The organism is Pseudomonas sp. CFBP13509 (assembly GCF_005233485.1).
Taxonomy (GTDB): domain Bacteria; phylum Pseudomonadota; class Gammaproteobacteria; order Pseudomonadales; family Pseudomonadaceae; genus Aquipseudomonas; species Aquipseudomonas marginalis.
The window spans coordinates 168,052-222,155 of record NZ_QGAA01000008.1; the positions used below are offsets into that span (position 1 = coordinate 168,052).

The window sequence follows — 54,104 nt, forward strand, 5'->3', positions numbered from 1 at the left end:
CGCCGGCTGGCTGCCGGTGACTTGACCGCCGAAATCGCCAGTGCTGGACGCGGCGATGAGATTGGGATCATGACTCGCGCCGTCCGGGTGTTCCAGGAGAATGCCTTGCGCATCCGGGTGCTGGAGGCCGAGGCCGAAGCCGAAAGACAGCAGGTGCAGGCCTCTCTGGAGAGAATGGTCGCCGAGCGGACCGACACGCTGCACCGACAGACCGAGGTGCTGGAGGCGCAGGCGGTTGCACTTATTCAGGCGCGCAACCAGGCCGAGACGGCCAACCAGGCAAAGAGTGATTTCGTCGCCACGGTCAGCCACGAACTGCGCACCCCTTTGACCCTTATTCTCGCCCCGTTGGAGCAGCTCTCGGTGGCGATCACGCCGCCGGCGGACTGGCGCGTGCAAATCGAGCGCGCACAACGAAACGCACTGCGCCTGATGAACCGCGTGAACGATATCCTTGACTTCTCCAAGGCCGAAGCAGGCAAGTTTGAGCTGTGTCCGGCGCCCGTTGATTTGAACAAGGCGGTGGGTGTGCTGGCCGAGGACGCCGCCATGGTGGCCAAGGGCAAAGGCTGCACGTTGACCTGCAGCATCGATCCTGCCCTCGGCACCGTGTTCCTGGACCCCCGACACTTTGAGAAGATTCTGCTCAACCTGGTGAGTAATGCCATCAAGTTCACCTCTGCTGGCGGTACGGTGCATCTGGCAGTCACTGCGCTTGATGACGAGCGATTTGAGCTCGCGGTGCAAGACTCGGGCATTGGCATCGCGCCTGACAAATTACCCCTGCTGTTCCAGCGTTTTTCCCAGATCGACAATTCCGCCACGCGGCATTACAGCGGTACAGGCATCGGCCTGGCCCTGGTCAAGGATCTGGTCGAACTGATGGGGGGCGAAGTCAGCGTCAACAGTGAGCCTGGAAAGGGGTCGTGCTTCCTTGTTCGATTTCCTCGAGGAACCGAGCAAAACACGGTGCCGACCGAAGCCGGTCATCTGCATGAGGGATCGTCATCCACCGCAATGATCACAACCGAGCAGCGCCACTTGCTGTTCGACGACGGCCGCCGTGGCAGTAGCAACGACCAGGCGTCCATGGGCGATGCAGACAACGAGCAGCACCCGGAACGCACCTCGCAGTCCAGGGTCCTGGTGGTCGATGACAGCCCGGAAATGCTTGGCTACCTCAGCGAGCTTTTGCGCGACGACTACAGCGTCGTCACCGCCGCTGATGGAGAGCAGGCCTGGGCCATGCTGCAGCGTCAACCGATCAATGTCGTTCTCTCGGATGTGATGATGCCGGAGCTTGACGGCTTTGGCCTGACCGCCAGAATCAAGGCGAGCGCCGGTTTTGCCCATCTGCCCGTCATCCTGTTGACCGCCCGCGGCGGCAGCGAGGCTTGCATCTCCGGGCTGGAGAGTGGCGCCGATGACTATATCGCCAAACCTTTCTCGCCATTGGAGCTCAAGGCTCGCGTACGCGCGGCGCTACGCATGAGCCAGGTGCAATCCGAACTGAATGCGAAATCCCGTCAGGCGGGCATGGCCGAGATCGCCACGACGGTGCTGCACAATGTCGGCAACGTCCTCAACAGCGTGAATGTTTCGGCCGAGTTGGTCAGCAGCCAGATGCGCACCTCCAAGGCCCAGGGCCTGGGCAAGGTGGCGCAGATGATGAACGAACACATCCATGAGCTGAGCGATTTTCTCACCCAGGACCAGAGGGGAAAGATGCTGCCCGACTATCTGCTCAAGCTGGCGCAGGCGGTGGCGGCAGAGCAGCAGGGCATCATCGAAGAGCTCGAGCAACTCACCAAAGGCATTGACCACATCAAGACCATTGTCGCTGCCCAGCAGTCCTATGCCGTTGCCGTCAGTGTCGTCGAGACAATACCGGTCTCGGAATTAATCGATGATGCCTGGCGCATGAGTGCCGGCTCACGGATGAATCAGGAGGTGACGGTGGTCAAGGACATTGCCGACTTGCCACTGCTGTCGCTGGACCGGCACCGGGTGCTGCTGATTCTGGTAAACCTGATCAAAAACGCCAGGCAGGCGTTGGACGGCGTGGTCGATCGCAGCCCGTGCATCACGTTCAGCGCCTCCCTTATCGGTGACGGAGCAGTCTTGCGTATCACGGTGGCCGACAATGGCAACGGGATTACGCCAGAGCACCTGACGCGTATCTTTTCCCATGGCTTCACGACTCGCAAAGACGGTCACGGTTTCGGCCTGCACAGCTGCGCGCTCGCTGCACAGGAAATGGGTGGCAGCTTGACCGTGCACAGCGACGGGGAAGGGCAGGGCGCAACCTTCATCCTCGAGATCCCTCTTGATGCGCCGCAGAGTAAGCGATGAGTATCGAACAAGCGCCCTATGGGCTGGGCCGTGGATAAAGTCCTATCAGGTTCGATTTTCAAGCCAGCTGTGCGCTCCCACTCAGTTCGAATCTCGGGGGCCGGTCTTATCAGCAACCGTCATTTTTCCGTGCTGGTCGTTTTCGCGTCATTTGACGCCTCTTTTTGAAAGCGCAGCAGGGTATCGTGATACGTTTTTCTTCGACGATGGTCCGTGTCATAGCCGCCGTTAGCGGCGACAGTGCCGGCTTGAATATGGTCCAGATAACTGAACAATCTTCGTGCTGACAGAAAGCTGATCGCATAACCCAGCTTGACCATCTTGTCTTGTAGAGCGTATCCCGGTACCCGGTTATCCATCATGAAGCGCAAGTTATGTTGTTTAATTACATCGCAGTTCCATAAGGTGCAAAAACTTTTCAAGTGGGTTTCTCTGAAAGGCTTGGGGTTTTTAGAGGGTAGCCCCACGTAACGCATGAGCGTTCGGTAGTGGTACTTCATCAGTCGAGTACCGAACCGCCAGGCAGTTCTTAAAAAACCGCGATTGATCTGTTCTGTACAACCGACTGCCACTGTACGCGGCGTTGCAGTACTTTGGCTCATCATCATGCTGAATACATCGGTATCAAATACAAATGTGTCCGTATGAAGCAGGAATAAGTACGGAGTTTCAATGTATCCCAAAATCAGATCAAGGGCTTTACCATGCGCGATGTATCCGGCCTCTCGAGGGTGGGGAATCCGCTCTACCAAGTTGATCCAGTCAAGTGTCCGCAGGTAGTGGGTGCTTTCATCGGCGGAACCGTTATCCACTACCCAGACCGGAACTTGATGGTATATAGCGTAGTCGCGTAGCAATCCTAAGCAAAGGCGTGTCATGTGCAGCGTTTTATAATTAACCAGGGCGATACTGTACGAGGCATGTTTTGCCGAATGAGCGTTGTCGTCAGGCATTAGTCAAACACTCCAGAATGATATATCGGTAGTGCGTCGTTTTCGACTGGGCCGGCAGGCTTGATGGTGCGCCATCACCTCATGAGTGGCCGGGGGCAGGAGAGGCGCATCAGCCAAGCTTAATAGGTTGCTCTGTTTGGTAGCGTTAATTTATGGTTAAGGTGGGTAAATAACAGAGTGGGAAGTAACTCGGAGTGCTCGTGGTATTTACCATTACCTTACCGACTTCTGACATTTTTCAGGCTGGCTACGTCGTAAGCTTGTTCGTGATAGTGCGCAGTAGTGCTGGCACTGCGTAACCGATAAAAGTGGAGATGGTTATGTTGAGTAAACAATTCGCCAATGGCCCGTGTGCGTCTCGGCAGCTGGAAATATCTGGCTTGCACCAAGACAGTCTTCAGGATCAATTACGTAAGCTCCTCGGTCATGGTTTTAATCTGGTGTTATTTTGCAGCAGCGGCCAATATGGTGGTCGATACTGCCATGTGCAAATACACCATGACAAAAGTGGGATGGAGCTTGAGTTGCATGGCGTATTCGACGAACGCTTCGTGCATGAGGCGTGCCTGGCCATAGAGGAAATAAAGAAGCAAGTGCGCTTGGCGATAGGGCCACTTCGAGGTATACCAGCACCTGCTCGGAGAAAAGCACATACAGCCCGTTATTGACGAATTACACGGGCTGGCGAAGTTACGCCGCACACGCCAACGGCGGAGCAATCAACGGTCCCAATAGCGCACTGGTCATGGGCTGACTGCATGTCAAGTCAATCATTGGTGCTTTCTTCATCCCTGAGTTGCCGACTCATGGCATCGCAGCTCTGCGACCACGAGGTCAGCCATTCCGGCATCTCTGGCGACCGTTCGGGCAGTCCCAGTTCTCGAACAAACTCGCTTGGCGGAACAATACCTTTCGCTGAACGGAATAGACCTCGCATTACGACAACGCCGATCACTCTGCCTTTACTCACAAATCGATGCTCCATGAAGCTCCACTTGTCGTCCCAGCCAAGCATCCTTGTGTGGATTTCAAACGCTTCAAACAGTCTAAGCTCGCGACGAAATTTACCCCAAGTATCTCCGACGATGGGCAGCGCCTTTGCTCTAATAGCTACTCGATAGGCGCCACTGCGCAAAACGAAATCCATGCGTCCGACATCGGCCAGGGTGAAATATCGGCCGTTGGTGACATGTCGATTGACGTCGAGGTCCAGTGGCCAGACGCGCATTCGGATAACGGTCGAATCCAGCGCTTTTGCCGGTTTGCGCCAAGGTCGACGAAGCAGCATGAGGAGAAGTCGAAACCAGAGATTCATACAGACGCCGATAGTTGAATGATTGGCGTACTTTAAAGTGCTGAGGGCTTAGCCAGGTAGGTCCCTAAATGACTTAATTCTGCGCAAAAGTACATTCCGATCACTCATTCTATGGTTTAAGTTTTTCTAGCGGGTTTCGCAGGCGCCAGTTTCACAAGCATTTCGATCAAATCACGCCCGTGCCCAATCCGCCGCTCTTTGAACATTATTCTCGCTATCGTGATGCTCTCCCTGGGCCAGAATTCATGAAGACGAGGAAACGCTCGGAAGTACCGAGTCGGGATGTTTCCCGGAAATAACGCTAGTGAATCTCGCGGCTTCGTGAGCATCAACAGTTGTTCATCCGCACAGGCCGGGATAGGGAAGGCGACTTCGCTGGACGGTTACGCACAGTCATTTCGTTTACCTCAGGTAAACGCCGCCCTCCAGTGAGTGGTTGGTGGCAATTTGATATGGTTTGGGGTTGAATGCTGCACTCATCCACATGGATTTGGAGGCTGGTATGTCGAAGGCGCGCGCGTTGCGATTATTCGGATTGGCTCTGATGATCACTCTCACCAGTGGTTGCATCTGCTACACCGAAAAAGCAGCGGAAGGGCTACCGGATTCTGACGTTGCGCGTATCGGTCTAACTGACAAGTCACTGTTCATTGCCACCATTGATGGCCGTAAAACCAATTTCGCGCTTGCTACCCAAACAGTATATCGACTCACTGCCGGTAGACATCGACTGGAACTCAGGCATTGGGCGGGCACCACCGTTTCTCTGGATCGAAAGTTCCGTGACGTTAATCTTGTCGCTGGCCGCACATACAAGCTCACAACCGCCCCGAGTAATACTTGGTGGGACATGATCATTGTCGACACGAGCACTGGGGCGCGAGTAGATGAGTACGTCCCGTCCAAGTAATCGCCAGGCTGCTGCGTCCGGTAAGGTTCAGGATTAAAGCCAGCAATGCTGATGTATTTGCCAAATGTCCAGCCGCTACTGCAAACGTGTTTTCGCTCATTTGACCTCCAGGTCATAAGTGCGCCGATATTGGCACTCCCCCATTCCTTGGGCTGCGGGCGAGGGGCTGGAGAAATCCATAAATTCAAAGACCAAGATCCATCCCTAGCAACTCGCCTTTGAGCCTGATCGGGCTACTACAATCAGGATTGTTCTCTCTAGCCGATAGGTAGTGGGCTAACTCATTTCCTAATTCGGCTGACCGTAAAGGATCTTCGTTTTCTAAAGGTGCTATGAGATCCATAATTTCTTGCAGATTCGAAAGTCGATGAGCGAAACGTTCGTTGCCCTTGAGAGCGTTTATCCGTTCCGCTGAAAGAGATAGGCGCATGCCCTCGCGGTCCTTGAAATCTTCAATTTCTAACATGATCGCGTAGCGCAGCCCACGGATCCACTGATGATCTTTGGCGGGTGCTACAGAGAATTGTCTTATCTTGTCACCTATTGCCATGGCTTCCTCATGCGCTCGATAAATTAGTGTGGCGCAACGCTATCATTTCGTAATGGACGTAGTTACTGGCATTCCATACACACTGGATGCCTGGCCAGGAAGATTGTAGATTCAGCCCTAAAGGATGATGCAAACCCGTGGAGTGGATTTTTTGCGCAAACTGATTGTTGTGCTTATGCTCGGTTTTCCGTGCAGTTTTCCCGCAATCGCTGGTGATGGCAGGGCGGTCAAGGTTTCGGCCTTTGGAGTAATTGTTTCATCGAGCCTAGCTGTGACTCTTTTCCCCGTTACGCTTACCGAAGACAGTCAAGAAAGTAGCCGCAATAGTTCAAAGAGAGGCGACACAAAGATAGTTGCCGCATCGCAATGATGCTGCAGCTTTCGTCGCGAGTGATGGGGCTTCTCGCTCACGATTGCAAAGCCTGCGCCAATTAAGGCTCCAGGAAAGCTGAAGAAGTAACCCAGCCAAGCCATGGAATCAGCGTTCCTACCAGAAAACCAGAAGGCGAAAACACTCAAATACAGGGCCAACGCTATAGCTATTCCGCCCACTGATTCTCGGGAGGTCTTGCACGCCAGAGCCAGAGCAAGCACGGCTGCTTGCGGTAACCAGAGGTATGTAAAATTACCCAGGAAATACTCGTTTTTAGGGCTTATGTAGACGGCAACGGCTAGGCCCAGAGCAATACCTACTACTGCTATTGATATACCGGTAGATCTTGCTGCGTCCTTTTCTGCTGAACTCATTCCTCGTGACCTTTGTGACGTGCCGAAGGTGCAAAACGCCATGACCGAGTTGCAATGTCATCCCGTTTTACGAGCTTGCGGTCAGTGAGCGTCTTTTATCACGTTGAAGTTCAATAACAGAGGTGGCGGCAAGCCATGCAAAAGAAAGCATCCAAACGTAAAATCCGTAGCTGTAGCTTGTGATGCTTATCCTTCCGGCGCCATCGTTCCAGATGCTGGTGTAGGAGAACGAGGTTAGGCCCATCGCGATTGCTATGATTGAGCAAATCAGCGACTTTCTTGCATTCCTGTATAGATACGCCGGTATGAACGCGATGTTTGCAAGCCACGCGATGCCTCCGTCCATGACCGCAAGAATACCTGACAGCAAAATATGCCAGCCATATGAGTATGGGCTTACGTCGAAAACCTCATGATGCTCGTTTGTAGCCGGCAGCATCAGGCTCAGGCCGTAAAGCGCGAGAGCGAAGTCTTTCAACTCAAACTGGAGTGGGCGGATTTTCATCGGCAATCCGTTTTTTTCACGGTATGAAAGAGCCCGGCGGGCCGGGCCCTGGGTCAGTCGAGCACCGGCCGCAAGAAGGTTCTCTCGTAGCTGACGATGAATCGCTTCTCTGTTGCCAGCGCGAATGTGCTGACACATTCCGGATCAGTCTCTGATTCTTTGCGATAGCGCTCATAATCCGAAAGGCTCGGAAAGCTGAAAAGGCAATAGGCGACGTTATTGGCGCCCTCGGCAGGAAGGAAATAACCGTGGTGGGTGCCCCCCATTCGGTTGACTATGCCAATCCATAGTCTCGAATAGTTTTCAAAGGCGGGGATTTGATAGGGGTCAATCTGATACTTCAGATGGCAGGTGATCACGCGAGTCGTCCTTGTCCAGTTTGAATGAGCAGCTTACTGGACATCCATGTGATTGGTAAAACTCGACTGGATGCTAAGTTTTTGCGCAGTTGTATAAAGGGAATTGCGGTGCAGGGTCTAAAATTGCGGAGCCAAAAAGATAAGGGCCTGCATGAAGTTCATCATGCAAGCCCTTGATATATATGGTGCCCGAACCCGGAATCGAACCGGGACGCCCTTACGAGCGGGGGATTTTAAGTCCCATGCGTCTACCAGTTTCGCCATTCGGGCGGTAGCGCGTTGTTACAGGGTTGGGAATATATAGATCCAGGCGCTTCGACGCAAGGTCGGTCTGCCGCTTTCTTGCATGGACGGCGCCTGAAAAAGCTTGGCAGATCAGTGATCTACATCGGCTTTAACAGGCGAGCCGGAGGATTCCTACAGTACGGGAACAAGCGGTATAAATGACAGTCATAGCAATATGCCATCTCGGCAGTCTGGAAAGGAATCGGTTGATGCTCAGTGTTCGCAGGCGCTATTGGATGGTTATTGCAGGTGTCGTGGGACTGTTGGCCGGTACGGCACAGGCTGGGAGTGCGGTGAAGTGGGGGGATTTCAGCGCGTCAGGCGGTGATCGGTTGACGGGGACTTCGCTGGAGGCGGGCAATCAGTATGTGTTGAAGGCGTCGAGCATTTCGGTGGGGGATATTGAACAGCTGCAGGCTGCGCAGAAACGTACCGAGAGTGAGGTGCAAGGCCTGAAAGGCAAGCTGGAGGGGCAGGACCGCGCGTTCGATGAGTTCAAGCGCAGGGACGGTTCGAGCGCCAGTTCCAGTGACAGCCAGTTGGCGAGCCTCAAGCGCACGGTCGAGGATCAGAACAGCACGATCGAACGGCAGAAAAGCGATATCGAAGGTTTGAAGCGCAGCCTGGATGATCTCAAGCGCAGCGTGGATACCTTGAGCAGCAAGGTCAAGTAGCCTGGCCGCATGCGACATGCGGTCGGTCATGAGCCTGGATGCGGGTGTAAGGTAGGGCGTGCAACGCTGGGAAATCTCAGGAAAGCGAGGTGACTATGAGCGCTCCACTGCTGAAGAAGCTGCATCTGAACGGGTACGACATTGTGCAGGTCAATTTCGGGCCATGGCGGGTGTGTACGCCCCAGGATCGGCTGGCGTCCTTCAATTCCCGTGAACAGGCACTGGCGTATGCCGCCACGTTGCCGGGTTACCAGGCACGCAACAGGCCGGTGTCCAATGATGATTGATTGAAAACGAAGCCCCGGTTTGTCCGGGGCTTCTGCGTTTCTGCTTATACGAAAGGCTGTGCGCCGAAGCCGCGGGGCAGGCGCTGTCGCCCTGGCAGATCGGTCAGGCGCTGCGTCCAGGCACTGCGCCAGTCGGTGCTGGTGTGGGTCTTGGCCTGGCGCGAAGCACGGCGTGCGGCGTTGCGCTGGTTGCGGCGCGCTTCCTTGTAGGCATCGGTGTTGCGGCAGGTGCGACACTTACCTGAGGTTACGACCCCCATGGGCGCAGCAGCGTTCGGTTTTGCCCCTGGACCTGTTCAACACCCCCGCCTCGGCGCTACCCTGCCATGCCACTGATCATGAAAAGGAGTGTGTGATGAGCGTCGAGCCCCTGCCCCGGGAAGGCAGTTGCCGTTGTAACCGGGTGCGCTTCAGCGTGAGCCAGGCGCCGGTGATTACCATGGCGTGCCACTGCACCGGCTGCCAGAAGATGACCGCCAGTGCGTTCTCCCTCAGTGCACTGATTCCCGCCAGCGCGTTCACGGTGACCCAGGGCTGCCCGGTGGTCGGCGGCCTGCACGGGGTCGATCGTCACTATTGCTGCCCGCACTGCATGAGCTGGCTGTTTACCCGCCCCCATGGCATCGATGAGTTCGTCAACGTGCGTGCGACGCTGTTGGATAATGCTGCGGAGTACGTGCCCTTTATGGAAACCTGGACCCGCGAAAAACTGGCCTGGGCTACCACGCCGGCAGTCGAAAGCTTCGAGCAGTTGCCGCAACCCGAGGACTTTGCACGGTTGCTGCAGGCCTATGCCGAATTCAGCGCTCGCTGAGTTCAGTCAATCAAGGCGAGCAGGTCCGTATCGCCCACGTCCTGCCCGGCCTGGGTCAGCAGCGTGGTGACCTGGCCTCGATGGTGGGTCTGGTGATTGAAAAAATGCACCAGCAGGGCGCCGAATGTCTTGCTGGCCGCCGCGCCGCGCATGTTGTGGTAGTGCAGGCGATGGCCGAGGTCGGGTTCGCGCAGGGTGTGCACCCAATCGATGATCAATTGGTCCAGCCAACGCCGCCGGGCGGCGAGTTCACCCAGGTCGGCGAACGCCAGTTGCTTGAGGTCCGACGGCGCGGCGATGCTGTTCAGCGGCGCCAGCGTCGCGTAGCCGGCGGGGTGCAGGGCAAAGCGTTTGAGCCAGACGGTGTCGCCCAACGTGAGATGGTTGAGCGTGCCGAAGACCGAGCCGAAAAACGCTTGGCGGTCCACGCGCAACTCATCGTCCGTAAGCCTGGCAGCCGCGTCATAGACCTTGCGGTTCATCCACTGGTTGTAGGTCGCCAGCAGCGTCATTTGTTCGATACGGTCCACGTGCTTTACCCCTCGTTGGCAATGGTGCCGCCATCATAAGGTAATTACCTGGACGACCCGCCACGGCAACTGCACCGGGAGCAGCAGGCCAGGCCTAAAACCTGAGCGTCGCACCGGTGGTCAGCCATTGATTGCGTTCACCGCCCAGGTAGCGCCCGAGCACCAGGTCGACGTCGACAAACTCCCCGAAGTGCAGGCGCGGCCCTGCTTGCCAGGCCTGGTCACCGCCTTCCTGGCCGTAACGTTCAGCGATCAACGTGAGGGCATCCATCAGTTGATACTCGACGCCGGTGCCCCAGCTCAGGCGCTGGGTTTGCTCGCCGTCGTTGTAGGCATGGGCCCAGCCGGCATTCAGGTTCAAGCGCAGGGGCGCCAGCGGTTGCCAGGTCAAGGGGAGGGTGAAGTCGGCGCCGTCGAACCCGTGTCGTCGATCAAGGGCAAGATGCGCCCCGGCGGAGATCGCCATTTCCAGCCCCAGGTCTTGCCGTGACAGCACCTGCGCCTTGAGTTGCGGACTCACCTGGGTCTCGCCCCGGCCTGCGCTGTCGGCCCGTGACAGCGCCGCGCCCCACTGCACCGAAGGCAGTACGCTGAACGTGCACGCGGGAGACAGCGTTGCCGTGTGCGTGTTGCCGGCGTGCCGGTCGGCGCTGTACCAGGCGTCGAGATTGCAGGCACCCGGTGCGTTGATTGCGCCGTCATCGACCACATAGGCGCCACCGGCGGCATGGGCCTTGGACACCAGGGCAATTAACAGGATCGAACCCAGGGTGATACCGATAAACAGCAGGTTGCGCCGCAGCGCCCGCTGTTTTGCCGGCGGCAACAGCAGCAGGGTCTGGCGCGCGCCGCGATAGTGCCGCGCACGGTATTTGGCAAACCCGTCCGGGCGCTTCGGGGTGTGTTTGTTGTGCATGATGCACCTCGCTTGAATGTCAGTTCTCTACGGTCAGCACCGAAATGCCGCTGGCCCTGGCCTGGCAGACCAGCTCCGACGTGTCGTCACCACCTGGCAGCGCGATGACCACGTCCGCGCGGCTGTCGGTCAGCATGAAATGGTTGCGCTGGCGCTCCGCCTGCTTGCCGTGGCGTTGCCAGTTGGGCGGGTAGCGCACCACGTCGATGCCGAGTTCCCGCGCCCAGTCCTCGATGGCGCTGCCGAGGAACTGGTTGCCGCCGTGAATCAGCACCTGCACGGGGCGCAGGCGGTGGTAAGCGTCCAGCACTTGGCGGGACTTTTTGCAGTCGGCGTAATGACGACCGGCACAGATCAAGACGCGCATGATCCTATTCCTTGTAATGCACGGTGGCGGCCGGGCGACCGCCACCGTTTAAACGGCGGGGGAACTCAGTACCACTGCTTGAAGCGGCGGATGTAGAGGGTTTTCATCAGTTGGGCCACGCAGCAATAGCTGAGCAGCGTGCCGACCAGCCACGGGAAGTACGCCAGCGGTAGCGGTTGCAGGCCCACCAGGGTGCCCAGGGGCGAGAACGGTACGTAGATGCCCAGCGCAATCACCACGCCGGTCATCATCAGCACCGGCCATGCCGCCGTGCTCTGGAAGAACGGAATCTTGCGGGTGCGCAGCATGTGCACCACCAGGGTTTGCGAGAGCAGGCCCTCGATAAACCAGCCGGACTGGAACAGGGTCTGCATTTCCACGCTGTTGGCGGCGAACACGTACCACATCAGGGCAAAGGTGGTGATGTCGAAGATCGACGAGGTCGGCCCGATCCAGATCATGAAGCGGCCGATGTTCCTGGCGTCCCACTTGCGCGGTTTGGCCAGGTACTCCTTGTCCATCTTGTCCCACGGCAGGGCCAGTTGGGAGATGTCGTACATCAGGTTCTGCAGCAGCAGGTGAATCGACAGCATCGGCAGGAACGGGATGAATGCACTGGCCACCAGCACCGAAAACACGTTGCCGAAGTTGGAACTGGCGGTCATGTTCAGGTACTTCATGATATTGCCGAAGGTTTCGCGGCCTTTGAGCACGCCTTCTTCCAGCACCATCAGGCTCTTTTCGAGCAGGATGATGTCGGCCGATTCCTTGGCGATGTCCGTGCCGCTGTCCACCGAGATACCCACGTCGGCATCCCGCAATGCCGGTGCGTCGTTGATGCCGTCGCCGAGGAAGCCGACGGTGTGGCCGTTGGCTTGCAGGGCCTTGAGCACCCGGGATTTCTGCAGCGGCGTGAGCTTGGCAAATACCGTGCGCTCCTCCACATGGCGCGCCAGGGTGGCGTCGTCCATAAGCTCGATCTCCACCCCCAACAGCGGCCGGCCTGGTTCGAGGCCGACCTGGCGGCAGATCTTGCTGGTGACCACGGCGTTGTCGCCGGTGAGGACTTTGACCGTCACGCCGATCTGCTGCAGGGCTGCAATCGCCGGGCCGGCGGTTTCCTTGGGCGGATCGAGGAAGGTCAGGAAGCCCTGGATCACCAGGTTGCGCTCATCGGCGGTGGTGTACTGCTGGCGGGCCAGGGCCTTTGGAATGTTGCGCGTGGCCACCACCAGCACGCGGAAGCCGTCTTCGTTGTAGTCATTGGCGATCGCCAGCAACTCCTCGCGGCGGTGCTCATCCAGAGGCACTGCACTGCCGGCCTCCATCACGTGGGTGGCAATGTCCAGCATCTCCTCGACGGCGCCTTTGCACACCAGCAGATGGTCGTGGACAGCGTCCTTGACCACGATGGAGAGGCGACGGCGCACAAAGTCGAACGGCAATTCATCGACCTTGCTGTAGGCAAACGGCAGCTGGAACCTCGGGTTCTGCTCCGAGAACTGCACCACGGCCTGGTCCATCAGGTTTTTCATGCCGCTCTGGTGGTAGCTGTTGAGCCAGGCCAGGGACAGCACCGCATCATCGCGCTGGCCGAAGGCGTTGAGGTGATGCTCGAGGATGATCTTGTCCTGGGTCAGGGTGCCGGTCTTGTCGGTGCACAGCACGTCCATCGAGCCGAAGTTCTGGATCGCGTTGAGGCGCTTGACCACTACTTTGCGCTTGGCCATCGCCGTGGCGCCCTTGGCCAGGTTGGCGCTGACGATCATCGGCAGCATTTCCGGGGTCAGGCCCACGGCAACCGCCAGGGCGAACAGGAACGCATCGCCCCAGTCACCCTTGGAGAAGCCGTTGAGGAAGAACACGATCGGTACCATCACCAGCATGAAGCGGATCAGCAGCCAGCTGACGCTGTTCACCCCGCGATCGAATGCGGTCTGTACCCGGGAGCCGACAATCGCCTTGGCCAGGGAGCCAAAGTAGGTGCGCGGCCCGGTCGCCACCACCACAGCTTTGGCGCGGCCGCTGACCACATTGGTGCCCATGAAGCAGATGTTCGGCAGGTCCAGCAGGTTGCCCTGGTCGGCGGCGACCGGCCCGGCGGATTTTTGCGTGACGTCGCCGAGGGTGTCGTACTTCTCCACCGGCAAGGCTTCGCCGGTGAGCACCGCCTGGCTGATAAACAGGTCCCGGGACTCGATCAGGCGGATGTCGGCAGGGATCATGTCACCGGCCGACAACTGCACGATATCGCCGGCCACCAACTCGCGCATCGGCACTTCGCGCAGGGTGGGCTGGCTGCCCACTTGCTCACGGCGCAGCACCGTGGCAGTGGTGCGGACCATGGCTTTCAAGGCTTCGGCGGACTTGGTCGAACGGTGCTCCTGCCAGAAGCGCAGCAGGCTGCTGAGCAGGACCATGGTCATGATGATGACGACCTTGGTGGGATCGGCTTCTTCACCGTCCTGCATCGGCAGCCAGCAGTCGGTGAAAAAGCTGATGCCGCCCAGGGTCAGCAACACGTAGATGAACGGGTTGTTCAGGGCCTGCAGGAATTGCACGATGGCGTGAGGCGGTTTGTCATGGGCCACTTCGTTGTGGCCTTCCCGTTGCAGACGGGCAGTGGCGTCCAGTTCAGTCAGGCCATCCTGGGTGGCGCGTACGTTGGCCAGGGTGGCCGACAGGCCGTTGTGGGCTTCGCGGGCGGCACGCATCGACAGTTTGGTGTCGCTGGCGGTGCCGGTTTTCTTCTGCAGTGGCGTGTTTTTTACGGCGCTCATTGTCTGTGCTCCTGTCGCCAATTCTCGACAAAACATACCCGGTACTTACCTGAATACAGGCGAGCGAAAGCATGCCGAGTCGCTGACTTCGCGATCGGTTTAAATAAGGTGCTTGGATAACTTCTACAGGCGCGTTAGTTATAAGGCGCGCAGCGAACTACAACTGGAAAGTTTCATAAAGAACTCCAGGGACTTAATCAGGAAGTTATTGTTTCAGCGGGATTGAACGGCGCGGGCGCTCAGCACTATCCCAGGCTGAAAAGCGGCGGTCTCTGCGGGTCTTTGGGGGAGGGGGCAACGCAGGGCGTGCGTCGTGGCAGAAAAACCACGCGGGCATGGCAACGCTTGGCTCGCAAGGCTGCGGCCAGTGTGGGTACATCGGGCAAAGCAAGGGTTGGGAAGGTCATAACACACCTCGGGACCGGACGGGCGACCGGCGAGGCAGTTACGGCGGAGCATCAAGCTCCAGCGCAGCTTACCGGACCGGGGAGGCGAGTCCTGTCATGTTCTGGATTGGGCGCCCGACGCCCGCCAGGGCGGTGCTCGGACAGCGACTGGATACTGTGTCCATTGGCTTCTTTTGTGAGGGTTAAAAAAGGCCCCAGTTGCGGGCAGGGGCAATCTACTCAGGCAGTTACAAAATGTCAACGCATGATTAATTAAATAGCCCGGTGTTCAGAGTTCATTCAGACAAGAGGCACTCGAAAGTTACCCGATATATAACTTCATACGCCCTGTGCGGCGAGAACGGCCAGATAGATCAGCACTAAACCGCAGGCGCCATAACTGATGCGTTGCCACATGGGCGATGCATTCTTGCGCAGCAGGTTCACCAGTGCGGCGATCAGAAAGCATGACAGCACCGAAGCCAGCATGAAGCCGGCGAAAAACATCAGCGTCTGCCCATGGCTGGGCGTAGCGCCGACGATGCCTGACAGCGCGCTGCCCAGCGCCCCCCAGTAGACGATGTTTTTCGGGTTGGCCAGGGAAATCGCCGCGCCCACGGCCAGCGCATTTTGTCGGGTGCTGGCCGGTGCATCATCGGCTTCGGGCAAGTGCCAGGCGTCGATCAGGCTGCGTACGCCCAGCCACGCCAGGTACAGCGCGCAGATGATCGTCAGCGGCACGCGCACGGCGTCATGCTGGATCAGCAGTGCGATGCCGGTGAGGCCGATCACTGCCCACACGGCATCGCCTACCAGCGAGCCAAACTGAACCAGCAAGGCGGGTGTGAAACCGTGGAGCAAGCCACGGCGCAACGTCTCCGCCAGCACCGCACCGGGGGAGAGGCAAAACACAAAGCCGAATACCAGTGCGTAAAAAAAGATCGTCAGCATGCCCGCGTCCTTTCAGGAAAGTGCGAGAGCATACGCTGGCAGAGGGATGGGAATCCATATCGCCGCAGCGGATTCATCCAGCCGTCAGGAGGTGGCCATTTCCAGCAGCGCTATGCGCTCGAGTTCGACCTTGAGCTCGCCAGGGCTGAGGCGGGCAAAGGGCAGGGCGAAAAACGCCCGGCAACGGCTGGCGATGGTCTCCAGCGTGGCATCGAATGCCGCCTGGATGCTGGCCTGGTCACCTTGAACCTCCGAGGGATCTGCCAAGCCCCAATGCGCCTTCACCGCCGGCCCGAAATACACCGGGCAGGCTTCGCCCGCCGCCTTGTCGCAGACGGTGATGACCACATCCGGCGGGCTGTCTTCAAATGCGTCATTGCCCTTGCTGTACAAGCCTTCGGTGCGGATACCCGCCGCCTGCAAGGTGCTCAGGCTGCGCGGCAGGACCTGGCCCTTAGGGAAACTGCCGGAGCTGACCGCGGCAAAACCCTGCGGGGCCAGGTGGTTGAACATCGCTTCGGACAAGATGCTGCGACAGCTGTTGGCGGTGCACATGAACAGGACTTTCATTGCGGTTTCTCCGTTAGATGCTCAGGCGCAACGCGAGGGCGGCGAGGGTGATCAGCAGCACCGGCAAGGTCAGCACAATCCCGACCTTGAAGTAGTAGCCCCAGGTGATGGTGATGCCTTTGCGCGCCAGGATATGCAGCCACAACAGGGTGGCCAGGCTGCCGATGGGGGTGATTTTCGGGCCCAGGTCGCTGCCGATCACGTTGGCGTAGATCATCGCGTCCTTGACCACGCCCACGGCATGGCTGGATTCGATGGACAGCGCACCGATCAATACCGTCGGCAGGTTGTTCATCGCCGAGGACAACAAGGCCGTCAGCACGCCGGTGCCCATGGCCGCACCCCATACGCCGTAAGTGGCAAAGGTATCGAGCCAGGTCGCCAGGTAGGTGGTGAGGCCGGCGTTACGCAAGCCGTAGACCACCAGGTACATCCCCAGGGAAAAGATCACGATCTGCCACGGGGCTTCCTTCAGCACCTTGCGCGTGGAGATCTTGTGGCCCTTGGCGGCGATCACCAGCAGGAGCACGGCGCACACTGCGGAAATCGCGCTGATGGGAATGCCCAGGGGTTCCAGGGCAAAGCAGCCGATCAACAGGATGCCCAGCACCCACCAGCCGGCGCGGAAGGTGGCGCGGTCGTGGATCGCGCTGGCGGGGTCTGCCAGGTCGGCGGGGTCGTAGGCCTGGGGAATATCGCGGCGGAAGAACCACAGCAGCACCGCCAGGGTGGCGGCGACACTGACGACGTTGACCGGCACCATGACCGCGGCATATTCGTTGAAGCCGATCTTGAAATAGTCCGCCGAGACGATATTCACCAGGTTCGACACCACCAGGGGCAGGCTCGCTGTGTCGGCGATAAATCCCGCGCCCATCACAAACGCCAGGGTCGCCGCCGGCGAAAAGCGCAGTGCCAGCAGCATCGACATCACGATGGGGGTGAGGATCAGCGCCGCGCCGTCGTTGGCAAACAGCGCCGACACCAGGGCGCCGAGCAGCACCATATAGGCAAACAAGCGCCGGCCACGCCCGCGCCCCCAGCGCGCCACATGCAGTGCCGTCCAGGCAAAGAATCCGGCTTCGTCCAGCAGCAGGCTGATGATGATCAGTGCGACAAACGTCCCGGTGGCATTCCAGATGATGTGCCAGACCGCCGGGATATCCGCCAGGCTGATCACGCCACAGGCCAGGGCCAGGATCGCGCCCATCGTGGCGCTCCAGCCCACTCCGAGCCCCTTGGGCTGCCAGATGACCAAGACGATGGTGAAAATAAAAATGGCGACTGCGACAAGCATGAATTAACGCTCCGGTGGCTCAGCAGCAGGTGCTGGCTCGTTGTGGTCTGTCGCCCATTGCATCCAGACGCTGTGCGTCGCTGTGCAACCATGGCTGGTTGGCTTGCAGGGTGATGTCCAGCACCTGGTTCACCCAATCGGGCAGTGCCGGGTTGACGCGGTAGTAGATCCATTGGCCCTGGCGACGATCCAGCAGCACACCGCAACTGCGCAGTTGCGCCAGGTGGCGGGAGATTTTTGGCTGGCTGTCGTCCAAGGCATGGATCAGTTCGCAGACGCAAAGTTCGCCTTCACGCTGAATCAATAGCGTCAGGCGCGCCCGAGTGGCGTCGGCCAGGCATTTGAACAGGGTGGGCGGTGTAAGGGGATCCGACATGACCATTGCCTATATACATATGGAAATTCGAATATACGTATGTCCATATGTTTCGGTCAAATCCTGTTTCAATTGATATGGATCAAACCTCGGGAAAACTGCCACAAGTGATTGAAATTAAAATGAAACACGAATGTCCTAAAGTGCCTCCCCATTGCTGATGAAGGAAGACCCGCGTGACCCGTGCCACTCGCAACCTGCGCAAAACCCTGGATTCCGTCGCGGAAAATAACGAAACCGCGGCATTCGACCTGATGCGTGCCGTTGAAAAACTCGGCGATGAAGTGCTGCGCCAGCGCTTGCTCAACACCATTCACCGGCTCAACCAGGACGCTCACGAACTGCGTGAAGCGCGGGACTCGGTGGAGCAGGTGTCGGTCAGGCTCGCCTGAGCAAGATCGTTCAAGACAAGCTCCATCTTGCGCTGGCATGCTTGTGGACTGTCTGTCGATGAGCCGTTTCCATGCCTGCTGCCTTACCTCATTACGCCTTCGCTCGCGGTGCAATCGCCGTCATTCCCCTGTCCCTGGCCTGTGCACCCTGGGGGCTGCTGGCCGGTTCCATGGCCATCGATGCGCAATTCACGCCACTGCAAGCCCAGGGCTTGTCCGCCATTGTGTTTGCCGGCGCTGCGCAGTTGGTCGCCATTGGCATGGTCAAGAGCGGTGCCAGCCTGATTTCCATCGTGTTGACCACCTTGCTGCTGACCTCCCAGCACCTGCTGTATGGCATGCACCTGCGCCCGATTCTTTCGCCGCTCAAGACCCGCTGGCGCATGAGCCTGGGCTTTCTGCTGACCGATGAGTTCTTTGCTCTGGTCAACCACTATGACCGTGAAACCTTCAATCGCTGGTACGCCCTGGGCGTTGGCCTGACGTTTTACATCGCCTGGAACCTGTTCACCCTGGCCGGCATCGTGCTTGGCAAAAGCATCCCAGGCCTTGATCAGTTGGGCCTGGAGTTCTCCATCGCCGCCACCTTTATCGCGCTGATCACCCCGGTGGTGCGCGATGTGCCGACGGTGGTCTGCGTGGCGGTGTCGTTGTTGTTTTCCGTATGGTTGAGCTTCCTGCACTGGGAGTCGGCCGTGGTGGTGTCGGGTGTGCTCGGCATGAGCGCAGGGTTTTTCTGTAAACGCCTGGGGGTTGGGCAGCGATGATTTACCTGATGATTGTGGCCATGGGCCTGGTGGTTTTTTTCAACCGTTATCTGTTTATCGAGCCGCGCCTGCCGGTGCGCCTCAACCGTGGGGCACGGGAGTTTCTCGGGTTTGCGGTGCCGGGCATGCTCACGGCGATCTGCGGGCCGATTATTTTCCTGGCTGATCACCAGCTCAACCTGAGCCCGGCCAATCCGTATTTGCTGGCCGGTATCTGCGCCGTGGCGCTGATGTTCTGGACGCGTAACGTATTGATGACCGTGCTGCTGAGCATGGGGTTGTTCTACCTGTTTCGCGGGTGGCTCTGAAGCGCAGGCGAAAAAAAGCCCGCGGGAGGGCGGGCAGAAGGACACTTCTAAAAATGAGCCAGGCCACTATAGGCGGCATATTCTCCCTCCACAGTGAAACAAAATTCATGGGGGCGTCAGTCAGCCTTGCGGCAATGGTACAGTCGCGTTTTTTCCAACGAGGCAATGGCATGCACAAGGTGGTAATGGGCGCATTGGTATTGACGGCACTGGCCGGTTGCGCGGGCTCGAAGATGAACGAGGCGCGCCTGGGGGCTCCCTACAAGGCCATGGCATCGGACAAGGCCACGCTGGTGGTTGCCGAGTGCATCCAGTTTGGCTGGCAGGATGAAAGCGTGTTTGGCGTCGACGCCGGTGGCTTCAAAGAGCCGAACGGGGCCGGTGGTTTCACCGTCTACACCACCGGTGGCGATTACTTCGTCGACGTGCAAAGCGCCGGTGCCGGTTCGTCCGTCAAGTACTACGCCGTTGAAGACACGATGCCGGCCAAGCGTCGCTTGGCGGCACTCGCGACCTGTCTGTAATACGTTGCCTTAGTCATTTCAGGAAACGCCCGGCGGGACAGCCGCCGGACATTCGCTTATGATTCAATCCGCCCGCCCGACATAATGGCTCTTTACCAGTACACGGACGTCGAGGCCTTACCGTCGGGCGGGCACCTTTAGTCTTTATCGCGGCATAAAACCCAAATGCCAGCGCCGGGGAATCTTCAGCGACACCAGCCCCAACACGCCCGCGAATACACCGCTGACCACCAGCGCCCTCAGCCCCATGTGCTGCTCCAGCAGCGCGCCAATCACCGCGCCGACAAACATCCCCGCCCACGGAATCAGTTGCACCCGCCAGCCGTTGCGGCGTTCCCCCAGCATCCAGCGTCCCAGCCCGCGCCCAAAGCGTGACAGTGCCCCGGTCACGTAGGTCAGCCCCACCGGCAAGCCGTTGACCTCTTCCACGGCTGCGTTGAGCATGCCCATCGCAATGATCGCCGCCAGCAGCGCCGGCAAGGTGTCGGCGAAGGGCAGCAAGGCTGCGCCGCAGAGCAAGGTGGCGATACACAGCAATAGGGGCAGGGCATGGCGCCGGCTGAGACGGCCGACCACTACGCCCAAGGCGTTACCGGCGACAAATGTGGCGACCAGCAACAGCAGGCGTGCGGTCAAGCCGAGATCCCCCACACTGATGGCCACGGCCAGGCGCGTGGTGTTGCCGCTCATGAACGAAACAAAGTCGCCGCTGGCCATGAAGCCGATGGCGTCAGTCATGCCCGCCAATACCGAAAGGCTGGCCACCAGCATCAGGCCGACGCGGCCGCGCCAGCGCTTTTGATGGGCCAGTGCGGCATTGGCATAAGGCTTTTTGGGCGAAGGCAGCATAGGGCCGGGTTCCTCGGTGAGATTATCCGGCCACTACCCTAGGACGCTTTGATTGCGCGCGCAATGACCTCAGACACACTCCAGGCGCCAACCCTCAGGTTGCCAGAGCAAGCGGTGGGTTGGCCCGAGCGCCTGGATGAACGCCTCATCATGGGATACAACCATCATTGCCCCGCTGAAGCCCAGCAGCGCCTGTTCAAAGGCGATCACCGATTCCAGGTCCAGGTGGTTGGTGGGCTCATCAAGCAACAGCAGTTGCGCGGGTGTTTCACCCCACAGGGCAATCGCCATCGCGGCTTTCAACCGCTCGCCGCCGCTGAGGTGCACGGTCGGTTGGGTGACCCGCCGGGCATCCAGTTGCAGCAAGGCCAGGCGCGTACGCAGTTCGGCTTCGGGCAGCGGTGTGTCGAGCAGGTTGAGCTGTTCGACGAGGGAGCGTCGGTCATCCAGCAGCGCCTGGTGCTGGTCGATATACGCGCAGGGCACCGGCACCGAGCACTCACCGCTGGCGGGCTGGCAGTGGCCGGCCAGTACCTTGAGCAGGGTGGATTTGCCGCAACCATTCGGTCCTTGCACAGCCACGCGCACCGGCCCTGTGAGGTTGAGTGTGAGGGCGGGATGCTCCAGCCAGGGCAACCGGACCTCCGTCAAGGCCACGACCTGTCGGCCATTGGGCACGACCGACCCCGGCAAGGCCAACAGGGTCGGCGTTTCATCCACCACGCGCTCGTAGGCTTGGCGCACCTGCTCATCCAGCACGTGTTTGTAGGCGTGATGGGCACTGCGCACCGTGCCGACGACTTCGGTGGCGGCGCTTTTCCAGCGCGCCTTGGTAAACCGGTCCACATTGGCTGTCTCTGCGTGCTTGCGGGAGCGCGCCGCCTGGCGTTGCAGGCTGTCATGGTCTTTCTGCACGCGCCGGCGTTCGCGGTTGCGTTCAAGGCGTGCGTGCTCCAGCGCCGCGACGGCGGCGTGTTGTTCGGTGTCGCGCTGCAGGCGATAGGCATCATAGTTGCCGCCGTAGACGTGAGGGCCGAGTGGGGACAGTTCAATGATGCGCCCGAGGGTGTTGAGTATTTTTCGGTCGTGGCTCACCACCACCAGGCCGCCACGCCATTCCTGCAACAGGTGCAGCAGCCACCGGCGGCCGGCGCTGTCGAGGTGGTTGGTGGGCTCATCGAGCACCAGCAGTTGCGGTGCGGCCAGCACGGCGCCGATCAGCCTGAGCCGCGCCAGTTGTCCTCCACTGAGTTGATCGGCCGGCGTATCGACACCCAGCTGCGCAAGGCCTGCCGTATCGAGTGCGGCGCGCAAGCGTTCGGCAAGGTCCCAGCGATTGTCGATCAACTCAAGGTCATCGACCTGCGCCGTCCCTGCCGCCATGCGTGCCAGTGCCGCCAGCACGGGCGTGGTGCCCGTCAGGTCAGAGAGGGTGTCTCCCGCTGCAACCGCCATGTCCTGGGGGACATAGGCCACGCTGGCCGAGCGCTTGAGCGAGCCGGAGGAGGGGGACAACACGCCGGCGATCAATTGGGCGAGGATACTTTTGCCCCGTCCATTACGTCCCACAATCCCGGTGGGCGTGTGGTCGATGGACAGGTTCAGGTCGTCCAGCAATGTCTCGCCATTGGCGAACTGGAAGCACAGGTGTTGCAGGGAAACCAATACGGGTAGCCGGTTGACGTCAGTCATCAGCACCTCCAAAAAATGTCGGACAGGCCAACAAGCGCGCCAGGCGGCTCGTTGCAGGTACATTCTGGAAGGCTTAGTGATTCACGTCGGCGGTCGTCCCGGAAGTCAGAGGGGGGCCAAGAGCCTAACCCTCCTTGGCATTGCCGGGCAAGTCGGCGGCCAGTTGTTCAAGGAACATCGCCAAGGCGACTTCCTCGGCCTTCAGGCCTTTGCGCCCCCGTGGCTTGGGCAATCTGGACAATTCGCCCAGGCTGAAATGCTCCAGCACGGCCGGGTGGATATAACACTTGCGGCACACCGCAGGCGTATTGCCCAGTTGCCTGGCAACATCCTTGACCATCGCCACCACATGTCGCTTGGCGTCGGATTCCGGTTGCCATTCCAACTCCCGCAGCACCGCCAGCGCCATGGCGGTGCCGGCCCAGGTGCGGTAATCCTTGGCAGTGAAGTCGGCACCGGTAAGATCGTGCAGGTAGGCGTTGACGTCATGGGAGCTGACGGTGTGCCGCTCGCCGTCTTCGTCCAGATACTGGAACAGGTTCTGCCCCGGTAACTCCAGGCAGCGCTTGACCACCGTGGCCAGGCGCCGGTCCTTGACGCTGACCTGGTGCTCCACGCCACTCTTGCCGCGAAACTGGAACTGGATCTCGCTGCCTTTGACATCCACATGGCGGTTGCGCAGGGTGGTCAGCCCGTAGGATTTGTTGTCTCGCGCATATTGGGTATTGCCGACACGGATCAGCGTGGCGTCCAGCAGCATCACCACCGTGGCCAGGACTTTTTCGCGCGTGAAGCCGGGTTCGGCGATTTGCGATTCGAGCTGTTTGCGCAGTTTCGGCAGGGCGTTGCCGAACTCCTGCAGCCGCGCGTACTTGTCGCTGTCACGCACCTCACGCCAGCGCGCGTGATAGCGGTATTGCTTGCGTCCACGGGCATCGCGGCCGGTGGCTTGCAGGTGCCCGCGCGGGTCGGCGCAGATCCACACATCGGTATACGCCGGAGGGACGGCGAGGGCGTTCAGGCGCTTGATCTCATCGGCATCCCGGATGCGCTCGCCCTTGGCGTCGAAGTACTGGAACTTGCCGCGCACTCGCTTGCGGCGGATGCCGGGCTGGGTGTCGTCAACGTAATGCAGGTCGCGGGGCAGGTCGGCGGGCAGCGCGGAGTCGGGCATGGTGCAGGTTCCTTGGCAACGGATCAGGCCGGTATTCCTGATTGACCGCAGCCGTGTGCGGTCGTGCCAAAAGGTTTCTTATGCCAGCACGGCCACCGCCTTGATCTGCGCCCACAGCGCCTGGCCGGGGTGCAATTGCAACTGGTCGCGGGAGAACCGCGTGATCCGCGCCAGCAACGGCGTGCCATCCGCGTCCAGGCGCACCAGCACATGGGCGCTGTTATCCGCCGCGATCTCCTGGGTAACCGTCACCGGCAGGCGGTTGAGGATGCTGCTGTGCTCTCCGGCGTGCAGGCTGAGGCTGACGTCGCGCGCCTGTACCTTGACCCGCAATGCCTTGCCCAACGCCAGCGGTGCATGGGCCACGCGCAGGTGCTGGGCACTGTCGGGCAGTTGCAGCGTGAGCAGATGGTAGTGATCGTCGTAGGCGCTGACGCTGCCGTTGATCACCACGCCCGCGTCGTCCCCCAACGCCAGGGGCAGGTCGAGCCGCGCCAGGGTGTCGCCGATGGGACCACTGGCCAGGGCCTTGCCGTCGCTGAGCAACACGATGTGATCGGCCAGGCGCGCCACCTCATCCTGAGCATGGCTGACGTATAGCACGGGGATGTCCAGTTCGTCGTGCAGGCGTTCCAGGTAGGGCAGGATTTCGCTTTTACGCTTGCTGTCGAGGGCGGCCAGGGGTTCATCCATCAACAGGAGTCTTGGGCTGGTGAGCAGGGCCCGGGCGATACCGATGCGCTGACGTTCACCGCCGGACAAGTGTTGGGGGTGACGCTCCAGCAGATGGCCGATCCCCAGCAACTCCGTGGCCTGGAGCATATCCACCCGGCGTTGCGAGCGCGGGATGCGCTTGAGGCCGAACTCCAGGTTGGCCCGCACCGATAGATGGGGGAACAGGCTGGGCTCCTGGAACACGTAGCCGAGCGCGCGCTTGTGCGGGGGCACGAACAGGCCGTTGCGGCTGTCTTGCCAGACTTCATCGTTGATCTGGATAAACCCATCTTCGGCCCGCTCCAGCCCGGCAATGCAGCGCAGGCAGGTGGTCTTGCCGGAGCCGGAATGCCCGTACAGCGCAGTCACCCCTCGGCCGGGCACATGCAGGTCCACGTCCAGGGCAAAGCCTGTGTACTTCAAGTTCAGGCGCACATTGATCATCGGCATCAACTCCAGCCCATCCTGGTTTTACGGCTGGAGTAGAGCGCCAGCAACACGAGGAACGCGAACACCACCATGGCGCCGGCCAGCCAATGGGCCTGGGCATACTCCATGGCTTCGACATGATCGTAGATCTGCACCGAGACCACGCGGGTCTTGTCGGGGATATTGCCGCCGATCATCAGCACTACGCCGAATTCTCCGACGGTATGGGCAAAACCCAGGATGGACGCGGTGATAAACCCCGGGCGCGCCAGGGGCAGGATCACCGTGAAGAAGGTATCCCACGGATTGGCGCGCAGGGTCGCGGCCACCTCCAATGGGCGTGTGCCGATGGCGGAAAAGGCGTTCTGCAACGGCTGCACCACGAACGGCATGGAATAGATCACCGAACCGATCACCAACCCGGCGAAGCTGAAGGTGAGGGTGCCCAGGCCCAGCCATTGGGTGAACTGGCCGAAGTAGCCGTGGGGGCCCATGGTCAACAGCAGGTAGAAACCGATGACGGTGGGTGGCAGCACCAATGGCAAGGCCACCACCGCGCCAATGGGACCGCGCCACCATGAACGGGTGCGCGACAGCCACAGGGCAATCGGAGTGCCGATGACCAGCAGGATCACGGTGGTCAGTGACGCCAGTTTGAGGGTCAACCAGATTGCGGAAAAATCGGCACTCGACAGGGGCATTTACTTGCTCAGTTCATAACCGTAGGACTGGATGACGGCGGCGGCTTTCGGCCCTTTGAGGTAGTCGACCAGTGCCTTGGCTGCAGCGCTGTCCTTGCCCTTGTTGAGGATCACCGCGTCCTGTTTGATCGGGTCGTGCAGGGCGGCCGGGACGATCCAGACCGAGCCGCTGGTGACTTTGCCGTCTTTATAGATCTGCGACAAGGCCACAAAACCCAACTCGGCGTTGCCGGTGGAAACGAACTGAAAGGCCTGGGTGATGTTCTGGCCTTCGACGAGCTTGTCCTTGACCTGCTCGGTCAACCCTTCCTTGGCCAATACCTGGGTGGCGGCGAGGCCGTAAGGCGCGGCTTTCGGGTTGGCGATGGACAGGTGCTTGAATTCATTCCTCTTCAACACCTCGCCCTTGGCGTCTACATAACCTTCCTTGGCCGACCACAGCGCCAGGGTGCCCACGGCGTAGGTGAAGCGCGAGCCCTTGACCGTGTCGCCTTCGCTTTCGAGCTTTTGCGGGGTGGTGTCGTCGGCACTCAGGAACACTTCGAACGGCGCGCCGTTCTTGATCTGGGTGTAGAACTGCCCGGTGGCGCCGTAGGCTGCGACCAGTTTGTGGCCGGTGTCTTTTTCGAAGTCGGCGGCAATCGCCTGGATCGGTGCGGTGAAGTTGGCCGCTACGGCCACCTGGACTTCATCGGCGTGGGCCGCTGCGGTCGCGAGCAACGCAACCAATGCCGCCAGGCACGTGGGTACAAAGCGAGGGGTATTGAAAGTCATGAACGGCTCCGTTTGAGAAGGTGCAGAACCTGGTACCGATTATAAGGGACGGGCGCTGCCAGGCGCTGTATGTATAGGTATATAGCGTAAAAATGGCAAGGGAAATCCATCCTTGGAATCGATGTCGGCGTGCGGTCGAGATTTCCTCCCGTCGACACCCCCATGGCTGACAGCCGGGCGCTGGTCGCAACGCGATAGTGAGCGGCGTATTGATCTGAAACGGAAGCACATCATGGGCAAGGAATACGCTTACATCGACGTGGGCGCGACAAACACCGAGAGCAGCGAGGCTTACACGCAAGCATGGATAGAGCGGGTATTGGCTCAATCCACGCTGGAACCTCAGGCCAAGGCACTGATCCGGGCGGACGCCCTGATCCCCGTCGAATTCTCGGTATTCGATACCGATGACAGCCAGCGACAGCCGATCATTGTCGAGAACGAGTCGTTGCCGCTGTGGCACATCCTCAACGATCGGTTTCCCTGGCAGGCATATGCCGGCAAGCAGCAAAACACCGACAGCGTACAAACCAAAGTCCTGATGCCGTATTTCTACGGTGAGGTGGCACGGGAGCTGAATTTCACGCGATTTTTCCTCGGTCGCATCCGCGTCGGTGGGCAGATCCACGCGGGCTTTTGGGTGCAGCATGAGTTGATGATGCCTTACCAGGCGGTACTCAAGACCGAGGTGGTGGTGCTATCGGTGTGGAACACCCACGCCGAAATGATGGCGGAAATCTGGTTCGACCTGCCTCCCACATCCCGGGGGGCCAACCAATGGCCCAAGGCGATCAGCCTGGAGTGGCCGGGCATGCGCATGGGTGTGCAGTCGGGCAGCCGCTTCGAGTATTCAGCCGATACGAGCCAGAACCGGCTGTGGCTCAAACCCTTCGAAGAGCCGGTGGGGGTTGCGATCTTGAGTATCCTTGCGCGGTGGACACTCAAGGACGTGCAGCTGCCAGACACTCACATAGAGCCCAATCAATTGCTCAAGGTGACCCTTGGCAATCTTCCAGGCGGTGCGCCAGCGCTGGAATACTCGATCACCGTCGCCCAGGAATATCGAGCGTCAGGACGCTGGCAATATTATCTTGCGGTCTATTTGAATCACCGTTGTCCTTGGGTGAACTGCGGGGTGATGGATGAAGAGGGCGTGATCCGCGCACAAAGTGACCAGCAGAATGTCTGGTTCGTGCGCAGCGACGCCTCCCAGGCGTCTTTTTCGATACAGATATTGCCTGGGGACCTGGCGCAGTGGCTGGAGGGCGTGCCGACGTCGATACAGCCGGTTACGCCCCCCAAGGCCTGGCAAAAATGGGACAACCTGCTGAGCAGTGTGTGGAACGCCGAACTCTCCAAGGACTATATCCAGAACCTTATCGAGCGCTGCCTGAACAAGTCCGGGCTGCCGCAACGGACGCAGGATCGGTTCAGGGACGAAAAACGGTTTCGCTATAAATACCAGGTGGGCTACCCGGTCTATTCGGCGGGCATGACCGCCTATGCGCCACCGCGCTACAAGCATTTTTCTTTCTTGCAGGTGCTGACGGGCGAGCCGCAGCGCACGGCGTATTTCCAGGAAACCATCGCCAACATCCATGTCAGCGGGGAACCGCTGTCGAGCGTGGAAGTGCGCACCCTGGGCCGCTTGCGCGACATCCTGTATGAAACCTTTGTCGCCGATATCGACGAACTGGCGCGCAACACCGACTACAAACAACTGTTTGGCGAAACCTGCGAGGCCTTGGCCAAGGTCCGCGCGGCACAGTTCCTGGTCGATGATGCTGAGCAGGATGTGTCCCTGCGTGAACTCGCCCATCGTTTTCTGAAAGGGGAAGTCAAGCCGCGCCTGCTGCTGTTCCGGGAAAAAGTGGTGCCCAATGCGTTGGTGCTCAAGCTCAGTTCACAGAAGGCGCTCCTCATCTCACTGAACATGGCAGAGCTCACTTGGGCGGTGTGGCAGCCCAGCGGCGTGGCGGGGCACCCCAGTGACGACTTGATGCGGTTTATCACGCACCACCTGCCATTTCCGGAAAAACTCAGTGTGGAGCGCTCGGATTTCTATCCGCAGAAAAAGCGCTACGGCTATCACTACCGCCGCGTGCCACCGCAGCCGGTGGCTTTCCGGGAGGTGACGAACATCAACGATGCGCTGTATGAGATCGGTATCGGCGAACTCAAGCACATGATGAATTACGCGGTATTTTCCTCCGATGAAGAGCGGCGCCTGGCGAAATGGGGCCTGTTCAAGGTCGCTACCCGCGCGGTGTCCAGCCTGGTGATAGCGGCGGTCGGTCCCGCTTCGGGCGTCGGGGCTTTGCTGTTGTCCGGCGGTGTCGGCCTGATCGCCAATGTCGCGGACGCAAGCTTCTCCTACCAACTGGCCCGCAGCATGGACCGACCCGAGGATTACGCCGCCTATGTGTATGAGTGCAAGTTGGGCGTCTTGCTGGGCGTGGTGGAGCTGGTTGCCGACGTTACCCTGGCCAGGGGGCAACTGCGCACGCTGTTGAAACGGTCGGCCCAGACCGGGAAGTTGCTGTTGCCGGCCTTGAGATCCCGTGAGCGCCCGGACCCCCCTGTTTCCCTGGAACAGGCGAGCGCCTCCACGTTATTCCTGCCCACATCAGCGGACCTGCTGGGCATGCGCGGTCGTCTGGAAAAGCTTTATCGCGACGCCAATAAGCTGGCCGAATTGGCGGGCGACTCCGAGGCTTCGAGTACAGGCGGCTTCGTTGAGTCCAAGCGCTGTGCGGACTACCTGTCAAGCCAGTCCTGGGACGTACAGGCTATCGGCGTCTTGCTGTTCGCCGAACCGGACGACCCGCGTCCCCAGTGCCATTTCGCCCTGTCGGTTCGCAATGAAAGTGATGCGGCGGTGCTGGACACGGGGTTGGGGAGCCTGGACCCTTCGGCGCAGCAACTGGCCTATTTTGATTCCATCGCCGGTTGGGAGCAGCGCGTGCAGCAAGCACCGGCGTCGAGCGGCAAATTGGTGGTCTACAAGCTCTACGCCAACGTCATCGAGGCCAGCCATGAGCTCAACACGGTGTTCCGGCTGGGAGTGAGTTGGGGGCGTTTCTTCAATACCGGCAGCTATTCGGTCCTCGCGTGTCCGCAGCGATTTATCACCGCCATCCAACGCCAACTGCCCAGGTTATGGGATGTGCTTTCCCGGGAGCTGCCAGGGGGCGCGTCGCAGCTGACGACGGCGTTGCAAAATACGCCGCAGCCGTTCGATCACGCCGGCCTGTTGCTGCAGGTCAGTAACCTGCGGGGCTTGATCGATGAATCCGAGGATATGTTGCGCCGTACCGTTGGGGTGCCTGTGGTTGGCAACCTCAGGGCGCAACTGCTGGGGGCTTTCCGGAGCTGGCGCCACGAGTCGCTGGAAGAGTATGTGGAGCTGATGGACAGCGTTATCGCAGAAGAGGCGGAGTTGGTGCGCGGAGCATTGGTTCACCTGGACCAGTTGCAATCGGGCCTCGCCAGCCCGATTGCCACGGCGGAGAACGCCCTGGTCGATTGCGTCGACTGGATCGCACTGCGGGCCGGCCAGGAAGACGACGACTGGCGCAGTTTGCTGCGCAGCGAAATCGAACGCTATGTCACGGGGGATCGCGCCAGTGCGGACCTGTGTACAAGGGCGCAACTCGACTACCTGCACCAGACGCTGGCCGCCCATCGCGAAGTGCAGATACACCACGTACTGGGGGCCAGCTACGAACGACTCTCCATGAGCACCGGCCAGGCGCTGTTTGCTATCGGGCTGAAGTTGATCAACGCCATGGCCACCCATCGGCAGTCCGATTGCTTCTTCGCCTTGATCATGACCTGCCAGCCCTACAAGAACAGTAACGAGCACTTCGCCCGCATCATCTACGGTATCCACGCCCTGCGGCAAAAGCGCTTCATGGTACTGACCCAGGCCCACGAAAACCGCCTGAGCGGGCTACGACCTGCGGAACCTGTACCGCTCTAGTCCGGCGTGCGGGTAAGCGTCTTGAGGGCTTGCGCGGCGAGCAGCGTGGTCAGTTCGCGCGTCGACAGTGCGTGCTTGAGCCCGACGGCCTGCCCGGCCCACTGAGAGCCAAAACCGGCTTCCTCCCTGGCCTTCAATGGCATCAGCGCGCCGCCTGCCAGAGGAAAGGCCGGCGCCGCCGGGTTCACCGGGCCCAGCTCACGCATCAGGCGATTCAAGAGGCCACGGGCAGGGCGTCCGGTGAACAGGTTGGTCAGCGCTGTGCCACTGGCCTGGGCCGTCAGCAAGGCCAGATGGTGGGCCCGGCTGAGCGTCGCCTCCGGGGTGAACAGGTACGCGGTGCCGATCTGCACCGCCGAGGCTCCGAGGACGAAGGCCGCAGCAATACCGCGCGCATCGCCGATTCCGCCGGCGGCGATTACCGGGACGCTCACTGCGTCCACCACTTGCGGGACCAGGGCCAGCGTGCCGATCTGGCTGCTCAGGTCCGAAGCCAGGAACATTCCCCGATGCCCGCCGGCCTCATACCCCATGGCGATAATCGCGTCGCAACCGTGCCGCTCCAACCAGATCGCTTCCTCGACCGTGGTGGCCGAGGACAGCACCTTGGCCCCGGTCGCCTTGACACGTTCCAGCAGGTTTTTTTCCGGCAGGCCGAAATGAAAGCTCACGACCTCGGGGCGGTGTTGCTCCACCACTTCGCAACTGGCGACGTTGAACGGGGCGCGATTGGAGACCGGAGTCGGCGCATCGAAATCGGCGCCCAGTTCGCGGTAGTAGGGTTCCAGCAAGGCCTTCCAGTGGCGATTGCACTCCTCATCCGGCTCCGGCGGCTGATGGCAGAAGAAATTGACGTTGATAGGCCCGGTACTGGCATGGCGCACGGTGGCCAGGGTTTCATGCAGTTGCTCGATGCTCAGCATCGCCGCGGGGATCGAACCCAGCGCACCGGCCTGGTTGGCGGCAATCACCATGGCGGCGCTGGTCGCACCGGCCATCGGTGCCTGGATGATGGGCACGTCGATGCCCAGCAAGTCGAGAATACGGGTGTCTGGCCAGGTGCTCATGGGACGTGTCTCCAGTATCAGTGAGGCTTGTCGCTGTTTTAACAGGGCCCTTGGCACCCGGCCAGTCTGTTTTATTCACTGGACGAGGGACGTTTTTCGTGCGCGTCAGTGGTCTCTTTCCCGCTCCAGCAGCTGCCGCTTGCGTTCAACCCCCCAGCGATAGCCGGATAGATCGCCATTGCTGCGCACCACCCGATGACAGGGGATCGCTACCGCCAGGCTGTTCGCCCCGCAGGCTTGGGCCACCGCGCGAAAGGCCTTGGGCGCGCCGATGCGTTGGGCGATCTGCCCATAGCTGGCCGTGCTGCCCACCGGAATCTCGCGCAGGGCCTGCCACACCCGTTCCTGGAACGCGGTGCCACGCAAGTCCAGTGGCAAGTCCAGGCCCAGGGCCGGCGCCTCGATAAAGCCCACCACCTGCGCGATCAATTGTTCGAAACGGCGGTCGGCCCCCACCAGGTTGGCCCTGGGGAATTGATCCTGCAGGTCGCGCACCAGTTTGTCCGGGTCATCCCCGAGCAGAATCGCACACACGCCACGGGCGCTCTGCGCCACCAGGATTGCACCCAGCGAGCATTGCCCGACGGCGAACAGAATATCGTTGTTGGTGCCGCCGGCCTTGTAGTCGCTGGGCGTCATGCCGAGCCGTTGGTTGGCCGACTCATAGAAGCGGCTGTTGGAGTTGAAGCCGGCTTCATACAACGCATCGGTTACCGAATGCGCACCCTTGAGCCCCTCGCGAACCTTGCGTGAGCGATGGGCGCTGGCGTAACCCTTGGGCGTCAGGCCGGTCACGCCTTTGAACACCCGGTGGAAATGGAACGGGCTCAGGCCGGCCCGGCTCGCCAGCGTGCTGAGGCTGGGCGCGGTGTCGGCGTGTTCGATCTGCCGGCACGCGTCAGCCACCAATTGCGCATGCTGCGCAGCCAGTTGTGTCTGGTCACCGGCTGCGCGTTTGCTGGCGCGATAACCGGCGGCCTCGGCCTGTGCCGGGGTGTCGAAAAACTCGATATTTTCCGGGCGGGGCAATCGCGAGGCGCTGCTCGGGCGGCAATACACACCGGTGGTTTTCACGCCGTAGACGAACAGCCCATCGGCTTTCGGATCGCGGGCAAGAATCGCAGCCCAGCGCGGATCTTGTTCGGTAGTCATGGTTGGCACTCTTGACGGATCCTGGCCAGATTAGCCGTGCTGCAGTGGCCTGGCACTCCGAAGCTTGCGGTCAAATCAGCCGGCGGTGCGAAAAGTGAGGTTGATACGTTGCGGGCCCATGATCGGGTGCACGCCTTCCTTGATCGGCATCACCCCATGAAAGCGCAGCCGATCGACCCCGCCCCAGACCACCACATCACCATGGAACAACGAGACCTTGCGGGTCTTGTCACTGCGGGCGTGGCCACCGAACAGGAAAACTGCCGGCAGTCCAAGGGATATCGACACGACGGGCTCGCTGTAGCGACGTTCATTCCTGTCCTGGTGCAAGGACATTTTCGCGCCCGGAACATAACGGTTGATCAGGCAGGCGTCGGGGGCAAAGTCGACAAACCCGGCGTCTGCCGCGGCTTCTATGGCCAGTTGGCGCAAGGTGTCCGGCAGCGCTGGCCAGGGTTGCCGGGTGCGAGGGTCCAGGGGCGTGTAGCGGTAGCCGCTGGCGTCGCTGGTCCAGCCCAGCGCGCCGCAACTGCTCAAGGCCGCCGACATGGTAAAGCCACCGGGCGTAACCATTTGCCGAAATGGCGATTGCGCCAGCACACGGCGCAGTTCTGGCAGAAGGCGCTCAATCCAGGGCAGGGCATAGCCCCTTAACACGTAGGACTGTTCGCCGATCTGCTCACGTGCTGCGGGTTGTTGCAGGGCGTCATCGGCGAACAGGTCATCAGTGGGGCCGGGCATTGCCTTACAGCGCCTTGCTCACGTTGATGTCGCTGATGACATCGCTGGCATCGTGGATTTTCGCCAGGGCTTGCAGGGCCTCTTCCACGCTGTTGCTCGTAAGTTGGGCGAACTCAAAGCGGCGTTCGCCGTTGAGCTTGTACTTGATCACGTATTTGGTGGTAGCAGTCACGGTGATTTCCTCTGGCGTCTTCGAGTCAGCTCAGCTTGGTGCTGGTGCGACGTACGATGCGAATCTTGTGGGACAGCGCCGGCTTGCGGGTGACGCTGATCGCGCGACGCGTCACCACGTCCAGGGTGATGTTCCAGAACCCGGTGCTGGGTGCGGTGATCTTGGCGGGGAACTTGTCGAAGGCGCCGCCGTGGTATGTGTGGCGACCGCCATTCTTGAAGCTGCGAAAGTTCGCGTCGCTCATCAGGCGAATATTGCAAGTCTGCGAGCATTCGATGACGACAATGTCTCCCTCGTTGAGGTGCTCGCGCTGGTGGATAAATTTCATGAGGGTGTCTCCAGAAGGGCTTTTTCTGCAAAATCAGAATGATACGTAGGTTAAGATAGAGTTTATCAGCCCCAGCGCGTTTATTATCGGCCCGTCTTCAACGGCGTCGACAATTTAAAACAGTTATTTACCGAGTTATCAGGGATAAATCCTACGTGGGCGGGAGAAAATTACCATCTCCGCTGTCGTAGGGTCTTTATTGGAGGTTTTGTATGAAGTGGAGTGTGTTGGTTCTGGCCTTGGCGATAGGTGGGTGTGCTTCGGTTGCAGATATCAAGCAGACCCCGCCGACGTTGGCCGTCATTTCCGGGAAAAAACCCCAGGAGTATGCCGCGTGTGTGGTAAGGAAACTGTCGGCTACTCGTCGGCCGCCGCAGATTGAACCGCATAAAGATGGTGTGCAGGTTATCGTGCCGCAGAAATTTTCCGCCGATCCTTCGGCTATTTTCGAAATTGAAGAGCGCTCCAGCGGTAGCAGCATCAAGCTCTACGAGAGCATGTCCAACGTGCCGATCCGCCCGGGTGATGTGAAAAAAGCCGGGGAAGAGTGCATTTCCGGTTGAGGCCGCTGGGGAAAGCCGATATGAAGCGTGAACACGTCAAGGCCCGCCATGCCGAGGGTGAAATCTCGGCCACCCATGTCATCCAGAACCCCGCCGACCTGGGCGAGTGGATCGTCTTCTTCAAGAAAAGCGGAGGTCGCAGCTTTTTTCTGGTGGATGATCAGGATGAAGTCGAGTCCTTTGCCAGTCTTGACGAGCTGAGCGAAATCCTTCGGGAACTGGGGATCAAATTCGCCGAGATCCACCTGTAACCCGCGGGGTTACTTGCAGACCACCACCACACTGCGACTTTTGTAGTTGCCCACATCCTTGCCCAGAGTCTTGTCATCTTCGCTCAGCGCGGGTGTGCCCTCGGTGCCGATGATGCGATAGCCGGTGCCTGCGCAGGAGGCATCGGCTTTTTCGTAGCAACTGGCCCAGGAGTTGGCTTCGCCTGAACAGTCGATGGTCAGGCCTTGCTCGCCGTTCTTGAGGTAGACATCGGATGTGGTGGTGCAGCCGGCGAGTGCCAGTACCGCAGTCAGTGCCAGAAATTTGTTCATGTGTGTTCGTCGTCGAGGGTGTGGGAGGGGCGCTGACACTGTCGTGGGGCGTTTCTTGAAGATTATAGCGAACTGCCATCTAGGTACAGGCAAAACCAAAAAAGCCCCGTAAGTCGGGGCTTTTTGCATAGGCATGGAGGCTTACTTGCCCTTCGGCCTTTTGCTCGACGCGTGGCCTGCTTCATCCACAAACACTTCGGCGACTGCGATTGCCATGCTTTCGGTCTCGAAAACACCGGCGACGCTGTCTCCGTGGAAGTTGATCAGGTGCCAGCCGTCCGCTCGCTTGGTGATCAGGTAGCCGTTCACGCCTTTTGGTTCTGACATCTATTAACAATCTCATGGTCTGATTCAAGGGTGCAATGATAGCGCCAAATGTTCCAGGACCGCGCAAGTTATTCCAGGTCAGTGTTCCAGCCTGAAAAGCGTGCTAAAAGGGTTGCAGCCCCTTTAAGCATGAGCAGGCGGCTTTTTTTAGCGTGCCGGCAGAGCCGCTCTTTGTAAGATCAGCGGAACTTACGCCGACATTTTTTCTCTAGATGACATCGCAACGCCAGCAGGACCCATTGTAAGGTGACTGCGGCCTGATTAGACTGCGCCGAATTCCGTACGCACAGCCCTTTGTAAGGACTTATATGATCAAGAAATGCTTGTTCCCAGCAGCCGGTTACGGCACTCGCTTCTTGCCAGCGACCAAGGCCATGCCCAAAGAGATGCTGCCGGTGGTAAACAAGCCACTGATTCAGTACGGCGTCGAAGAGGCATTGGATGCCGGTCTGAACGAAATCTCTATCGTCACCGGTCGCGGTAAACGCGCACTGGAAGACCATTTCGACATCAGCTACGAGTTGGAAAACCAAATCAAGGGCACCGACAAGGAAAAATACCTGGTCGGTATCCGCAAGCTGCTGGACGAGTGCTCTTTCTCCTACACCCGCCAGACTCAGATGAAAGGCCTCGGCCACGCCATCCTGACCGGTCGCCCATTGATCGGTGACGAGCCGTTCGCCGTAGTACTCGCGGATGACCTGTGTGTAAACCTGGAAGGCGACGGCGTACTGACCCAGATGGTCAAGCTGTATCAGAAATACCGTTGCACCATCGTTGCGGTTCAAGAGGTCGATCCTCAAGAGACCAACAAGTACGGCGTGATTGCCGGTGACGACATTGGTGATGGCCTGATCCGCGTACGCGACATGGTCGAGAAGCCGGCGCCTGAAGATGCACCGTCGAACCTGGCGATCATCGGTCGTTACATTCTAACCCCGGACATCTTCAAGCTGATCGAAGAAACCGAGCCAGGCAAGGGTGGCGAGATCCAGATCACCGACGCCCTGTTGAAACAGGCCAAAGACGGTTGTGTGATCGCCTACAAGTTCAAGGGGCGTCGTTTTGACTGCGGTGGCGCCGAAGGCTACATCGAAGCCACCAACTTCTGCTACGAGCACTTCTACAAGACTGGCAAGGCTTACTGATTCACGCAGGCCTGCCTTTGAAAAAGCCACCTTCGGGTGGCTTTTTCGTTTTTCAGCCCCATGTAAGTCGGTATGCTGATGTCCTGCCGAGGAGAATGAAATGGCCTACGATTTTGACCTGTATGTAATTGGCGCCGGTTCCGGCGGTGTTCGCGCGGCGCGCTTTGCTGCGGGCTTTGGGGCCAAGGTGGCCGTGGCGGAAAGTCGCTACCTGGGCGGCACCTGCGTGAACGTTGGCTGCGTGCCGAAGAAACTGCTGGTGTACGGTGCGCATTTTGCCGAGGACTTCGAGCAAGCCAGTGGCTTTGGCTGGTCCCTGGGTGAAGCGAATTTTGATTGGCCGACCCTGATCGCCAACAAGGATCGCGAGATCAACCGCCTCAATGGCATCTACCGCAACCTGCTGGTCAACAGCGGCGTGACCCTGCATGAGGGGCATGCGCGCCTGGTTGATCCGCACCAGGTGGAAATCAATGGCGAGCGCTTTACGGCCAGGCACATCCTGATCGCTACCGGGGGCTGGCCGCAGATTCCGGATATTCCGGGGCGTGAGCATGCGATTGGCTCCAATGAGGCGTTCTTCCTCAAGGCGTTGCCCAAGCGTGTGCTGGTGGTGGGCGGTGGTTATATCGCGGTTGAGTTCGCCGGGATTTTCCATGGCCTGGGCGCGCAGACCTCGTTGCTCTATCGCGGCGATCTGTTCCTGCGCGGCTTTGATGGTTCGGTGCGCACGCATCTGAAGGAAGAATTGACCAAGCGCGGCCTCGACCTGCAGTTCAATGCCGATATCGAGCGCATTGAAAAGCAAGCCGATGGCAGTCTCAAGGCCACCTTGAAAGATGGTCGCGTGCTGGAGGCCGATTGCGTGTTCTATGCCACTGGCCGACGTCCGATGCTGGATAACCTGGGCTTGGAAAATACCGGCGTGAAACTGGATGAGCGCGGTTTCGTCCAGGTGAACGACCAGTACGAGACTACTGAAGCTTCGATCCTGGCGATCGGTGACGTGATCGGCCGTGTGCAGCTGACGCCGGTGGCCCTCGCCGAAGGCATGGCCGTAGCGCGTCGCTTGTTCAAGCCCGAGCACTACCGCCCGGTGGATTACGCAATGATCCCGACAGCGGTATTCAGCCTGCCGAATATCGGTACGGTCGGCCTGACGGAGGAGGAGGCGAAGAAGAGCGGGCACAGGGTGCAGATCTTCGAAAGCCGGTTCCGCCCGATGAAGCTGACCTTGACCGAGTGCCAGGAAAAAACCTTGATGAAACTGGTGGTCGACGCGGACACCGACAAGGTCTTGGGCTGCCACATGGTCGGTCCGGATGCGGGCGAGATCGTCCAGGGCCTGGCGATTGCGCTCAAGGCCGGCGCGACCAAGCAGCACTTCGATGAAACCATCGGTGTGCATCCCACGGCGGCAGAAGAGTTTGTCACCATGCGCACGCCTGTGTCCGACTGATCAGGCTGGCGGTGTTGCCTCTGGCGCCGTTGCAACGGCGGCGGCCAGGCGCAAGGCTTCGATAGTGGCGTGGGCCTTCATAAGTTCCAGTTCCAGGCGCTTGTTGGTGTGCCCGTGCTCAGCCAGCGCTTGTTGGCGTGACTCACTTTCAAGCAAGGCCACCCGCAGGCGCTCCTGAAGGAGAGTGCGCTCGCTGTCGATCTGGCTCACGTGTTCGCTCAGCTTCAGTTGCTGGGCCTGGTCTTTGCGGGTTTGCTCCTGCAGCGCAGCCAGTTCCTTTGCCGTCACTCGGTGCTCGATCAGCAGGCGCTCGTTGTCACGGTGCAGCTGGGTGATTTCGTCCTGGCGAACCATTGCGCTTTGCTGGGCTTGGCGCAGCTCTGCCTGTACTTGCTGCAGCTGGCCTTCGTGGCGCCGTTGCTCCTGCTCGCGCTGCTCCTTGATCGCATTGCGGTAGTGCTCCAGCGCCTCGCGGGCGTGCAGGTGCTTTTCTTCCAGCGAGCGAATCTGTTCGTCCTTGTCGTTGATCCTTAGCTCGTAATCGCTGCAGGCCTGGCTGAGCCCGGCGTTGCGCGTTTGCTCGGTTTGCAGACTGGTACTGGTGGTTTGCAGGGCAGCGCTTTCTTCTGCCAGTGCAGCCGCCTGAATATCGAATTGTTGCTTGAGTTCGCCGTGAGCTTCTTCAAGCGCCTCGATCTGGGCGAGCAGGGCGGATTTTTGCTGTTCGAACTGCGCTAGGGCCAGGTCAATCGGCTCTTGAGCCTTGTCCTTCAAGCGCTGCGCCAACCGTGCAACCAGCTCACCCAGCTCGTCGTCGATCGGCGCTTCGGTGATAGTCAGGCGGGCTTCGCTGTCGTCCAGCTCCTTCAAATAGCGGTGGATCGTGGTTTTCGAGCCGGTATTGCCCATCTCGATGCGTACCGCGTCGATGCTGGGGTTCTCGCCACGGGCAAGGATCGCCAGGCGTGCCGTTTGAACTACTGCTTTATTAATGCCGCCGCGAGCCATGGGGTCTCCGTCGATTTAGTACTGTGGTATGTATTATGTAGATACATACTCTAACACGAATAAAAACTCGTTAAAATTCATGATTTAACAGATGGGATATTGGCGTATTATCCCGTGTCATGAGCGACTGGAGCGCTTATACCTCTGCCAGCAGTACGAATAGGCCTCCCATGAGCGATCTGAACCGTTACCTCAACGCCGCCACCCGCGATAACACGCGCCGCAGCTATCGTGCGGCGATCGAACACTTCGAAGTCAGTTGGGGCGGATTTCTGCCGGCCACCAGCGACAGCGTGGCGCGTTACCTGGTGGCGCATGCCGGCGTGTTGGCAGTCAACACCTTGAAGTTGCGGCTCTCGGCATTGGCGCAATGGCATACCAGCCAGGGCTTTCCCGATCCGACGAAAGCGCCGGTGGTGCGCAAGGTGCTCAAGGGGATTCGCGCCGTGCACCCGGCGCAGGAGAAGCAGGCCGAGCCGTTGCAACTCAGGCATCTGGAGCAGGTCGCGGCCTCCCTTGAGGCTGAAGCGCGAGAGGCCAGTGAGGCGCATGACCCACCGCGGTTGCTGCGCGCCAAACGTGACACTGCGCTCATCCTGCTGGGCTTCTGGCGCGGTTTCCGTAGCGATGAGTTGTGCCGATTAAGTATCGAACACGTGCAGGCAACACCCGGTGCAGGCATCAGTCTGTACCTGCCGCGCAGCAAAAGTGACCGCGACAACCTCGGCAAGACCTATCACACCCCGGCGCTGCTGCGCCTCTGTCCGGTGCAGGCCTACAGCGAATGGCTCAGCGCCTCGGCCCTGGTGCGCGGTCCGGTATTTCGCGGTATCGATCGCTGGGGAAACCTGGGGGAGGAGGGCTTGCACCCCAACAGCGTGATACCGCTGCTGCGCCAGGCGCTTGAGCGTGCGGGCATCGCCGCCGAGCAGTACACCAGTCACTCGCTGCGTCGGGGCTTTGCCACCTGGGCCCATTCCAGCGGGTGGGACTTGAAGTCGTTGATGAGTTACGTCGGCTGGAGCGACATGAAATCCGCCATGCGCTATGTTGAAGCGACGCCCTTTCTCGGCATGACATTGGCCACTCAACCGCTGCTTTGAGATTTCTTCTATTAATACCGTCACCTGATAGGGAAAACCAATCGTCAGCATCAGGTTTGCCAATGAGCCATCTGCCGAGAGAGTGGGTAGGATTCACCTCATCAACTTCTTAACCCCTGACGGAGAGTCAACGATGCCTATCATCAACAGCCAAGTAAAACCGTTCAAAGCAACTGCATACAAAAACGGCAACTTCGTAGATGTGACCGACGCTGACCTGAAAGGCAAATGGTCCGTAGTGTTCTTCTACCCAGCCGACTTCACCTTCGTTTGCCCAACCGAGCTGGAAGACCTGGCCGACAACTACGCCGAATTCCAGAAATTGGGCGTCGAAATCTACAGCGTTTCCACCGACACCCACTTTGCCCACGCTGCCTGGCACAACACTTCGCCAGCCATCGGCAAAATCCAGTACACCATGATCGGCGACCCGACCCTGACCATCTCCCGCAACTTCGACGTCCTGATCGAAGAAGCTGGCCTGGCTGACCGCGGTACCTTCGTGATCAACCCGGAAGGTCAGATCAAGATCGTTGAACTGAACGACGGCGGTGTTGGCCGTGACGCTTCCGAGCTGCTGCGCAAGATCAAGGCTGCTCAATATGTAGCCGCTCACCCAGGCGAAGTGTGCCCGGCCAAGTGGAAAGAAGGCGAGGCCACTCTGGCGCCGTCCCTGGACCTGGTCGGCAAGATCTAAGTCTGTGAAGACGTATCAAGGGCGGAACTCCGCACTTAAGTAAGCTGCATCCGCCCTCAAAACGCCCGGGCGATAGTCGCTCGGGCGTTTTTTTGTCTGCAATAAACCGAATTAATAGGAAATCGCCCGTATGTTGGACGCCAATCTTAAAGCTCAGTTGAAGTCATACCTGGAACGGGTCACCCAGCCGATCGAGATCGTCGCCTCCCTCGACGACGGCGCGAAATCCCAGGAAATGCTTGCCCTTCTGCAGGACGTAGCCAGCCTCACCACGCTGATTACCCTGAAGACCGATGGCGATGATGCGCGTAAGCCATCGTTCTCCATCAACCGCCCGGGTGCCGAGATCAGCCTGCGTTTCGCCGGCATCCCCATGGGCCATGAATTCACTTCGTTGGTGCTGGCCCTGCTGCAAGTCGGTGGCCACCCGTCGAAGGCCAGTGTCGAAGTCATCGAACAGATCCGCGCGCTTAAAGGCGAGTTCAGTTTCGAGACTTACTTCTCGCTGTCCTGCCAGAACTGCCCGGACGTGGTCCAGGCGCTGAACCTGATGGCCGTGCTCAACCCGAACATTCGCCACGTCGCCATCGACGGCGCGCTGTTCCAGGCTGAAGTCGACGAGCGTCAGATCATGGCGGTGCCGAGCGTCTACTTGAACGGCGTGAACTTCGGCCAGGGCCGCATGGGCCTGGAAGAAATCCTCGCCAAGCTCGACACCAGCGGCATTGAAAAAGCCGCCGAGAAAATCAGCGCCAAGGAGGCCTTTGATGTGCTGGTCGTCGGCGGTGGCCCAGCCGGTTCCGCAGCTGCCATCTACGCCGCACGTAAAGGTATTCGCACCGGTGTTGCCGCCGAACGCTTTGGTGGCCAGGTGCTGGACACCATGTCCATCGAGAACTTTATCTCGGTACAGGAAACCGAAGGGCCGAAACTGGCCAGCGCCCTGGAAGCCCACGTGCGTCAGTACGACGTGGACATCATGAACCTGCAGCGCGCCAGCAGCCTGGTGCCGGCGAAGAATGCCGGTGATCTGCACGAAATTCGCTTTGAAAGCGGTGCGACCCTCAAGTCCAAGACCGTGATCCTGGCCACCGGCGCCCGCTGGCGCGAAATGGGTGTACCGGGCGAGCAGGAATACAAGGCCAAGGGCGTGTGCTTCTGCCCGCACTGCGATGGTCCGCTATTCAAGGGCAAGCGTGTGGCGGTGATCGGCGGCGGTAACTCCGGCGTTGAAGCGGCCATCGACTTGGCCGGGATCGTCAACCACGTGACCTTGCTGGAGTTCGACAGCAAATTACGCGCCGACGCGGTATTGCAGCGCAAGCTGTACAGCCTGCCTAACGTTGACGTGATCACCAGCGCGCTGACCAGTGAAGTCAAAGGCGATGGCCAGAAGGTCACCGGCCTGGCCTACAAGGATCGCGATACTGGCGAGTTCAAGACCATCGACCTGGAAGGCATCTTTGTACAGATAGGCTTGCTGCCCAATACCGACTGGCTTAAAGGCACTGTGGAATTGACCCCGCGTGGCGAAATCATTGTCGATGCCCGTGGCGAGACTTCACTGCCAGGTGTGTTCGCCGCCGGTGACGTGACGACCGTACCGTACAAGCAGATCGTGATTGCGGTAGGCGAGGGCGCCAAGGCTTCCCTGAGTGCTTTCGATCACCTGATCCGTACCTCCGCTCCGGCGTAAGCCCAGGTCAGGAAACGAAAAACCCCATGAGTGATCATGGGGTTTTTTGTTGTGTGTTGAAACTTACAGCGGCGCTGGCTGGATGATCTCGACCCAGTACCCATCCGGGTCCTTGATGAACGCCAGGCTTTTCATGCGGCCATCGGTCAGGCGTTTCTGGAAATCGCAGCCCAATGCTTCGAAGCGTTCGCATGCGGCGACAATATCGGGCACCGAGATGCAGATATGGCCGAAGCCCCGTGGATCGGTGTTGCCGTTGTGGTAGGCGAAGTCGGCATCGTTTTCGGTGCCGTGGTTGTGGGTCAGTTCCAGGATGCCCGGGATCGACTTCATCCATTGGGTACGCGCGGCGGCGTCGGCCGGGATCTGGGATTTGTCCACCAGGGCCAGGAAGTACAGGCTGAATTCGGCTTCCGGGAAGTCGCGCTTTTCAACCAGGGAAAAACCCAGGACGCGGGTGTAGAAGTCCAGGGACTTGGTGATGTCCTTGACCCGCAGCATGGTGTGGTTGAACACGAAGTTCGAGGTGGCGGTGTCAGGTTGGGCGGTGACGCCCGGGAAGGTGTTCAGTTCGTGCAGGCTCATGGGCCCTCCAGAAAAAAATGGGGCAAACGCGGCTCCAGGTAAGAGGAGCGTTCCCTTGGCTTGCGGCTGGCGTCCGTGCAGCCGGGCCATGATACGCAAGGCCCGCTTGCTGCGCCAAATGAAAAAGCGCGCGCAGGTCTTGCGACCGGCCGGTGGCGGGGCTCACACTTTGTCGCTTGAACCTTGGGTGTCTTTTGCAATGATCGAATGTCGTATACCGCTGTTGAGCGCTCTGTGTTTGCTGTTGGCCAGCCCCTGGGTGTGGGCGGGCGACCCGGAAATTCACTGGCCCAGCGGCTGGCAGGTAGAAGAGGTGGTGCCCGACGGCGACGCGCCGGCCACGCGGCAGCCGGTCTCGCGGCAGCGTGCGATCAAGAACGACGAAAATGGCAACACATTGATGGTGATGGAGTTGACGGGGACGCCGATCGAGGCCGGGCATAACGTTAATCTTCAGGGCGTATTGCTGGAGATGCGCAAGTCCATCCAGAAAGATTTTGCCCAGGGCGGTTATCAAAGTGTATGCAGCAAGATGCACTCGACAACACTGAGTCGCCTTGAGGCCGTGGAAACTACCTGTGTGATTACCGAGAATGGACGGCACGTCCTTTCGCAAACATTGGTGGGGGCTGTAGATACCGATAAAGCGTATGTTTTTTCATACGCGGGTCAAGCCGATGCCTACGAAGCCAGCAAGGATGAAGTCAGTTCGGTGCGCGCCAGCCTCAAACTTTAAGTGGGTTTCGCCCGTCGATTCTCAACAAGGTGAAATGTTATTTAAGTTCGGTTTCGAACCCTTGAATAAAAAAGCCCCGCATGTGCGGGGCTCTTTGTTAGTGCGCTGCGATCAGCCGCGAAGCCAGGAGTCTACAGTGGCCGCGCCATACTGTTCTTTCCAGGCCTTGAGGCCACGGTGGTTACCGCCCTTGGTTTCGATCAGTTCGCCAGTGTGCGGGTTGTGGTAAACCTTGACCACGCGCGCACGGCGCTGTTTGGGTGCGCTGGCGGCGGCAGCGCTGGTCTTGCCCGGGTTTGGATCAAGGATCAGGATAATGTCGCGCAGGCCTTTGCCGTAGGTTTTCATCAGTCCTTGAAGCTTTTCTTCGAATTCGATTTCTTTCTTCAGGCCGGCGTCGTTCTTCAGGGACTCCAGCTGGGCGAGCTGCTCTTGAAGGGCTTTTTCTGCTGCGCGAAATTCGGCGAGTCTGGACAAAATCTGTACTCCAATAGTGTATTTGGCTGATGTCAACTACAGACAAAGCTATAAGCCAATAGCGTTAAGGCGACTCACAGAAGAAGTCGTCCTGCGAGTTCTGCACAGGCAAGAAAAATTGTAGTAGTTAATCCGCCACGAGTAAATCACGTCTTTTGTCGTATTAACATTATTTCAACGCCGCTAGTGCGTGCCTATTGAATGGCTGGCCAGGTTTTTAATGAAATCATCGCAGGGTAAAGGCCTTCCAAACAGGTAACCCTGCAGGAAATCCACACCATGAGCGGCCAGGTATTCGCACTGCTCGGCAGTCTCTACACCCTCGGCAACGATGCCCAGGTCCAGCTTGCCGGACAATTCGATGATGCTGTCCAGAATATGCCGCGATAGTGCATCGGCACCGATCATGGCGACAAAACTCTGGTCGATCTTCAAGTAGTCCACATTGAAGTTACGTAAATAACCCAGGCTGGAGTGACCGGTACCAAAGTCATCGATGGCAATCATCACGCCCAGTTGATGCAAGGCGTCGAACAGTCGACGGGTAATATCCGTGGGCTCGATCAACTCGCGCTCGGTCAGCTCCAGCACCAAGGTCACCTGGCCCGGCGCAAAGGCGGCGAGAAATTCACGGCAATCCTCCACCAGTGCAAGGTCGTGGCAATGGCGCGCGGTGATATTCACGCCGATATGGAAGCCCGGGCTGAACTGCGTCGCATGGGGCGCCAGTTGGGTGGCGGTCTGGCGCAGCAGGGCACGGGTCATTGGCACTATCAGGCCGGAATGTTCGGCCAGCGGGATAAACAGATCGGGCCGGACCAGGCCTTCCTTGGGGTGCTGCCAGCGCATCAGCACTTCGCAGCCGGCCCATTCGCGGGTGTCACCGCGCACCACCGGCTGGAAGTACGGGATGAACTCATTGGCCCCCAGCGCCCGTTGCAGCTCATGGGTGGGCGCCGAGGAGCGCTTTTGCAGCCAGTGCGCAAGCAGGCCCGCGAGGACGCCAAAGAACACCACCAGGCTGAACAGCGCCGGGTAACGTGCCTGCATATAGCGCCACACTTCACCGGCCGGCATGCCGGCGTCGACGCTGTAGCGATAACGCTCGGACGCCAGGTGATGATGGGCCACGGCAAATACCGGGACTGCAGTGTCGTGCACGTTGCCATCGGCGCCGAGCCAGTGAGGGCCGACGTGCAGCACAAGCTGCGCATAGCGGCTGATCAGGCGCAGGGCGTTGGTCAGGTGATAGCCGTCGATGGAGGCAAACGCCGCTTTGTCGCCGTCGACCAGGCGGTAGACCAGCAGCGCGGTATCCGGCGTAACCGGGTTGCCGTTCATCAGCCACAGGCGGCCATCGACGTAGTCATCCGGGTTTACCGGTGACTCGTAGTTGCTGCCGAACAGGGAGCTGCAATAAATGTTTTTCTGCCAGGACAAGGTCGTCGCCCGCACAAACGGCCGGCGCGTGACCTGTTCACGCAGCGCCAGTTGCGCGCCACTGTCACACGGCTGTCCGGCCAGGGGCAGCAAGGCCTGGGCGGCGAGGGCGGTATTGTCGAGCATCAGGTCGAATTGACGTACGGCTTCCTGGGCGGTTTGCGCGGTGCTTTGTTCGAGGGTGCGTTCGGCTTGCCAATACAGGATGGCCGCACCGAGCAGGATCGGCAGCACACCCGCCAACAGGCTGATCGCATAGCGGGTGAGAAGTCTTCGCGGGCCTTTGACAGTGAGGGGCATGGGTTCAGGCCTGTTGCGCAGGGGGAGGGCTTTACCGGCAGGCCGGCGGGGAATGTTCCGATGATAGATGGCCCGCTTGGAGTTTGCTCGCCCTGACAAGGCTTTGCGCAATCTCGATAAAGGCCACGGTGGCCGGTGACGACTGCCGACGATCCAGCACCGCCAGGCCGATCTGGTGCGGCACACGGGGCGAAAGGGGTCGCTTCACATAGCGCGGATCAAGTGCCTGGGGCAGCGACGCTTCGGCGACGATGCTCAGTCCATCGCCACGGCTGACCGCTTCCAGGGTGCTCAGCAGTTGTGCACAGCGGTAACGAATCCTTGGTCGCAGTTGTCTGGCGTCGAACAGGCGGGTGACCAGTTCCGAGGAGCCGGCTTCGGTCAGGATAAAGGCATCGTCGCACAGGTCCTGCAGGGCCAGCGTGTCCCGCGCAGCCAATGGATGATCTGCCGGCAGCAGCGCCACCAGCTCGTCCTCGAACACGGTAAAGGTGTCGTAGCGCTCCTGTTCCAGCACCACAAAGCCCACATCGATCCGTCGCTCATCCAGCCACTGCAGCACCTGGCGGTCGGGGCCTTCGTCCACATGCACCTCAATCCCCGGATGGGCGCTGCGAAACTCGCTGAGGATGGTGGGCAGCAGGCGAATCGACGCGGTCGGCCCGAACGAGCCGATGCGCAAGGTACCGCGCCGCATGCCCCGGGCATCGGCCGCTTCTTGTTGCAGGGTGTTGGCCAGGCCGAGCATGGCACGGGCACGTCCGAGTAATTGCCGGCCGATGTCGCTGGGTTCTACCAGTGACTGGTGGCGCCGAAACAGCTCCACACCCAGTTCCTGCTCCAGGGCCTTGATGGCATGGGACACCGCCGACTGGCTGATGCCCAGGCGGTGGGCCGCACTGGTAAAACCCTGCAGCTCGGCGACCAGCGAGAAGATTTCCAATTGGGTCAGGGTCATGAGTGAAAGCTCATTTTACGATGATTAGTTATTAGCTGAAGAATACGCCAATTCTCCCCTTACCTAGAGCCATCCCCATGCATCCCGCCTCCGACTACCTGACTTATTGCAAACTCGCCGCCGTCACCATGATCTGGGGCGGTACCTTTGTCGCCGGGCGCTTCCTGGCCGACCACCTCAATCCGCTGCTGGCCGCCAGCCTGCGTTTTATCCTCGCCAGCCTGGCGTTGTTGCTGTTCATGGCCTGCGCGCGTATTCGACTGTTACGCCCGAATCTTCGGCAGTTTGCGCAGCTGGCGGTGCTGGGCTTCTGCGGGATTTTTTTCTACAACCTGTGCTTCTTCTATGGGTTGCAGTACATCAATGCGTCGCGGGCTTCGTTGATCGTGGCGTTGAACCCGGCGGTGATCGGCCTGGCGAGCTGGCTGTTATTCAAGGAGCGGCTGAGTCGGATCAAGCTGCTGGGGATCCTGTTGTGCCTGGTCGGTGCCGGGACGGTCATTGTCAGCCGTAACCCGCAGTTGCTGCAGGCCACCGCCGATGCCTGGATCGGCGACCTGCTGATCCTTGGCTGCGTGGCAGGGTGGGGCGTTTATTCGTTGTGTGCCCGTGGGCTCAACCAAAGCCTGGGGCCATTGCAGACGGTCACCTGGTCGGTGCTGCTGGGCACGTTGATGTTGATCAGCACCGCGTTTGTCACCGCAAGCGTCAGCGTAGAAGCGCTCGGCCGCTTGCAACTCACCCAGTGGCTCAGCCTGGCCTACCTCGGCGTGTTGGGCTCGGCGCTGGCGTATATCGGTTACTACGACGGCATCCGGCGTATCGGCGCGACGCGCTCCGGCGTGTTTATCGCACTCAACCCACTGACGGCGGTGATCTGCGGTGCCTTGCTGCTGGGGGAGCAACTGACGGCGCCCATGCTGGCGGGCGGGGCCATCATCCTGCTGGGCATCTACCTGTGCAACAAACCCCTTGCACAGGCCAGGGCAATGGGGATTTGATAAGAGTACGGACAAACGCAGTTACGCTGTGTAGAATCGATTTACGCATACAAGAATATGGACTTGCGCTCACGCAAGCCTCGGCCGTCAGAGACTGATGTAACCATGAAGCTACTCGGCTCCCCCCTCATCTTTGGTGACTTCCTCGCCCGCAGTGTGCGAGGCCTTTCCTGCGCGCCGCCCTCCGACCTCATCCTTGCTCGCAAATAACCAATTGCTACCCACAAGAATGATGAGGCGCCGGCCATGACCGACCACTATGAAAACCCAATGGGCCTGATGGGCTTTGAATTTATCGAATTCGCATCGCCGACCCCGGGCACCCTGGAGCCGATCTTCGAGATCATGGGCTTCACCAAAGTCGCGAATCACCGCTCCAAGAACGTCCAGCTGTTCCGCCAGGGCGAGATCAACCTGATCCTCAACAACGAGCCCAACAGCATCGCCTCCTACTTCGCCGCCGAGCATGGCCCGTCGGTGTGCGGCATGGCGTTCCGCGTCAAGGACTCGCAAAAAGCCTACAACCGCGCCCTGGAGCTGGGTGCCCAGCCCATCCATATCGAAACCGGCCCGATGGAGCTGAACCTGCCGGCCATCAAGGGCATCGGCGGCGCGCCGCTGTACCTGATCGACCGTTTTGGTGAGGGCAGCTCGATCTATGACATCGACTTCGTCTACCTCGACGGCGTCGAGCGCAACCCCCAAGGTGCCGGCCTCAAGGTCATCGACCACCTGACCCACAACGTCTATCGCGGGCGCATGGCCTACTGGGCCGGCTTCTACGAGAAACTGTTCAACTTCCGTGAAGCGCGCTACTTCGATATCAAGGGCGAATACACCGGCCTGACCTCCAAGGCCATGAGCGCCCCGGACGGCATGATCCGCATCCCGCTGAACGAAGAGTCGTCCAAGGGCGCCGGGCAGATCGAAGAGTTCCTGATGCAGTTCAATGGCGAGGGCATCCAGCACGTGGCGTTCCTCACCGACGACCTGGTCAAGACCTGGGACGCACTCAAGAAGATCGGCATGCGCTTCATGACCGCACCGCCGGACACCTACTACGAAATGCTCGAAGGTCGCCTGCCGAACCACGGCGAACCGGTGGATCAACTGCAGGCGCGGGGCATCCTGCTGGACGGCTCGTCCATCGAAGGCGACAAGCGCCTGTTGCTGCAGATCTTCTCGGAAACCCTGATGGGCCCGGTGTTCTTCGAGTTCATCCAGCGCAAGGGCGATGACGGGTTTGGCGAGGGCAACTTCAAGGCGCTGTTCGAGTCGATCGAGCGCGATCAGGTTCGCCGAGGCGTGTTGACCGCCGACTGATCCATGTGGGGCCTGGCAGGCTGCCCAGGTGCTTGACGAACATGCTCCGTATCCCAAGGTACGGAGCATTTTTTTTGCCTGCCCATTCAGAACCAGCTTGAAACAAACGCCTTTTCCAGGCCTGGGAACCCGATTGATCGCGATTTCCACACATGGGGGGCGCAAGAGCTGATGTTCTCCTGTGTCGCAACCGTGCATTCCGCGAACCCAACTTTAAGGAAAGACTGACTATGACAAAACAAACTCTGGCGGCTGCAGTGCTGGCCTTTTGCGGCTTTGCCGCCAGCTCCGCTTATGCGGCAGACGGTACCATCACCATCACAGGCTCGGTCAGTGGCACCACCTGTACCATCAGTGGCGGTACCGGGGCCTCGCCAGGTTCGGGCGCCAACTTCCCGGTAGTGCTTGACCGAGTGCAAACCTCGGCCCTCAAGGCCGCAGGCGATACGGCCGGCGCCAAGCGCTACTTTGTCTATGTTGGCGGCTCGGGTGGGTGCCCGGACGGTACCAAGGTCGCCGTACGTTATGAGCCGACCAGCCCTGGCATCAACCCGGCAACCGGCAACTTGCGTAACACGGCCACGGCAACGCCGGCCTCGCGGGTGGAGGTACAAATCCTCGATGGTGCGACCTCCACGCCAATGGACTTGCGCACCGGCAACAACTCGACCGTTGCCACCGTTACCAATGGCCTGGCGACCTTGCCGTTCTACGCACGCTATATCGCCAACGGTGGCGCGGCGGGCGCGGGTAATGTCACCAGCAGTGTGCAGTACTCGGTCACCTTTCCTTGATGCAGCCACGCAGATGACCATCGCCTGAGATCCTCGCTCGACCCGGCGGTCGGGCGCAGGACAACTGTTATCAAGGATTACCCGATGCAGGATTTACTGATGATCTTAAGTCGTCGAGCGATGTGCGTGGCGATGAGCCTGTCCTTGGGGATGGCCTCGCACATGGCGCACGCGGGCGTGGTTATCGACGGTACGCGACAGATTTACCCCGAGCAGCGACGCGAGGTCACCCTGCGAGTGACCAATGATGACAAACATGCACCCCGCCTGGTCCAGGCATGGCTGGACGCCGGTGACCCAGAGGCAGCGCCGTCACTGAGCGATGTGCCTTTCGTCCTGTCTCCGCCGGTATTTCGCCTGGACTCAGGCAAAAGCCAGTCCATGCGCCTGTCCTACACCAAGGCACCGCTGCCTGCGGATAGAGAGTCGCTGTTCTGGTTGAATGTACTTGAGGTCCCTGGTGCGACCAGTGAGTTTGATCCCACGCTTGAAGACGACCAGCGGAACCACTTCAAGTTCGCGTTCCGTATCCGCACCAAAGTGTTTTTTCGTCCGGCGCAATTATCCGGAACACCCGAGGAGGCGCCCGGGCTGTTGCGCTGGTCCCTGGCGCGGGTCGCCCAGGGCAACGAGATACAGGTGCATAACCCGTCGGCGTATCACGTCACCTTCAACGACATTGCCCTGCTCATGGGCGCTGATCCCGACGCGAAAAAACTGATCCTGCCGGAAGGGATGGTGGAACCAGGAGGCACGTTGAAGGTACCGGTGCCGAAAGCCGCGAAGGCAATACCTGCCGATGCGCGGGTGAGTTTCACCTACATCAACGATTTCGGTGGCTTTTCATCGGTGCAGCCTGCTGTGTTGCACCGCTGAACGCGTCCCCGGAACGTTGACGATGGCAAGCAAACGTACATTTCCCAGCGTCCACTGAAGTCATAACTATGCCTAGTCACATCCAGGTAAGGGTGCATCGTTGCGCCCCGATTTTGCCATTCCAGCCTCGCACGATGATGTTGGGTGGTTTGATGAGTGCGGCCGTGATGGCAAGCGATGCCGCGCTTGCGTCTGAGTTGAGCTTTGATCTGAACGCATTCTCCAGTGGCCTGGCGTCGTCGGTCGACACGTCACGGTTCAACACCGGCAACCCGATGAGCCCCGGCCTGTACCGCGTAGATATCGTGGTCAACGGCCAGGCATTGGGCCGCAGGGAGGTGGAGTTCGTCGCAGCCCAGGCAAAGGCCGGTGCGCAGCCGTGCTTGAGTCGCGAAGTGTTGGAAAAGATCGGTATCGCGATGGATAAAGTCGATACCGAGGCCCATGGGCGCGAGGTCGGCAACCCTGCCGCAGCCGGCCAGTATTGCGGCGACCTGGGGCAGTGGATTCCGATGGCATCCAGCACCTTCGACCCGGGTGCGCTCGAGTTGGCCGCCAGCGTACCGCAGGCCTATATGAAGCGTTCCATGCGTGGCTACATCGACCCCGAGTCGCTGGATGAGGGGATTGCCGCAGGGTTGCTCAATTACAACTTCAGCACCAGCGCAGTCACCGCCGGTGAAGGTGACGGTCGTACTTACCTGGGCCTCAATGCGGGGATCAATCTGGGCGCCTGGCGCTTGCGGCACCAGGGCGCCCAGGCCTGGAGCAATCGCACAGGCTTCGAGACTTATCAGAACACGTCCACGTATGTGCAGCGCAGTATCATCCCCTGGCAGTCACAACTGACCCTGGGAGACACCTTCAGCAACGGACAGATCGTCGACGGGGTCCGCCTGCGGGGCGTGACCCTGGCCACCGATGACCGCATGCGCCCGCAGACGCAGCAAGGCTATGCACCGCAGGTACGGGGTGTCGCCGACAGTAATGCAACGGTCACGGTCAGCCAGAACGGCTACACCATTTATGAGACCACGGTGGCGCCTGGCCCCTTTGTCATCAGTGACCTGCATGCCACCGGTTACGGCGGTGATTTGATCGTCAGCGTGACCGAAGTCGACGGGCGTCGGAACACCTTCGTCGTGCCGTACTCAGTGGCCCCGCAACTGCTGCGGGCCGACACGACAAAATACAGCGCCACCCTGGGTGAGGTGCAGCAAAAGGGCATCGATGCCAATGGGGCGAGCGTCTTTCAAGGCACTCTGCAACACGGCTTGACCGATGACCTGACGGTGTATGGCGGCGGCAGTCTTTCCAAAGGCTATGAGCAGGGAAAGGTCGGTGTTGCGTTGAATACGCCCGTCGGCGCGTTTTCGCTGGACACCGCCACCTCACGTACCGCGGTGCCAGAGCATGGACGCCTGACCGGGCAAAGCCTCGGGCTTGGCTACAACAAAAGCCTGCCGGCATCGGGTACGCATTTTGCGCTGGGAGCGTATCGATTCTCCACAGAGGGATACCTGAACCTTCCGGATGCCCTGAATGTGCGTGAGATCGCGAGCCGCTCCGGTGATGTCAACGGCTATGCCCGGCAAAAAAGCCGGCTCGACCTGACCATCAGCCAGCAACTGGGCATCGGCACCTTGAGCCTGTACGGCAGCTCTGTCGACTATTGGGGCGGGAACGAGGGCCGCCAGGTTTCATTCACCGCCAGCTACGGCTCGACCTGGAACAAGCTCAACTGGAACCTTTCGGCACAACGTTCCAGGGTCCAGGACACGCGACAACTGACCCAAAGCGAGCTCAGTGACGATGTGTTCTTCGGGCGTATCGGCCAACCTGGGCGCATCGATAACCGCTACATGCTCACACTGTCGATGCCCCTGGGGAGCGAGTCGAGGTCGCCGACGATCAATACTTCGCTGTCCCGGGATACCGGCGATACACGGGGCAGCCAGCAGCAGGTGGGCATCAACGGCTTCCTGGGCGAGAACGCCGAGGTCAACTACGGTGTTTCCGCCCACCGTGCGACCAGTGAAGGCAAACACTCCAGCCAGTTCAACACCTATGCGGGTTATCGCACCGATGCCACCCACCTGCGCGCCGGATATGGCCAGAGCCGCGATAGCTCGCAGCTTTCGTTCGGCGCCGACGGCGGGGTAGTCGTGCACGCCGACGGTGTGGCGTTCTCGCAAAGCCTGGGCGAAGCCTCGGCGCTGGTCCATGTGCCGGGAGCCGAAGGCGCTCGGCTTGGCGGCGGCGGCGGTACACGGGTCAACAGCAAGGGATACGCCGTCGTGCCCAATCTGACGGCGTTCCAGAACAATACGGTGGAGATCGATCCGGAAGGCATGTCGCTGGATGTGGAGCTTCAGGAATCGACCCGCAACGTCGTACCGACCTCGGGTGCGGTATCGCTGGTCAAGTTCGACACGGTCAACGGCCGGGCAGTGGTGGTCAAGGGCGTTCGCGAGAATGGCAGCCCGCTGCCATTTGCCGCACAGGTATTCGATGGGCAAGGGCGTGAGGTCGGTGTGGTGGGGCAGGCCAGTAAAGCCTTCGTCCGGGACATCCCGCAGGAAGGCCGCCTGACCGTCAAGTGGGGCAGCAAAATCGCCGAGCAGTGCGATATCCACTATCACATGCCGCCGGCGACCGCCGGCCAGCGACAGGTCACTACCGACTTCATGCAAGGGGTATGCGTGGCGAGCCAGGCTCGCCAGGTGGCAGGCCAGCCATGAGCGAGCGCCGATTCATGATTGATGCGATGCATGACTTATCCGATATGACAGAGGTGTTGTTTTCATGACTAGGTTTTCGCTTGTCAGCGTGGTGCTGGGAGGATGGATGGTGGCGCTGGAAGCTCAAGCGATCATCTGCGCCCCCGGCCCGTCGGTGAATATTACTATTCCCCCGATCACCGTTGCGGCCGGGCAACAGGTAGGGCAAGTGATAGGGGCCGCCAGCGGCTATCGCTTTGACAGCCCTCCAGCATCTGCGCTTCGGTGTACCACAGGCATTGCTTTTGGGGCACAGGCCAGGCTGGCGCTGGTCAATAGCCCGCCGACGGGCCGGACATTTTCCGCTAACGGGCTTTCAATGCCAGTGCATGCCACCAATGTACCTGGGGTCGGGTTTGCCTTGATGGCGAGGGACCCGAATCGGCCGTTCATGCCTATCAACACGGCAGGTGTCACACTGATTGTTGGAGATATCAGGGCAAGGCCCATCGTCCTCGGGCTTGATACCCGTATCTATTTTGTAGCCACGGGCCCCATCACCGGCGGCACGATCGCCGCCAGGAACCTTGCACGGTATACGATCACCGGCACGCCCATCAGCGGCGCCGGTTATTACGCGGTGAACTTCTCCAATATCACG

At 59.8% G+C, this 54,104-nt stretch carries 56 protein-coding genes, 1 tRNA gene and 4 pseudogenes (2 of these 61 only partly in view); 27 read left to right on the forward strand and 34 right to left on the reverse strand.

The features are described 5' to 3' along the window. From PspCFBP13509_RS32165 to PspCFBP13509_RS32175, 3 pseudogenes are all read left to right on the forward strand, one after another. Positions 1-939 (forward strand): annotated as a pseudogene (locus PspCFBP13509_RS32165) (sensor histidine kinase) (its annotated part extends 111 nt beyond the left edge of the window); the annotation flags it as partial. A gap of 213 nt (positions 940-1,152) precedes the next feature. Further along, positions 1,153-1,488, forward strand: a pseudogene (locus PspCFBP13509_RS32170) (response regulator transcription factor); the annotation flags it as partial. Between the two features lie 519 nt (positions 1,489-2,007). Then, positions 2,008-2,352: pseudogene (locus PspCFBP13509_RS32175) on the forward strand (ATP-binding protein); the annotation flags it as partial. A gap of 119 nt (positions 2,353-2,471) precedes the next feature. Here PspCFBP13509_RS32175 and PspCFBP13509_RS15475 read toward each other — a convergent pair. Continuing rightward, positions 2,472-3,305 (reverse strand): glycosyltransferase family 2 protein, encoded by an 834-nt coding sequence (locus PspCFBP13509_RS15475; protein ID WP_137212285.1) that lies wholly within the window; start codon positions 3,303-3,305, stop codon positions 2,472-2,474. Positions 3,306-3,625: 320 nt separating this feature from the next. On the opposite strand from PspCFBP13509_RS15475, the gene PspCFBP13509_RS15480 reads away from it, so the two are divergent. Continuing rightward, entirely contained in the window at positions 3,626-3,973 is a 348-nt protein-coding gene (locus PspCFBP13509_RS15480) for a hypothetical protein (RefSeq protein WP_137212286.1), read from the forward strand. Between the two features lie 98 nt (positions 3,974-4,071). Here PspCFBP13509_RS15480 and PspCFBP13509_RS15485 read toward each other — a convergent pair whose 3' ends face one another. After that, the gene (locus PspCFBP13509_RS15485) at positions 4,072-4,620 is read right to left on the reverse strand and encodes a thioesterase family protein (RefSeq protein WP_137212287.1); all 549 of its coding nucleotides are present in this window, start codon (positions 4,618-4,620) and stop codon (positions 4,072-4,074) included. 502 nt (positions 4,621-5,122) lie between these two features. Here PspCFBP13509_RS15485 and PspCFBP13509_RS15490 point away from each other — a divergent pair. After that, complete coding sequence (locus PspCFBP13509_RS15490) at positions 5,123-5,530, forward strand: hypothetical protein (protein WP_074846838.1); 408 nt, start codon at positions 5,123-5,125, stop codon at positions 5,528-5,530. 184 nt (positions 5,531-5,714) lie between these two features. On the opposite strand, the gene PspCFBP13509_RS15495 is transcribed toward PspCFBP13509_RS15490, so the two are convergent. The 5 genes from PspCFBP13509_RS15495 to PspCFBP13509_RS15515 form a co-directional block, all read right to left on the reverse strand. Further along, positions 5,715-6,080, reverse strand: coding sequence for a hypothetical protein (locus PspCFBP13509_RS15495; RefSeq protein ID WP_074846837.1), 366 nt, complete (start codon positions 6,078-6,080; stop codon positions 5,715-5,717). 306 nt (positions 6,081-6,386) lie between these two features. Continuing rightward, positions 6,387-6,827, reverse strand: a complete 441-nt coding sequence (locus PspCFBP13509_RS15500; protein ID WP_137212288.1) for a hypothetical protein — start codon at positions 6,825-6,827, stop codon at positions 6,387-6,389. 67 nt (positions 6,828-6,894) lie between these two features. Beyond that, positions 6,895-7,332 (reverse strand): hypothetical protein, encoded by a 438-nt coding sequence (locus tag PspCFBP13509_RS15505; protein WP_074846836.1) that lies wholly within the window; start codon positions 7,330-7,332, stop codon positions 6,895-6,897. Positions 7,333-7,385: 53 nt separating this feature from the next. Then, positions 7,386-7,691 carry an NIPSNAP family protein gene (locus tag PspCFBP13509_RS15510; RefSeq protein WP_074846835.1) on the reverse strand — a complete coding sequence of 102 codons (306 nt, stop codon included), beginning with the start codon at positions 7,689-7,691 and terminating at the stop codon, positions 7,386-7,388. Between the two features lie 183 nt (positions 7,692-7,874). After that, positions 7,875-7,961, reverse strand: a tRNA-Leu gene (locus tag PspCFBP13509_RS15515). 251 nt (positions 7,962-8,212) lie between these two features. Here PspCFBP13509_RS15515 and PspCFBP13509_RS15520 point away from each other — a divergent pair. Together PspCFBP13509_RS15520 and PspCFBP13509_RS15525 are read left to right on the forward strand one after the other, a co-directional pair. Further along, positions 8,213-8,650 (forward strand): hypothetical protein, encoded by a 438-nt coding sequence (locus PspCFBP13509_RS15520; protein ID WP_235865590.1) that lies wholly within the window; start codon positions 8,213-8,215, stop codon positions 8,648-8,650. A gap of 95 nt (positions 8,651-8,745) precedes the next feature. Further along, a complete protein-coding gene (locus PspCFBP13509_RS15525; protein ID WP_027606617.1) occupies positions 8,746-8,937 on the forward strand; it encodes a hypothetical protein in 192 nt (63 codons plus the stop codon). A 44-nt stretch (positions 8,938-8,981) separates the two neighbouring features. Here PspCFBP13509_RS15525 and PspCFBP13509_RS15530 read toward each other — a convergent pair. Continuing rightward, positions 8,982-9,176: pseudogene (locus PspCFBP13509_RS15530) on the reverse strand (hypothetical protein); the annotation flags it as partial. A 116-nt stretch (positions 9,177-9,292) separates the two neighbouring features. On the opposite strand from PspCFBP13509_RS15530, the gene PspCFBP13509_RS15535 reads away from it, so the two are divergent. Continuing rightward, entirely contained in the window at positions 9,293-9,751 is a 459-nt protein-coding gene (locus PspCFBP13509_RS15535; RefSeq protein ID WP_137212289.1) for a GFA family protein, read from the forward strand. 2 nt (positions 9,752-9,753) lie between these two features. Here the strand turns inward: PspCFBP13509_RS15535 and PspCFBP13509_RS15540 are convergent, their stop codons facing one another. The 8 genes from PspCFBP13509_RS15540 to PspCFBP13509_RS15575 form a co-directional block, all read right to left on the reverse strand. Continuing rightward, positions 9,754-10,281 carry a DinB family protein gene (locus PspCFBP13509_RS15540; protein WP_137212290.1) on the reverse strand — a complete coding sequence of 176 codons (528 nt, stop codon included), beginning with the start codon at positions 10,279-10,281 and terminating at the stop codon, positions 9,754-9,756. Positions 10,282-10,375: 94 nt separating this feature from the next. Further along, complete coding sequence (locus PspCFBP13509_RS15545) at positions 10,376-11,197, reverse strand: hypothetical protein (RefSeq protein ID WP_137212291.1); 822 nt, start codon at positions 11,195-11,197, stop codon at positions 10,376-10,378. A 19-nt stretch (positions 11,198-11,216) separates the two neighbouring features. Beyond that, positions 11,217-11,564, reverse strand: a complete 348-nt coding sequence (locus PspCFBP13509_RS15550; RefSeq protein ID WP_065927468.1) for a DUF2493 domain-containing protein — start codon at positions 11,562-11,564, stop codon at positions 11,217-11,219. A 65-nt stretch (positions 11,565-11,629) separates the two neighbouring features. After that, a complete protein-coding gene (gene mgtA, locus PspCFBP13509_RS15555; RefSeq protein ID WP_137212292.1) occupies positions 11,630-14,344 on the reverse strand; it encodes a magnesium-translocating P-type ATPase in 2,715 nt (904 codons plus the stop codon). Between the two features lie 725 nt (positions 14,345-15,069). Next, positions 15,070-15,681, reverse strand: coding sequence for a LysE family transporter (locus PspCFBP13509_RS15560; RefSeq protein WP_027606610.1), 612 nt, complete (start codon positions 15,679-15,681; stop codon positions 15,070-15,072). A gap of 84 nt (positions 15,682-15,765) precedes the next feature. Then, positions 15,766-16,251: an arsenate reductase ArsC gene (locus PspCFBP13509_RS15565; protein ID WP_065946958.1), complete on the reverse strand. Its 486-nt coding sequence runs from the start codon at positions 16,249-16,251 to the stop codon at positions 15,766-15,768. A 13-nt stretch (positions 16,252-16,264) separates the two neighbouring features. Further along, positions 16,265-17,548 carry an arsenic transporter gene (locus PspCFBP13509_RS15570; protein WP_065927471.1) on the reverse strand — a complete coding sequence of 428 codons (1,284 nt, stop codon included), beginning with the start codon at positions 17,546-17,548 and terminating at the stop codon, positions 16,265-16,267. Positions 17,549-17,567: 19 nt separating this feature from the next. Then, positions 17,568-17,924, reverse strand: coding sequence for a metalloregulator ArsR/SmtB family transcription factor (locus PspCFBP13509_RS15575; RefSeq protein ID WP_065927472.1), 357 nt, complete (start codon positions 17,922-17,924; stop codon positions 17,568-17,570). A gap of 176 nt (positions 17,925-18,100) precedes the next feature. On the opposite strand from PspCFBP13509_RS15575, the gene PspCFBP13509_RS15580 reads away from it, so the two are divergent. The 4 genes from PspCFBP13509_RS15580 (at position 18,101) to PspCFBP13509_RS15595 (ending at position 19,915) form a co-directional block, all read left to right on the forward strand. Further along, complete coding sequence (locus PspCFBP13509_RS15580) at positions 18,101-18,316, forward strand: hypothetical protein (RefSeq protein ID WP_025856028.1); 216 nt, start codon at positions 18,101-18,103, stop codon at positions 18,314-18,316. A gap of 71 nt (positions 18,317-18,387) precedes the next feature. After that, positions 18,388-19,083 (forward strand): AzlC family ABC transporter permease, encoded by a 696-nt coding sequence (locus PspCFBP13509_RS15585; RefSeq protein WP_027606606.1) that lies wholly within the window; start codon positions 18,388-18,390, stop codon positions 19,081-19,083. After that, on the forward strand, positions 19,080-19,391 hold the full coding sequence (locus tag PspCFBP13509_RS15590; protein ID WP_065927473.1) for an AzlD domain-containing protein: 312 nt from the start codon (positions 19,080-19,082) through the stop codon (positions 19,389-19,391). The genes PspCFBP13509_RS15585 and PspCFBP13509_RS15590 overlap by 4 nt, the downstream gene beginning before the upstream one ends. A 170-nt stretch (positions 19,392-19,561) precedes the next feature. After that, positions 19,562-19,915 (forward strand): hypothetical protein, encoded by a 354-nt coding sequence (locus PspCFBP13509_RS15595; RefSeq protein WP_027606604.1) that lies wholly within the window; start codon positions 19,562-19,564, stop codon positions 19,913-19,915. Between the two features lie 144 nt (positions 19,916-20,059). Here PspCFBP13509_RS15595 and PspCFBP13509_RS15600 read toward each other — a convergent pair whose 3' ends face one another. The 6 genes from PspCFBP13509_RS15600 to modA form a co-directional block, all read right to left on the reverse strand. Continuing rightward, positions 20,060-20,764, reverse strand: coding sequence for a YoaK family protein (locus PspCFBP13509_RS15600; RefSeq protein ID WP_065927474.1), 705 nt, complete (start codon positions 20,762-20,764; stop codon positions 20,060-20,062). A gap of 69 nt (positions 20,765-20,833) precedes the next feature. After that, positions 20,834-22,456, reverse strand: coding sequence for an ABC-F family ATP-binding cassette domain-containing protein (locus PspCFBP13509_RS15605; RefSeq protein WP_137212293.1), 1,623 nt, complete (start codon positions 22,454-22,456; stop codon positions 20,834-20,836). 124 nt (positions 22,457-22,580) lie between these two features. Beyond that, on the reverse strand, positions 22,581-23,630 hold the full coding sequence (locus PspCFBP13509_RS15610; protein ID WP_065927476.1) for a DNA topoisomerase IB: 1,050 nt from the start codon (positions 23,628-23,630) through the stop codon (positions 22,581-22,583). A 78-nt stretch (positions 23,631-23,708) separates the two neighbouring features. Further along, on the reverse strand, positions 23,709-24,788 hold the full coding sequence (gene modC, locus PspCFBP13509_RS15615; RefSeq protein WP_065927785.1) for a molybdenum ABC transporter ATP-binding protein: 1,080 nt from the start codon (positions 24,786-24,788) through the stop codon (positions 23,709-23,711). 5 nt (positions 24,789-24,793) lie between these two features. Continuing rightward, positions 24,794-25,474, reverse strand: coding sequence for a molybdate ABC transporter permease subunit (gene modB, locus PspCFBP13509_RS15620; protein WP_065927477.1), 681 nt, complete (start codon positions 25,472-25,474; stop codon positions 24,794-24,796). Further along, on the reverse strand, positions 25,475-26,248 hold the full coding sequence (gene modA / locus PspCFBP13509_RS15625) for a molybdate ABC transporter substrate-binding protein (RefSeq protein WP_137212294.1): 774 nt from the start codon (positions 26,246-26,248) through the stop codon (positions 25,475-25,477). Between the two features lie 232 nt (positions 26,249-26,480). Between modA and PspCFBP13509_RS15630 the strand changes: the two genes are divergently transcribed. Beyond that, positions 26,481-30,230, forward strand: a complete 3,750-nt coding sequence (locus tag PspCFBP13509_RS15630) for a hypothetical protein (protein WP_137212295.1) — start codon at positions 26,481-26,483, stop codon at positions 30,228-30,230. On the opposite strand, the gene PspCFBP13509_RS15635 is transcribed toward PspCFBP13509_RS15630, so the two are convergent. The 5 genes from PspCFBP13509_RS15635 to PspCFBP13509_RS15650 form a co-directional block, all read right to left on the reverse strand. Then, positions 30,227-31,297, reverse strand: coding sequence for an NAD(P)H-dependent flavin oxidoreductase (locus PspCFBP13509_RS15635; protein WP_137212296.1), 1,071 nt, complete (start codon positions 31,295-31,297; stop codon positions 30,227-30,229). The two genes, PspCFBP13509_RS15630 and PspCFBP13509_RS15635, sit on opposite strands and share 4 nt — an antisense overlap. Before the next feature lie 105 nt (positions 31,298-31,402). Then, a complete protein-coding gene (ada, locus tag PspCFBP13509_RS15640; RefSeq protein WP_137212297.1) occupies positions 31,403-32,449 on the reverse strand; it encodes a bifunctional DNA-binding transcriptional regulator/O6-methylguanine-DNA methyltransferase Ada in 1,047 nt (348 codons plus the stop codon). A gap of 75 nt (positions 32,450-32,524) precedes the next feature. Beyond that, positions 32,525-33,190 carry a DNA oxidative demethylase AlkB gene (gene alkB / locus PspCFBP13509_RS15645; RefSeq protein ID WP_074846828.1) on the reverse strand — a complete coding sequence of 222 codons (666 nt, stop codon included), beginning with the start codon at positions 33,188-33,190 and terminating at the stop codon, positions 32,525-32,527. A gap of 4 nt (positions 33,191-33,194) precedes the next feature. Then, entirely contained in the window at positions 33,195-33,362 is a 168-nt protein-coding gene (locus tag PspCFBP13509_RS31515) for a hypothetical protein (protein WP_178084549.1), read from the reverse strand. 25 nt (positions 33,363-33,387) lie between these two features. Next, positions 33,388-33,690, reverse strand: a complete 303-nt coding sequence (locus tag PspCFBP13509_RS15650; protein ID WP_003173824.1) for a DUF1883 domain-containing protein — start codon at positions 33,688-33,690, stop codon at positions 33,388-33,390. A gap of 212 nt (positions 33,691-33,902) precedes the next feature. Here PspCFBP13509_RS15650 and PspCFBP13509_RS15655 point away from each other — a divergent pair, with 212 nt between their 5' ends. Further along, on the forward strand, positions 33,903-34,253 hold the full coding sequence (locus tag PspCFBP13509_RS15655) for a hypothetical protein (RefSeq protein ID WP_027606592.1): 351 nt from the start codon (positions 33,903-33,905) through the stop codon (positions 34,251-34,253). 20 nt (positions 34,254-34,273) lie between these two features. Then, positions 34,274-34,504 (forward strand): hypothetical protein, encoded by a 231-nt coding sequence (locus PspCFBP13509_RS15660; protein ID WP_027606591.1) that lies wholly within the window; start codon positions 34,274-34,276, stop codon positions 34,502-34,504. Positions 34,505-34,513: 9 nt separating this feature from the next. On the opposite strand, the gene PspCFBP13509_RS15665 is transcribed toward PspCFBP13509_RS15660, so the two are convergent. Further along, a complete protein-coding gene (locus PspCFBP13509_RS15665; protein WP_065927483.1) occupies positions 34,514-34,795 on the reverse strand; it encodes a hypothetical protein in 282 nt (93 codons plus the stop codon). A 141-nt stretch (positions 34,796-34,936) separates the two neighbouring features. Further along, the gene (locus PspCFBP13509_RS15670; protein ID WP_017528082.1) at positions 34,937-35,122 is read right to left on the reverse strand and encodes a hypothetical protein; all 186 of its coding nucleotides are present in this window, start codon (positions 35,120-35,122) and stop codon (positions 34,937-34,939) included. A 308-nt stretch (positions 35,123-35,430) separates the two neighbouring features. On the opposite strand from PspCFBP13509_RS15670, the gene galU reads away from it, so the two are divergent. Together galU and gorA are read left to right on the forward strand one after the other, a co-directional pair. Beyond that, a complete protein-coding gene (gene galU, locus PspCFBP13509_RS15675; protein WP_003212579.1) occupies positions 35,431-36,270 on the forward strand; it encodes a UTP--glucose-1-phosphate uridylyltransferase GalU in 840 nt (279 codons plus the stop codon). A 100-nt stretch (positions 36,271-36,370) separates the two neighbouring features. Next, entirely contained in the window at positions 36,371-37,729 is a 1,359-nt protein-coding gene (gene gorA / locus PspCFBP13509_RS15680; protein WP_065946965.1) for a glutathione-disulfide reductase, read from the forward strand. Here gorA and PspCFBP13509_RS15685 read toward each other — a convergent pair whose 3' ends face one another. Next, complete coding sequence (locus tag PspCFBP13509_RS15685) at positions 37,730-38,737, reverse strand: DNA-binding protein (protein WP_065946966.1); 1,008 nt, start codon at positions 38,735-38,737, stop codon at positions 37,730-37,732. Between the two features lie 170 nt (positions 38,738-38,907). Here PspCFBP13509_RS15685 and PspCFBP13509_RS15690 point away from each other — a divergent pair, with 170 nt between their 5' ends. From PspCFBP13509_RS15690 to ahpF, 3 genes are all read left to right on the forward strand, one after another. Then, positions 38,908-39,840 (forward strand): site-specific integrase, encoded by a 933-nt coding sequence (locus tag PspCFBP13509_RS15690; RefSeq protein ID WP_137212298.1) that lies wholly within the window; start codon positions 38,908-38,910, stop codon positions 39,838-39,840. Positions 39,841-39,973: 133 nt separating this feature from the next. After that, entirely contained in the window at positions 39,974-40,537 is a 564-nt protein-coding gene (gene ahpC / locus PspCFBP13509_RS15695; protein WP_003173835.1) for an alkyl hydroperoxide reductase subunit C, read from the forward strand. Between the two features lie 130 nt (positions 40,538-40,667). Next, on the forward strand, positions 40,668-42,233 hold the full coding sequence (ahpF, locus tag PspCFBP13509_RS15700) for an alkyl hydroperoxide reductase subunit F (protein ID WP_137212299.1): 1,566 nt from the start codon (positions 40,668-40,670) through the stop codon (positions 42,231-42,233). A 63-nt stretch (positions 42,234-42,296) separates the two neighbouring features. Here the strand turns inward: ahpF and gloA are convergent, their stop codons facing one another. Then, positions 42,297-42,818: a lactoylglutathione lyase gene (gene gloA / locus PspCFBP13509_RS15705; RefSeq protein ID WP_115487281.1), complete on the reverse strand. Its 522-nt coding sequence runs from the start codon at positions 42,816-42,818 to the stop codon at positions 42,297-42,299. 199 nt (positions 42,819-43,017) lie between these two features. Between gloA and PspCFBP13509_RS15710 the strand changes: the two genes are divergently transcribed. After that, entirely contained in the window at positions 43,018-43,554 is a 537-nt protein-coding gene (locus tag PspCFBP13509_RS15710) for a DUF4946 domain-containing protein (protein WP_065927786.1), read from the forward strand. 111 nt (positions 43,555-43,665) lie between these two features. Here PspCFBP13509_RS15710 and PspCFBP13509_RS15715 read toward each other — a convergent pair whose 3' ends face one another. The 3 genes from PspCFBP13509_RS15715 to PspCFBP13509_RS15725 all read right to left on the reverse strand — a co-directional run bounded on the left by PspCFBP13509_RS15715 (position 43,666) and on the right by PspCFBP13509_RS15725 (position 46,729). Next, a complete protein-coding gene (locus PspCFBP13509_RS15715) occupies positions 43,666-44,031 on the reverse strand; it encodes a histone-like nucleoid-structuring protein, MvaT/MvaU family (RefSeq protein WP_027606583.1) in 366 nt (121 codons plus the stop codon). A gap of 183 nt (positions 44,032-44,214) precedes the next feature. Next, positions 44,215-45,771, reverse strand: a complete 1,557-nt coding sequence (locus PspCFBP13509_RS15720; protein WP_137212300.1) for an EAL domain-containing protein — start codon at positions 45,769-45,771, stop codon at positions 44,215-44,217. 31 nt (positions 45,772-45,802) lie between these two features. Beyond that, positions 45,803-46,729 (reverse strand): LysR family transcriptional regulator, encoded by a 927-nt coding sequence (locus tag PspCFBP13509_RS15725; protein WP_137212301.1) that lies wholly within the window; start codon positions 46,727-46,729, stop codon positions 45,803-45,805. A gap of 77 nt (positions 46,730-46,806) precedes the next feature. On the opposite strand from PspCFBP13509_RS15725, the gene PspCFBP13509_RS15730 reads away from it, so the two are divergent. From PspCFBP13509_RS15730 to PspCFBP13509_RS15755, 6 genes are all read left to right on the forward strand, one after another. Further along, entirely contained in the window at positions 46,807-47,730 is a 924-nt protein-coding gene (locus tag PspCFBP13509_RS15730; RefSeq protein ID WP_074846823.1) for a DMT family transporter, read from the forward strand. A 246-nt stretch (positions 47,731-47,976) separates the two neighbouring features. Continuing rightward, positions 47,977-49,053: a 4-hydroxyphenylpyruvate dioxygenase gene (gene hppD / locus PspCFBP13509_RS15735; RefSeq protein ID WP_027606579.1), complete on the forward strand. Its 1,077-nt coding sequence runs from the start codon at positions 47,977-47,979 to the stop codon at positions 49,051-49,053. A 230-nt stretch (positions 49,054-49,283) separates the two neighbouring features. Continuing rightward, positions 49,284-49,847, forward strand: coding sequence for a fimbrial protein (locus PspCFBP13509_RS15740; RefSeq protein WP_065927492.1), 564 nt, complete (start codon positions 49,284-49,286; stop codon positions 49,845-49,847). Positions 49,848-49,931: 84 nt separating this feature from the next. Next, positions 49,932-50,723, forward strand: coding sequence for a fimbrial biogenesis chaperone (locus tag PspCFBP13509_RS15745; RefSeq protein ID WP_235865589.1), 792 nt, complete (start codon positions 49,932-49,934; stop codon positions 50,721-50,723). A gap of 167 nt (positions 50,724-50,890) precedes the next feature. Further along, positions 50,891-53,464: a fimbria/pilus outer membrane usher protein gene (locus PspCFBP13509_RS15750; protein WP_242001073.1), complete on the forward strand. Its 2,574-nt coding sequence runs from the start codon at positions 50,891-50,893 to the stop codon at positions 53,462-53,464. A gap of 64 nt (positions 53,465-53,528) precedes the next feature. Beyond that, positions 53,529-54,104: the 5' portion of a fimbrial protein gene (locus tag PspCFBP13509_RS15755; protein ID WP_137212303.1), read on the forward strand. Its footprint extends 459 nt past the window's final position; the window shows 576 of its 1,035 coding nt (coding positions 1-576); the start codon lies at positions 53,529-53,531; its stop codon lies off the right edge, out of view.

Excerpts from the sequence above, each read along its gene's own strand:
- PspCFBP13509_RS15475 (WP_137212285.1), bottom strand. The coding sequence starts at position 3,305 with ATGCCTGACGACAACGCTCATTCGGCAAAACATGCCTCGTACAGTATC.
- PspCFBP13509_RS15480 (WP_137212286.1), top strand. The coding sequence starts at position 3,626 with ATGTTGAGTAAACAATTCGCCAATGGCCCGTGTGCGTCTCGGCAGCTG.
- PspCFBP13509_RS15485 (WP_137212287.1), bottom strand. The coding sequence starts at position 4,620 with ATGAATCTCTGGTTTCGACTTCTCCTCATGCTGCTTCGTCGACCTTGG.
- PspCFBP13509_RS15490 (WP_074846838.1), top strand. The coding sequence starts at position 5,123 with ATGTCGAAGGCGCGCGCGTTGCGATTATTCGGATTGGCTCTGATGATC.
- PspCFBP13509_RS15495 (WP_074846837.1), bottom strand. The coding sequence starts at position 6,080 with ATGGCAATAGGTGACAAGATAAGACAATTCTCTGTAGCACCCGCCAAA.
- PspCFBP13509_RS15500 (WP_137212288.1), bottom strand. The coding sequence starts at position 6,827 with ATGAGTTCAGCAGAAAAGGACGCAGCAAGATCTACCGGTATATCAATA.
- PspCFBP13509_RS15505 (WP_074846836.1), bottom strand. The coding sequence starts at position 7,332 with ATGAAAATCCGCCCACTCCAGTTTGAGTTGAAAGACTTCGCTCTCGCG.
- PspCFBP13509_RS15520 (WP_235865590.1), top strand. The coding sequence starts at position 8,213 with ATGGTTATTGCAGGTGTCGTGGGACTGTTGGCCGGTACGGCACAGGCT.
- PspCFBP13509_RS15525 (WP_027606617.1), top strand. The coding sequence starts at position 8,746 with ATGAGCGCTCCACTGCTGAAGAAGCTGCATCTGAACGGGTACGACATT.
- PspCFBP13509_RS15535 (WP_137212289.1), top strand. The coding sequence starts at position 9,293 with ATGAGCGTCGAGCCCCTGCCCCGGGAAGGCAGTTGCCGTTGTAACCGG.
- PspCFBP13509_RS15545 (WP_137212291.1), bottom strand. The coding sequence starts at position 11,197 with ATGCACAACAAACACACCCCGAAGCGCCCGGACGGGTTTGCCAAATAC.
- PspCFBP13509_RS15550 (WP_065927468.1), bottom strand. The coding sequence starts at position 11,564 with ATGCGCGTCTTGATCTGTGCCGGTCGTCATTACGCCGACTGCAAAAAG.
- mgtA (WP_137212292.1), bottom strand. The coding sequence starts at position 14,344 with ATGAGCGCCGTAAAAAACACGCCACTGCAGAAGAAAACCGGCACCGCC.
- PspCFBP13509_RS15560 (WP_027606610.1), bottom strand. The coding sequence starts at position 15,681 with ATGCTGACGATCTTTTTTTACGCACTGGTATTCGGCTTTGTGTTTTGC.
- PspCFBP13509_RS15565 (WP_065946958.1), bottom strand. The coding sequence starts at position 16,251 with ATGAAAGTCCTGTTCATGTGCACCGCCAACAGCTGTCGCAGCATCTTG.
- PspCFBP13509_RS15570 (WP_065927471.1), bottom strand. The coding sequence starts at position 17,548 with ATGCTTGTCGCAGTCGCCATTTTTATTTTCACCATCGTCTTGGTCATC.
- PspCFBP13509_RS15575 (WP_065927472.1), bottom strand. The coding sequence starts at position 17,924 with ATGTCGGATCCCCTTACACCGCCCACCCTGTTCAAATGCCTGGCCGAC.
- PspCFBP13509_RS15585 (WP_027606606.1), top strand. The coding sequence starts at position 18,388 with ATGCCTGCTGCCTTACCTCATTACGCCTTCGCTCGCGGTGCAATCGCC.
- PspCFBP13509_RS15590 (WP_065927473.1), top strand. The coding sequence starts at position 19,080 with ATGATTTACCTGATGATTGTGGCCATGGGCCTGGTGGTTTTTTTCAAC.
- PspCFBP13509_RS15595 (WP_027606604.1), top strand. The coding sequence starts at position 19,562 with ATGCACAAGGTGGTAATGGGCGCATTGGTATTGACGGCACTGGCCGGT.
- PspCFBP13509_RS15600 (WP_065927474.1), bottom strand. The coding sequence starts at position 20,764 with ATGCTGCCTTCGCCCAAAAAGCCTTATGCCAATGCCGCACTGGCCCAT.
- PspCFBP13509_RS15605 (WP_137212293.1), bottom strand. The coding sequence starts at position 22,456 with ATGACTGACGTCAACCGGCTACCCGTATTGGTTTCCCTGCAACACCTG.
- PspCFBP13509_RS15610 (WP_065927476.1), bottom strand. The coding sequence starts at position 23,630 with ATGCCCGACTCCGCGCTGCCCGCCGACCTGCCCCGCGACCTGCATTAC.
- modC (WP_065927785.1), bottom strand. The coding sequence starts at position 24,788 with ATGATCAATGTGCGCCTGAACTTGAAGTACACAGGCTTTGCCCTGGAC.
- modB (WP_065927477.1), bottom strand. The coding sequence starts at position 25,474 with ATGCCCCTGTCGAGTGCCGATTTTTCCGCAATCTGGTTGACCCTCAAA.
- modA (WP_137212294.1), bottom strand. The coding sequence starts at position 26,248 with ATGACTTTCAATACCCCTCGCTTTGTACCCACGTGCCTGGCGGCATTG.
- PspCFBP13509_RS15630 (WP_137212295.1), top strand. The coding sequence starts at position 26,481 with ATGGGCAAGGAATACGCTTACATCGACGTGGGCGCGACAAACACCGAG.
- PspCFBP13509_RS15635 (WP_137212296.1), bottom strand. The coding sequence starts at position 31,297 with ATGAGCACCTGGCCAGACACCCGTATTCTCGACTTGCTGGGCATCGAC.
- ada (WP_137212297.1), bottom strand. The coding sequence starts at position 32,449 with ATGACTACCGAACAAGATCCGCGCTGGGCTGCGATTCTTGCCCGCGAT.
- alkB (WP_074846828.1), bottom strand. The coding sequence starts at position 33,190 with ATGCCCGGCCCCACTGATGACCTGTTCGCCGATGACGCCCTGCAACAA.
- PspCFBP13509_RS15650 (WP_003173824.1), bottom strand. The coding sequence starts at position 33,690 with ATGAAATTTATCCACCAGCGCGAGCACCTCAACGAGGGAGACATTGTC.
- PspCFBP13509_RS15655 (WP_027606592.1), top strand. The coding sequence starts at position 33,903 with ATGAAGTGGAGTGTGTTGGTTCTGGCCTTGGCGATAGGTGGGTGTGCT.
- PspCFBP13509_RS15660 (WP_027606591.1), top strand. The coding sequence starts at position 34,274 with ATGAAGCGTGAACACGTCAAGGCCCGCCATGCCGAGGGTGAAATCTCG.
- PspCFBP13509_RS15665 (WP_065927483.1), bottom strand. The coding sequence starts at position 34,795 with ATGAACAAATTTCTGGCACTGACTGCGGTACTGGCACTCGCCGGCTGC.
- PspCFBP13509_RS15670 (WP_017528082.1), bottom strand. The coding sequence starts at position 35,122 with ATGTCAGAACCAAAAGGCGTGAACGGCTACCTGATCACCAAGCGAGCG.
- galU (WP_003212579.1), top strand. The coding sequence starts at position 35,431 with ATGATCAAGAAATGCTTGTTCCCAGCAGCCGGTTACGGCACTCGCTTC.
- gorA (WP_065946965.1), top strand. The coding sequence starts at position 36,371 with ATGGCCTACGATTTTGACCTGTATGTAATTGGCGCCGGTTCCGGCGGT.
- PspCFBP13509_RS15685 (WP_065946966.1), bottom strand. The coding sequence starts at position 38,737 with ATGGCTCGCGGCGGCATTAATAAAGCAGTAGTTCAAACGGCACGCCTG.
- PspCFBP13509_RS15690 (WP_137212298.1), top strand. The coding sequence starts at position 38,908 with ATGAGCGATCTGAACCGTTACCTCAACGCCGCCACCCGCGATAACACG.
- ahpC (WP_003173835.1), top strand. The coding sequence starts at position 39,974 with ATGCCTATCATCAACAGCCAAGTAAAACCGTTCAAAGCAACTGCATAC.
- ahpF (WP_137212299.1), top strand. The coding sequence starts at position 40,668 with ATGTTGGACGCCAATCTTAAAGCTCAGTTGAAGTCATACCTGGAACGG.
- gloA (WP_115487281.1), bottom strand. The coding sequence starts at position 42,818 with ATGAGCCTGCACGAACTGAACACCTTCCCGGGCGTCACCGCCCAACCT.
- PspCFBP13509_RS15710 (WP_065927786.1), top strand. The coding sequence starts at position 43,018 with ATGATCGAATGTCGTATACCGCTGTTGAGCGCTCTGTGTTTGCTGTTG.
- PspCFBP13509_RS15720 (WP_137212300.1), bottom strand. The coding sequence starts at position 45,771 with ATGCCCCTCACTGTCAAAGGCCCGCGAAGACTTCTCACCCGCTATGCG.
- PspCFBP13509_RS15725 (WP_137212301.1), bottom strand. The coding sequence starts at position 46,729 with ATGACCCTGACCCAATTGGAAATCTTCTCGCTGGTCGCCGAGCTGCAG.
- PspCFBP13509_RS15730 (WP_074846823.1), top strand. The coding sequence starts at position 46,807 with ATGCATCCCGCCTCCGACTACCTGACTTATTGCAAACTCGCCGCCGTC.
- hppD (WP_027606579.1), top strand. The coding sequence starts at position 47,977 with ATGACCGACCACTATGAAAACCCAATGGGCCTGATGGGCTTTGAATTT.
- PspCFBP13509_RS15740 (WP_065927492.1), top strand. The coding sequence starts at position 49,284 with ATGACAAAACAAACTCTGGCGGCTGCAGTGCTGGCCTTTTGCGGCTTT.
- PspCFBP13509_RS15745 (WP_235865589.1), top strand. The coding sequence starts at position 49,932 with ATGCAGGATTTACTGATGATCTTAAGTCGTCGAGCGATGTGCGTGGCG.
- PspCFBP13509_RS15750 (WP_242001073.1), top strand. The coding sequence starts at position 50,891 with ATGGCAAGCGATGCCGCGCTTGCGTCTGAGTTGAGCTTTGATCTGAAC.